We start from the raw sequence: 41,584 nt of genomic DNA, 5'->3' as shown, positions 1-41,584 counted from the left end.
TTGCAGGCCTGAACTTCAGCGCATTTGCTTGCTTGGGCTTTTGCTTTTCGGTCACGGCCGGAAGATCGACCTTATCGCCGCTCTTGGCATCCGTCGGCGTCGGCGCCGCGGCTGTTTGCTTTTCGGCGGTTGGCGCTCCTGCCTCTTGCTCGGCAGCCTGCTGTTTATCCGTGTCCTGGGCTGCCTTCTCCTCACTTTGCGTGGGCTCGGCGTCCGTCGCGGCGATTACCGGCTTCTCGTCAGCCGTGCTTTGATCCGCCGGCTGATCGGCATCTGCCGGCGCGGCAGATTGCTTCTGTGCAGGCTTCGCCACGGCGGGCGGCTTGCTATCGCTATCCTTGGCCGGCGACGGCGTGTTGTCCCGGTTGCCGGCTCCATCCAGGGATTTCCTGGGGCCGGTGTCCTTGTTGCCATACTGGAAAACGGGCTTTAGCACCGCGATCGGCGGTGGCTTCGGCGGCTGCTTTTCCGGCACTGGAGGCTTTTCCACTTTTTGCTCGGGCGGTTTTTCGGCTTTCGGTTCCGGGGGCTTCTCGGCCTTGAGTTGCTTCGGCTGCGGTGCGGGCGGAGGCTTCGGCTTAGGTTGCTCGGGCGGAGGCACAAGCGCGACATTGACCGGCTGTTCCTGATCCGGCTGTTGGGCGGGCTTGGGCAAGGTATAGACCAGAAACGCTGCGATCAGCGCATGCAGCATCAGCGATGCGGGCAAAGCCCACGCCAAATTCCGACGCCGCTCTCCGGTCTCGCCCTTCATCCCGACCGATGTGGAACGAAATGGCGGCGGCTTCAAGCACGGGCATCGGATCGGCGCCTGACAAGTCAGTGATTGGATGGCTACGTGCAGCGCCGCCGAGAATCAGAAGGGGCGCGGTGCGGACTTGTCCATGACAGGCCGGTCGCCGACATGGGAACGTCATACTACTGCAGGCCGCAACCACCTGAATATCGCCATGCCCAAGGCAAGCCGGCTTGCCACGAGGCCCCGCGCCGCGATATCCCGGGCAACCTCCTCAGTTCCGGCCTTCCATGCTCAAGACCGTCTCCCTCACGCTGCTTTCGCTTGCCATGGCCATCGGCCTTGGCGGCGGCAGCGTCTGGTACGCGCTCAACGCGCAGGACGGCGTCGGCGCGATCCGCATCGGCCAATGGACAGCTTTTCCTGAAATCGGCACGGAAGGCTCCGACCCCTACTCCAAGGCGCGCGTGGCGCGTGAGGGCGTGCTGGCGCTCGGCCGGGCGGAGGGGTTGTCCTTCGTCGCCGAGCGCGACGCAGCCGGCCAGCCGCTGAAGCGGGAATGCGCCTATTCGATCGAAGGCGGCTACCCGACGGCCCGGTTCTGGACGCTTTATGCCGCCGACCAGTCGCTCGGCGTCATCGACACCGGCAAGGCGAGACAGGCGGCCCTGCAATCCTACGAAGTGCTGCGCCGGCCCGACAATTCGGTCGTCATCTCCGTTGGCGACCGCCCTGCCCCGGGCAACTGGCTGCTGACGGCCGGCTTCGGCAAGATGTATTTCGTGCTGACCTTCTACGACACGCCGATCGCGAGCAGCACCGGGCTTTCCGACGTGACGCTGCCGCGCATTTTGAAGGCGGGCTGCCATGCGTAGCCTGCTGCACGCCCTGGTCCTCGGTCTGCTCGGCGCCGGCATCGTGCATATCGCGGTGCTGTTTTTGGTGCCGGAATTTTCCGAGCGCGATGCCTGGTCGCGGCTGGCAATGGCCTCCGACCTCTACAAGATGACGCGCCTGGACGCGGAGGCCGGCGGTGCACCTGTGGTGAAGTCGGTCGACCCCATGTTCTACGCGGCCGCCTGCCGCTTCAATCTCGCCGACGGGCTGGTGCGGATCCGGGCGCCCGGCAACGTGCCGTTCTGGTCGGCTTCGGTCTATGACCGCAGCGGCCACAACATCTATTCCTTCAACGACCACAATGCGAACAGCGAGAAGCTCGATGCCGTGGTGCTGACACCGGCGCAGATGATCGACGTGCGGCGCGATCTTCCCGAGGACTTGCAGGGCGCGATCTTTGTCGAGGCGCCGATCGACGAGGGAATCTTTGTCGTCCGCGCCTTCGTGCCGGACGATAGCTGGAAGCCGATCGTGTCGCGCTTTCTCGAACAGAGTGCCTGCGAGCTGCAGGAATACTGAAGAGTCAGCTCAGTGATGCGGCACTAGTGGCCGTGGCGACACAGGCTTGTCCGGGCCGTCCGGACGCGCCCCGCCGACCTGCGGCTGTGGCTCATAGCGGACGCCGGGGAAGATGATGACAGCCGCTGCCGTGTCGGTGTCGTGGGTTACTCGATTGACGGGTGCCGCTCGCGGCACGAAAGACAAGACCATGCCCATGGTTCGCGTATTCCTCTCGGTTTGACCGGAGCACAACGCAACGCCTCCAAAGTCGATTAAGGCGGGCAGAGGGTTAACGGAGCGCTAACGGATCGCGGCTAATTTGATGTTTGTTCCTTGGAGACGCGAAACCGGCCCGGCCGGAGGCGCGGGGCCGGGTCTGTGTCGAGTATCGGGCGTATCCTCCGTGTCTTCTTCGGATTTCAGGCACATCGCTATCCGGACCGAAGCGGGAAAAGCCGAAAGGCTGTTCCGCGCCGCCGTGTCGGCCTTCTGCTCGCTGACGCGCCCGTCGCGGCGCGAAATCGCCCAACTCGAGGATCTGACGCTGCCGCTGTTCGACGAAGTGTCGGTCGAATCGCGCCGCTATGTCGCCGCCGCCCTTTCCGAATGCGAATATGCGCCGGCCGCGTTGGTGCGGCGGCTGGCCGAGGAGCCGGTCGAGATCGCGGCGCCGCTGCTTACCCGCTCGAACGCGCTGAGCGACATCGACCTCATCGCGCTGATCGGCCGCCATGGCCTGCCGCACGCGCGCGCAATCGCTCGCCGCAAGGAACTCAACGCAACCATCGCCCACCTGATCCGCGCGCTGGAGAAGCCGACGCTGGTCAACACGCGGCCGCCGGAGACGGTCACGAAGATCGCGCCGGTGAAACCGGCCGCTTCCGCAACAGAAGACAACCGCCCGGATCCCGGCGTGCCTGAGGAAAACGCGCGGCGACGCCTGCGCTCGATGATGCGGCCCGCCGGCGAAAGTGCCGCTGTCAACCTGTTCCTCGGACAGCCGACTTATCTGAAGCTGCGCGAGACGGCGCTGACGGGCAACCTTGCTTTCTTCCAGACAGCGCTTGCCGATGCGCTCGACATCGATTTTGCCACAGCCCGCTCGATCACAGAGCAATCGGGCTACGCAGCGCTGCTTGCGGCGCTCAAGGCGCTCGACCTAAGCGAAGACAGGGCCTTCCTGATCGCGGTCGCGGTCCATCCCGGCGAGTTTCCGCATCCCCAGGCAATCCGTCTGTTCCTCGACCGCTATCGGCTGCTGCATCGCGAGGCAGCGCTCGACAAGGTGCGGGCCTGGAAAGCCGAAACGCTGTCTCGGGCGATCCGCGGCAATGCCATCGAGACAGGGCGCCACGCATCGAACAGCGATGACAAGGCCGCCGGCCGCAAAGCGTCCTGAACCAATTCCAGGGAAGGTGCTCAGCGGTTTTCCGTGGCTGGACGCGACCCTGGGCCGCCGCCTCTATTCCGCCTTCACGGAAACAAGCTCCTCGACCGGAACGGAGCCGGCCTCGATCTCGACCACCCAGATGTCGGGATCGAATCTCTTTTCCTTTTCCAGCCTTGCATCGAATGCCGAGCTATCGTCGCCAGAATCGAGCAAGGTGAAGAAGCGCTCGTCGGGCTTGGCCGAATCGTAGCTCGTTTGCGGCGCCGGTCCGTACAGAGCCACTTCGCCGAGCCGGTCGCGCGACAACACGAAGACGGCGCCGGCCTCGGTCGCGCCGCGCTTGACCACGGCAGCAAAACCGCCGGCGGTGAAGACACGGCGCAGAAGGGCCGATACCCACAGATCGGTAGTCACGCGCATGGCAGGGTTCCGGATGGCATGCGCGGTTCCTTACAGCATCGGCAATGGAACCGAAAAGCCGGCAGCCCTCAGTTTGTCAGGCCGATCTCGCGCATCTTGGCATAGACCACTTCGTCCGGCTCGCCGGTCTCGGGCAGGCCGAACAGCGCCTGGAATTCCTTGATCGCAGACTTGGTGCGGGCGCCTACGACGCCGTCGAGCTGCATATCGTCATTGCCGAAGGCCTTCAGGCCAGCCTGGATCTTGACGATGCGGGCGTCGGGCGCCTGCGTTGCGCCGCTGGCCTGGGCGGCGACCGGAATGGCCGCTGGTCCGGCGGCCTGGGCCGTCGCCCTATCGGCCGGTCTCGGGGCCGGATGCGGAATGGCCGCAGTCGTTTGCCTGGCGCCAAGCTGATCGAGCAGCGCGCCGTCGACATCGCCGGAGGCGGGCAGCCCGACCTTGAGCTGATAGGCCTGGATGGCCTTGCGCGTGGCTGGGCCCGTGAGGCCGTCGACGGTGCCGTCGTAGAAATTGAGGTCCTTCAATATGCCCTGCACCTGCTGGACGACCGGATCGGGCTTGGGAGCGGGCTGCGCCTGCCGCACGATGTTGATGGTGGTCTCCGGCTCATCCGAGACGGCATGCGGGAAATTCTCGATGCTCCTGGTGGCGAAGAAGGCGCCCGTGTGCGGAAAAGGCTGGTACCAGAGCGCGTTGGCCGAAACGTAGAAGAGCGTCACCAGGAAGGCGGTCGAGCCGCCGACCAGAACCGGATTGCGCGAGATCATCTGGCCGAGCGCCCCAGCGCTCTCGGCAAGCAACCCGCGCTCGGGTTCGACCACTTTAGGCCGTCTTGCGGAGCGAGCCATTGCTGTCCCCATTTGCATCCCCCTTCGGCTTTGCAATCGGCACCGGCAGCACGTCGGCCGGCGCGCCCGAGCGCCGCTTCGGTCCGTTCACCGGCAGGCTGATCGTCACCGTCGTGCCTTCGCCCGGGGCGCTCTCGATCGACATCGTGCCCTCATGCAGCGCCACCAGCCCCTTGACCAGCGACAGGCCGAGCCCGGTTCCCTCGAAGCGGCGCGTATAGTCGTTCTGGATCTGCATGAACGGCTTGCCGAGGTTGGCCATATCCTCGTCGGCGATGCCGATGCCGGTGTCACTCACCCAGAAATGCAGCCGCGAGCCGACCCGCTTGGCGCCGATCACCACGCTGCCGCCATCAGGCGTGAACTTCACGGCGTTCGAAACGAGATTGATCAGGATCTGCTGCACGGCGCGGCGATCGGCATTGATCTCGCCGGCGTCAGGCGCGATCTGCGCGCCAAGCGCGATGCTCTTGGCCTCCGCCAGGGGCCGCATCATCGAGCGGCACATGTCGGCGGCATCGGCGAAGCGGAACGGCTCGAGCTCGGTGGCATAGGCGCCTGCCTCTATGCGCGAGACATCGAGGATCGAGGTGACGACGGACAAAAGATGCTGGCCGGACTCCCTGACCAGGGCGACATATTCCTTCTGGCGCGGATCGCGGAAGGCGCCGAACATCTCGTGCAGCAGCATGTCGGAGAAGCCGATGATGGCATTGAGCGGCGTGCGCAGCTCGTGGCTGACCACCGCCAGGAAACGCCCCTTGGCCACTTCGGCGGCAGCCGCAGCCTCCCTCGCCGTGGCAAGCTCTTCGCGGAGCGCGGCGATCTCGTCATTCTCACGAAGGACGAAGGTGAAGATGTCCTGCTCTCGCGCGCCGCGCAGCAATTCAAGGCGGAACGGGCGGAAATTGTCGGCCGAGCCGCCACCGTCGCGCGGCAAGCGGATGCGCAGGTCGAGCCGGCGCTTCGGCGCGCCCTCGCGCATGTCCGCGAGCGCGGTGAGATAGGCGACGCGATCGGAAAGATGGACGCGCTCGAACAAGCCCGCGCCGAGCAGGAGCTCCGGCGCCAACTTCAGAATGGAACGCGCCTTGGCCGAAGCGTCGAGCACCTCGCCCTGGCGGCAGACGCGCAGCACGACGGCATCGATCGTCTCTTCGAGACGGTCCACCGCAGGCTCAGCCTGACGCGCGTCGGCGGGATTGGCGAAGGCCGCCGCGCGCGGCAGGAGCGTAAGCGCCCAGGCAAGCGGCAGCAGCCAGTGCCAACCGGCGATCGCGGACTCGCCGAGCGGCAGGAACTGGTTTGCGAAAGGCTGCAGCAGGATGGCGCCGAATGCCGCCAGCGCGCCCGAAATTGCTGCGCGGCGCGACCCGGCGATCCAGCAAGACTCGACCGGCAAAGCCACGGCAAGCAGCGCGACTGGCGACGCCAGACCACCCGCCGCGGCAATTGCGCCAGCAAGCGCGAGGCCGCCCGTCGCCACCGAGGCACGGCCGGCGAGCGTCATGCGTCCGGTGGCGGCAACCAGAAGCGCTGCGAACCAGCACAGACCGAAAGCGCCGAAGATCGCAGCCACGGTAACGGCGGCGCCCAGGCTTGAGGTGACCAGCGTCACCGCCGCACCCGCGGCGAGGAAGGGAGTGGCGAGCATGACGCCGATGAAGCGGCGCTGGCGCTGGCGCTCAGCCTCCTCCGTGACGGTCGGATGAACCATGCGTTCGCAGCCGGCGGCAACCGCGCCAGGCAGAGGAACGTATCTGGCCGTAATCGAACTCAACGCACTCGGACCCGGTCGTGAATTGCCCTGCTTCTGCAGGTGACTCTTGATTGGATTGAAAGTCGCATCCAGCGTTTAAGGAATGGATAAGGCAGGGAAGGCGAGCGCCCTGCCCGCGGCAAATATCGGGACGCCGACACCCCAAAGCCCGTCGATCTGCCGCCATGGTAAATGGAGCGTTAGCCACAGCGCGGCTCGCCTGGCTTCCTGAAAACCCAGTGCCGATGCTCGCCCTTTCCAGAATTTTTCTTTTGAAACAGCCGCATAGATGGCTATTTCAAAGTTAATACAGTGGATCAGATTTGAGTTAGATCAGTAGCGAAAACCAATCCTTTCCAATTCATCTAAAATTTGAAGAAAATTCGCGGCTTCGGCGCAAGCCACGCTTCGCGCCTTCGTGCCATTGTCATGTCCATAAAAAGAGGTCATGCCGATGGATGCATGATCCGATCACGACGAGGCATCGAGATGGGCTTTCTGATCAGGATGGCTTTCTGGTTTTCGCTGGTGCTCTTGGCGCTGCCGCTCAGCGTCGGCCCCGACGAGGATGGCCGCGAGGCAGTCGGGCCGATCCAGGCGCTGTTTGCGGCGCGCGAGGCGGTCGGCGACATCGCCGGCATCTGCGAGCGCAAGCCGGATGTTTGCGAGACCGGCAAATCGGCCATGCACACCATCACCGTGCGCGCCAAGGAGACAGCCAAGATCGCCGCCGCCATGCTTGATGACCAGCAGTCGGAAAAGACGGCCGCGCCCGCTGCGAAGGCAGCGCAGACGTCTGGCGAGACCACCGGCAGCGTCGCCGAGGACATCGTGCTGCCCGCCAAGGTCAACATTCCGGCGATGCTGACGGCGAAGAACTGAGATTGCTTTTTCTGGAAATGCTCTAACGCCGCGGGCCCGCCCGACCTCTCGACGCCCGCGGCGTCTTTCTTTTTCCGTGACGTGGCGGCGCCGGGTCACTATATGCGGGCAATGACGACCTCGATCGAAACGATCCGCGACGATTTCTCCCTGCTCGACGAGTGGGAGGACCGCTACCGCTATGTGATCGAGCTGGGCGAGGCGCTGCCTCCGTTTCCCGAGGCGGAACGCACACCGGCCAACAAGGTGCCGGGCTGCGTCAGCCAGGTGTGGCTGACCACCGAGCAGGGAGAAGGCGTCGATCCGGTGGTCAGCTTTCGCGGCGATTCCGACGCCCACATCGTGCGCGGCCTTGTCGCCATCATGCTGGCGCTGTTCTCGGGCCGGCCGGCCAGTGAAATCCAGAACACCGATGCGGAAGTGACGCTGAAAGAGCTCGGCCTCGACGAGCATCTGTCGCCGCAGCGCGCCAACGGCCTTCGCTCGATGGTCAAGCGCATCAAGCGCGACGCCGAAGCCGCCTTGAAGCAAACCGCCTGACTCTGCCCCAAGCCCGGCAACAAGCCGCACTGCGGCGGGTTCACCCGTTCGCAGCAAGACATCCCTGAAATACCTCAAAAGCAAAACGGCGCCCCGCGGGCGCCGTCGCTTTTGCCGACTTGCGGAAGCTGCTACCGGCGACCCTTGGGCTTGCGGCCGAGGCCCATCTTCTTGGCCAACTGCGAACGGGCGGCTGCGTAGTTGGGAGCAACCATCGGATAGTTGACGTCCAGGCCCCACTTCTCGCGGTATTCTTCCGGGGTGAGATTGTAATGTGTCATAAGGTGGCGCTTCAGCGACTTGAACTTCTTGCCGTCTTCGAGACAGACGATGTAGTCGTCATGGACGGAGCGCTTCGGGTTGACGGCCGGCTTCTGCTTCTCGGCCGAAGGCTGCTCCGTCGTGCCGCCGACGCGGCCGAGCGCGGCATGAACGTCGGCAATCAGGTTCGGCAGTTCGCCGACCGGCACCGGGTTGTTGCTGACATAGGCCGCGACGACATCGGCAGTCAGCTCGATTAGCGCGTCCCCATTCCTTGAAGGTGTTTCGACGATATCCATTGTGCTCAGGCCCCAACGAGAGTTTGTTTTCTAGACTGCGCCCTTTTTCTGGATCGGGCATCGCGCGAAATTCATGCAGGCAAGCCCTGCGATTCGCGTCGCGTCATCTTAATGACCCTGTGCTGCAAGTAAGTCAATTCACCTACTGAATTATATTCGGCGATATTCATCAAATATTGCCGATTCAGCTTCAAAAATTCGTGTGCCGTGTAACTTAGCGAGATTTTTCTGGCCGGACCAGTGCAGCCTGACGTGGCGCCCAGCACGCTTTTACACCTCTGGTCGCGTCAAAACAGGTTCTTTATGCTTGGCTAAACTAATGTTTGGCCGCCCGGTGAGCGAAGAATCCTATGGATCATGGCGCGGACATTCATCCTCGCGTCGAACAGCCAAGTCGCCTCGACGAACCTCTCAGTGGGGTTTGATGTACTTGCCGTAGACCCAGCTGGTAACAAAATGACCGTTCTGCGCCGGATCGTGCCAGACCTCGCACCAGCGGTAGCGGATCGCCTGCCGCTGCTTCCAGTGCGGTTGGCCGGCAATGTCGAGCAGATCTATCCCGCCCGTGCAACGGCCGGTCATCTGCAAGACGGTGCCATTCGGATAGGCCGCCTGTCTTTGCGATGTGTTTGACGGATACTTGCGCGCGTTGAGCGTGTCGCCGAACGGCACGCCAGCCACTTGCCAGGCCGCGAACACGGTTGCATGAGACTGGCCGGAAAAGGCCAGGACCGCCGAAGCGACAGCGAAAGCCACGGCGGCTCGAACATAGGATTTCATCTTTTCCCCTTTCGACTTACTTTGTGTAGACCACCTTGAACCCCGCCCTTTGAACCGCTGCTGAGCGACGCGTTCATTCGCCATTTCAAGCAGATTTCAGGCAATTCCACAGCGAGACGCAATGACCAGAACCTCCGTCTTCCCGACCGCCATCCCGCCGCGGCCCGAGAAACGCCCCATCTTCGACGTTCATCACGGCATCACCCGCACCGACGACTACGCCTGGATGCGGGCCGCCAACTGGCAGGCGATGTTCAGGGACCCTGCACTGCTCGACGGCGCGATCCGCGCTCATCTCGAGGCCGAGAATGCCTACCAGGCAACGCTGATGGCCGACACGGCCGAGCTGCGCCGCAAATTGTTCGCCGAGATGAAGGGGCGCATCAAGGAGGACGACTCCACCGTGCCGATGAAGGACGGTCCCTACGCCTATGGCTCGTCGTTCAAGCTCGGCGGCGAGCAACCGCGCTACTTCCGCACGCCGCGTGATGGCGGCATTGAGGAGATCCTGCTCGACGGCGATGCGGAAGCCGAAGGCAAGCCCTATTTCCGTCTTGGCGGATTCGACCATTCGGCCGACCATCGCAAGCTGCTCTGGGCTTTCGACGACAAGGGCTCGGAGTTCTTCGCGCTGCGCGTGCGGGACATCGCCAGCGGCAAGGAACTCACCGATCGGATTCCGGATACAGGTGGCGGCGGCGTGTGGAATGCCGGAGACGACGGCTTTTTCTACACCCGCCTCGACGACAGCCACCGCCCGTCAAAAGTGTTCTTCCACGCGCTTGGCGACAATCCGGAGAACGATCGGCTGATTTACGAAGAGACGGATGCCGGCTTCTTCATGGACGTCAGCGGCACGCGTTCCAACGACTGGATCATGATCGGCATCAACGATCATGAAACCTCCGAATACCGGCTTCTGCGCGCCGACGAGCCGTTCGCCGAGCCGAAGCTGGTGGCGGCGCGCGAGACCGGCCTGCAATATGACCTGGAGGAAGGTGGTGACGTCTTTTTCATCCTCACCAATGCCGACGGCGCCAAGGACTTCAAGATCATGACCGCGCCGGTCGAAGATCCGGTGCAGGCCAACTGGAAGGAACTGGTGCCGCACGAGCCCGGCCGGCTGATCCTGTCGGTGCTCGGCTTCAGGCACCACATGGTCAGGCTGGAACGCAAGGAGGGCCTGCCGCGCATCGTGGTGCGCGATCGGGCAAACGGCGAGGAGCACCTCATTGCCTTCGACGAGGAGGCCTTCTCGCTCGGCCTTTCCGGCTCCTACGAATACGACACCGAAGTCATGCGCTTCACCTATTCGTCGATGACGACACCGGCACAGGTGTTCGACTACAACATGCGCAGCCGCGAGCGCGTTCTCTTGAAGACGCAGGAGGTGCCATCGGGCCACGATCCGGAGCATTATGTCACGCGCCGGCTGATGGCGCCGGCTGCCGACGGCGAGCTGGTGCCGATCTCGCTGATCCACCATCGCGACACGCCGCTTGATGGCTCGGCGCCCTGCCTGCTCTACGGCTACGGCTCCTATGGCATCACGGTTCCCGCCGCATTCAACACCAATTGCCTGTCGCTGGTCGACCGCGGCTTCGTCTACGCCATTGCCCATGTGCGCGGCGGCAAGGACAAGGGCTATGGCTGGTATGACGACGGCAAGCGTCGGCACAAGATGAACACCTTCACCGATTTCATCGCCTCAGCGCGCCATCTCGTGGCCGAGCGCTACACGTCGCACGATCGAATCGTCGCGCAGGGCGGCTCGGCCGGCGGCATGCTGATGGGGGCGATCGCCAACATGGCACCCGAAAGCTTTGGCGGCATCGTCGCCGAGGTGCCGTTCGTCGACGTGCTCACCACCATGCTCGACGCCAGCCTGCCGCTGACGCCGCCGGAATGGCCCGAATGGGGCAATCCGATCGCCTCGGCCGAGGACTACACGACGATCGCGGCCTATTCGCCCTACGACAATGTCGCGGCGCTCGACTATCCGCCGATCCTGGCGCTGGCAGGTCTGACCGACCCACGCGTCACCTATTGGGAGCCGGCCAAATGGGTGGCGCGGCTGCGCGACCGCAAGGCGGGCGACAATCCGGTGCTGTTCAAGATCAACATGGAGTCCGGCCATGCCGGCGCCTCGGGCCGGTTCTCGCGCCTGGAGGAGATCGCGTATATCTACGCCTTTGCGTTGAAAGTGACCGGCAAGGCCTGATTTTTCCCTCGCAATCGCGAGCACCTCGCGCTACGCAATGCGCCTCGTTTTTGGTCGCGGCCGGTTCGGGCCGCGCCATCCGTCATTCGCAGGGTTCGTCATGCTGCTCGTCGACGTCTATCTCGACAAATCGCCCATCCAGGGCATCGGTGTCTTCGCCAAACACCGCATTCCAAAGGGCACGTTGATCTGGAAGCTCGATCCAAGATTCGACCGGCGCATTTCGGTCGACACTTATGAGAACGAAAGCGGTCCGGTGAAGTCCTACCTCGATCGGTACTCCTATCCGGACAGGCGCGACCGGAACTATATCGTCTTCGAGGCGGACGATGCGCGCTACATGAACCATGCCGACGAGCCGAACTGCGACGTCTCCTCGCCGGAGGAAACCTACGCGCTGCGCGACATCGCGCCCGGCGAGGAACTGACCTGCGACTACAACCACTTCTTCGAAAACGGCTTCGATTTTTTGGGCGACCGCCACGCGTAATCGGAGCGACCGCGGTCGAAGCGTCTCACGCCGAGAGCAATTCCGGCAAGCGCTCCATGGCCAATCTGCCGCGCAGGTGTCGGATGGCGGCCAAGGCTTTGCCGGCGATGACGCCTAAAGCGACGCCGCCGGCGATCGCAAGCAGTTGGAAGCTTGGAGCCGGGAGCCAGCCTGCGACAGGTGCCATCAAAAGCTCCGGGACGAAGCGATGGACCAAGTAGATCGGGAAAGCCGCGACGGCGATCTGCGTAACCACCCGCCCCACCCCAGCAGGCAGGCGAACACGCGGCAGGTAAAGAAGAGCCGAGAGCGCCGCGAAGATCGTCAAATACTTGACCGTCGTCCCCAGCCAGACCGACTCCCAAAAGGCTAGATACCCCAATACGGCAGTGGCAAATGCGGTCACGAGGAGTTTTCTGGCGGGAGTGTCGGCCAAACCGGCGCACCAGCCGAAGACCGCAAGGTGGAAGACCCAGTAGATCGCGAAGATCTGGCGGCTGCCTAAGTCCACGAACAATGGGACTGCAAAGCGCGCAGCGGCGGCAAACGCCAATAGTCCGATCGAGAAGGCAAAGGGTCGAGCCTGGGCGAGCTTGCGTAGAACCGGAACGGCAAAGGCGAGGGCGAAGACCAACAGCGTCTGCGCATAGGCCTCGATGAACCAGTAGAGATATGGGATCATCTCGTGACGTTCCGGTTCGGCATAGCCGAAGTTGCCGGTAAGGGTCATCGAGGCCCAAGGGATCGCCTGCCAGGCGAGGGAGTAAGCGGCGACTATGAGAAAATAAGGGATCAGGACGCTAATCGCAGGTTTCAGCGCGTGCCGGATCCGACCGGCAAGCAAATGGATCGACTGAAAACGCGCAAGGCTGTAGCCGACAAGCAGCATCATGATGCCGGAGCCGCCCGGGATAGGCCACAGCGTCTCGTGATGCACGACCACCAGCAGGATGGCGAAGGCCCTCAGCACGATATCGACAGGCGTCTCGTTTGCCTGGTCCCGCATGAAAGACCGTTTCGCCGAATGAAGATTTGTCAGGTCTCCAACACTTAGCCGTTCCCAGCCGTCCGGCAATTCCAAGCCGAGCCGTTCGAGTTCCAGAGCCAATTGCAAGAAGCGAAGGGAATCTCCGCCGAGCGACACAAAGCTGTCAGCGCGGCCCACCGGAAGCGGATAGAATACGCGGGCATAGGCTCCGGGCACGCCGCCACGTTCGGAGCGGATTTCCGCCCGTCCCAGCAACATCTCGCGCTGCAGGCAGCCATAGTCGATCTTGCCCGAGGCTAGCCTGGGAAGGTCGACACGCGTCGAAACTCGAACCAGATTGGCGGGCAAGCGGCTGACTTCGGCCAGGATACGCTGTGCCCTGCCTGCCGAGCCGGGGCCGGTCACATAGGCTTCTAGGCCTCGATCGTCGCCGAGCACCGCGGCCGCAATGCCCGCCCGCTCTAGCGCCTGCTCCATGATATCGAAGCCGATCCTGAGGCCGGCAATCTTGGCAAAGCGGCTCTTGCGCCCGACGATGCGGAAGAAACCTTGCTCGTCCTGGACGGCAATATCGCCGGTGTTCAGGATCTCGACCTCAGCCCCGCGCGCCAGATCACAACGCTGCTCGGCGTAACCCATCATGACGTTCGGGCCGCGATAGACAAGTTCTCCAGGGATGCCCGAGCGGCTGACCGGCTCCCCCCTGTCGTCGACAAGGCCGAGGCTGCCGCCTGGGATCGCGACGCCGATCCGCTCCTCCCGGTCGGACAGGCTCTCCGGCGGCACGAAGGCGATACGCGCCGTCGCCTCGGTTTGACCATACATGACGAAGAAACGCCCGCCCACGGCGCGCAAATGATCCCTGTACAGGCGGATGACGTCGGGGCTGAGCTGTCCACCCGCCACCGTCATCATGCGCAAACCCTTGAGCTTAGCGTCGCGGAAACGCATCCGTTCCAGGAGTTCGTAGGAATACGGGACGCCGGACAGATTGGTGCAGCCACCGTAGGCGATTATCTGCAGGAAATCGCCGTCCATGGCCGAAACACCGGGGAAGAGGATGCTGCCGCCGGCAATCAGATGCGAATTGAGAACCGACAGTCCGTAGGAATAATGCAGCGGCAGCATGAGAGCGGCCCTGTCGGCGGACAAGAGTTCGAGATAGGTCGTTATCGCGCGCGCATTGGCTTCGAGATTGGCATAGGAGAGCCTGACCGCCTTGGCGGCGCCCGAGCTGCCGGACGTCATCAGCAGCAGCGCGAGATCGGGATGCAGCGGCTCAATGTCCCTCGCGGGCCAAGCTTCCTTCACGAGACGCCAGCGGCCATCGGCTCGGCGATAGGTGAAATCCGGCTGGAAGGCCGCCAGGAAGTCGTCCCAGACCCTTTTGTCGCAAGGCGGCAGCATGGCCACCGCATGACCCGCCCGCAGGGCTCCAAGATAGGCGACGACCGCATGCTCGGAGGGTTCCGCTGAGATAGCGACGAGCTGCTTTCCCTCATCCCCCAGCCGCGTGGCGAAGTGCTGCGCAAGGTCGTCGAGCTCCGCATAAGACAGGCTGCGCCCGTCGGCGAAGAGAAGTGCTGCGCGCTGCTCGCCATGGGCGAATTCAAACACAAGGTCGAGAGAGTGCATGGGCAAGGCTTCGATCCGCCTGGAAACTGGCCGAAGCGCGTATGATACATGACTATTAAAGTCAACTAATATGGACCTGAGACATCACAGGCACACCGCATCATGGTGTCGCGCAGCCGATATAAATCGGTCAGCTCGCCGGCTTGCGCGCCGGATAGCCGTTGGGATGCGGCGGGACGGCCTTCAGATAGGCCGCGATCGCGGCGCGGTCGTCGGCCGACAACTGAGCTATGTTGCGCTGCACGTCGACCATGGCACCGCCGACGGAATCGAAATCCGGCGTGAAGCCGGTTTCGAGATAGTTGGCGATGTCGGCCTCCGACCAGTCCTTCGTGCCGCCTTGCGGGGTGATATTGGGCACCACGCCCGAGCCTTCGGCGGCCACGGCTCCCGCCAGCCATTCGGCCTTCTTGACGCCGCCGGCAAAGTCGCGCGGCGTGTGGCATTCGCCGCAATGGCCGGGGCCCTCGACCAGATAGCGGCCGGCCAGCACCTTGTCGGGCGCGCCCCCGGGCAAGGCAATGACCGGTTCAGGGCTGACATAGAGCCGCTTCCAGAGACCAATGCCGCGACGGATGTTGAAGGGGAAGGAGAGTTTGTGGCCGGGCGCCTTGCCGGCGACCGCCGGCAGCGTCTTCATAAAAGCATAGAGGTCGGCGACATCGGCCGGCTTCATGCGAGCATAAGAGGCATAAGGGAAGGCCGGATAAAAATGCTCGCCGGAGGGCGAAACGCCCTTCAGCATCGCATTGGCGAAGTCCTCCTCGCTCAAGGCGCCGATGCCGTCCTTTTGATCCTGCGAGATGTTGGGCGGTACGAAGGTGCCGAACGGCGTCTTCAGCTCCAGCCCGCCGGCAAGCTCCAGGCGGCCATCACCCTTGGATCCCGGTTTGGCGTGGCAGGATGTGCAGCCGCCGGCAAAGAAGATGCGCTTGCCTTTCCCAGCATCACCGGGGCCAAGCTGCGCGACGGTCGCGGCATCAAGCCTGACGGGCGCAGACAACGCCCAGCCGGCGACCGCGCCGGCGCCGCCCAGCACGATGACGGCGCCGACGAGCTTCTTCAGCCACGCCATATCAGGCGATCAGCCCTTCTTGATCCTGTAGGTCTCATGACAGGTGCCGCAGTCGCCGCCGATGGTGTTGAGCTGCGCCTTGAGCGCATCGACATCGGCCGGCGGCGAAGCCACTGCCGCCTTGACGTCGGCCAGGAACTTGTCCCCGGCCGCCCTGAAGCCTGGCATGTCTTCCCAGATCTTCGGCGCCGCCGTGGTGTCGCCCTTGTCGCTGCCGGCCGGGAAAAGTTTCTCGGCATCGAATTTTTCGGCGTTCGCCTCCAGCGCCTTTAGCGCCGTCAGCACAGCGGCGGCGTCGAAGGCCTCCTCGCCTTTGACGACCTTGGACAACTGGCCGGCGAGCTTGCCGCGTTCCTTCATCAGGGCCTGGCGATCCTTGATCGGGTCGGCATAAGCGGCCGAGCCGGCAAAAGCGAGCAAAGAGATGGCGATGACAAGCTTTCTCATTCAATTGGCTCCATGGTGAAGAGAGTTCGCGACTAGACGTTAACGGGCGATGCAGTGGAATTATTCCCTCCGCGCCGCAACGATTTTCTTGACTGGAATTGCCCTCCTGCGCCGGCAAAAGAAAAGCCCCGGTCATGCCGGGGCTTTTCGGAAGGGTCGATCAAGCTTTCGCCTTCTCGTAGAGTTCCAGGACATAATCCCAGTTGATCAGGCTGTCGACGAAGGCTTCGAGATATTTCGGCCGCGCGTTGCGGTAGTCGATGTAATAGGAGTGCTCCCACACGTCGACGCCGAGGATCGGCGAAGCGCCATGAACCAGCGGGTTCTCGCCATTGGGGGTCTTCGAGATCGCGAGCTTGCCGTCCTTGACCGAAAGCCATGCCCAGCCGGAGCCGAACTGGGTGGTGCCGGCGGCGACGAAGTCCGCCTTGAACTTGTCGTAGCCGCCGAGATCGGCATCGACGGCCTTCTGCAGCGCGCCCGGCAGCTTGTTGCCGCCGCCGCCCTTCTTCATCCATTTCCAGAAATGGATATGGTTGTAGTGCTGGGCGGCATTGTTGAAGAGCCCGGCATTCTTGCCGAAGGACTGTTTCACGACCTCTTCGACCGACAGGTCGCCCATTCCGGCCTCGGCGGCCAGCTTGTTGCCGTTGTCGACATAGGCTTTGTGGTGCTTGTCGTGGTGGTACTCCAGCGTCTCCTTCGACATGTAAGGCTGCAAGGCCTCGTAGTCGTAGGGCAAAGCGGGCAACTCAAAAGCCATGGATGGTACTCCCTCAGGAAAAGTCCGGTGAAACTACCGGACTAAGATAGGTCTGGAATGGGTTGGGACAACTCCGGAACGAAGCGCCGAACGCCTTTTTATCCGCTCAGGCGGCGGAAGTCGAATGCGCCCAATCCCAATAGAGCTCGCGCGCCTTCTTGGCGACCGGTCCAGGCTGAAGGCTACGGTCCTCGATGCGCGTGATCGGCACCACCTTCGAATGGTTGCCGGTCGAGAAGATCTCGTCCGCCTCGAGGAAATCGCGGATCGACAGCGTCTTCTCGGTGGTCCTGAAACCATAGTCGCCGAGCAGGTTGATCGTGCGCGAGCGGGTGATGCCGGAGAGGAAGGTGCCGTTCGCGGCGGGCGTCATCACATGGCCGTCCTTGACCAGGAAGATGTTGGAGGTGCCGGTCTCGGCGACATTGCCCAGCATATCGAGCACCAGCGCGTTGTCGAAGCCGCGCATCTTGGCCTCGAGGATGGCGCGGCCATTGTTGGGATAGAGGCAGCCGGCCTTGGCGTTGGTCGGCATGGTCTCGATGGTCGGCCGCCGGAACGGCGAGACGCCGATCGAAAAGCCCGAAGGCGGGATCATCGGCGCTTCGTAGAGGCAGAGACAGAAGCGGGTCGAGGACGGGTCGGCCGGCACGCCCATATAGCCGCCATGCTCGGCCCAGTACATCGGCCTGATATAGACGGCGGTCTTGCCGTCGAATTTCTTCAGGCCGTCCCATGTCAGCCCGACGATCTGCTCCGTCGTCATGGAAGGCTTCAGGCCGAGCGCGATCGCCGAGGCGTTGACGCGGGCGGCGTGACGATCGAGATCGGGCGCCACGCCTTCGAACCAGCGGGCGCCGTCGAACACGCTGGTGCCCAGCCACATGGCGTGGCTGCGCGGTCCCAGAATGGCGACATTGCCCTCGTACCAGTCGCCGTCCACATAGGTCCATGTCGCGGACTGCGCCGCCGCCGCCAGTGTCATCGTTTGCCGTCCGTATGGATGAGTTCCGGCCGCCATAGGACGACGCTTTGACGGCCGGCGTCAACCGACATCGGAAAAAATCCTTGAGGCCAGAGGCACTTAAAGCGCGGCGCACGGAAAGGGATGGCCCCTGCGTGTTGGGTTTTTGTCTTAATGCAATCCTTTCCGAAAACCGCTGCCCACTTTTGAGCGACATGCATTAACCGCAATCAGCGCTTGCGCGGCAGGGCCGGGCGCCGCAAAACTCTTCCTATGCACCATGCAGCCTATGTCTTCGACGCCTATGGCACGTTGTTCGACGTGCACGCCGCGGTGCGCCGCCATGCGGGCGAGATCGGGCCGGACGGCCAGCTTCTCTCCGAAATCTGGCGCGCCAAGCAGCTCGAATATTCCTGGGTGCGGACGCTGATGGGCGCCTATGCCGATTTCTGGCAACTGACCGAGCAGGCGCTGGACTTCGCGCTGCGCAAGGTGCCGTCGGCCGATCCGGCGCTCAGGGCAAGGCTGCTGGAAGCCTATTGGCGGCTCGACTGCTATCCGGAAGTGCCGGCGGTATTGAAGGCACTGAAAGCAGCGGGAGCGAAGCTCGCGATCCTGTCCAACGGCTCGCCGGAAATGCTGCGGGCGGCGGTGAAATCGGCCGCCCTCGACCAGATCCTGGACGACGTCTTCTCGGTCGACGAGATCAAGCGCTTCAAGACCGATCCTTCGGTCTACGACATGGTGGTCACTGGCTGGCGGCTCTATCCGGGGGCGGTGTCGTTCCAGTCCTCCAACCGCTGGGACGTCGCGGGCGCCGCCAGGTTCGGCTTCCGCACCGTCTGGATCAATCGCGCCAATCAGCCCGACGAATACCGGGATTTTCCGCCGGGGCTGATCCTGCCCTCGCTCGAAGGCCTTCTGGCAGGCGTTTGAGGGTGCTGTTGCTGCAGCGCAACAGATGTGTCGCGGTCACAGCTTCGCCTTTGTTTGTCCACCCTGAGGTCAGAATTGGAACCGCCTATCACCGCCGACTGTTATTGCAGCTGTCGGCGCCGGCCAGCGGATTCATGCATTCTTGCGAATTCAAGACCTAGAAAAGGCAACCATGTCAGACGCTTCCTTCCGCATCAGCCGCCGTGGCTTCCTCAATCTCACGGCCCTTGGCGCTGCTTCGGCGATTTCCGCCTGCTCCACCACCGGTCCTCGCCCGGCAGCCGTGCAGCCGCCACCGCCGGCCTCCGTCGAGCCGCCGCTCGGCGACTACGCCACCATGTATGGGCCGATGTCCGACAACGGCTTCGACCTGCCGGCCATCCCGGTAAACAAGATCGATCACAGATATTTGCGCCAGATCGTTCCAGATCCGACCGGACAGCGCCCGGGCACCATCGTCGTCGATACCACCAACCACTTCCTCTATCTGGTGCGTGAGGGTGGCCAGGCGATCCGCTACGGCGTCGGTCTCGGCCGCGCCGGCTTCGAATGGTCGGGCGATGCGGTGGTGCAATGGAAGCAGAAGTGGCCGAAATGGACGCCGCCGGACGAGATGGTCGCGCGCCAGCCGGAACTGACGGAATACAGCGCCAAGAACGGCGGTATGCCCGGCGGGCTCAAGAACCCGCTCGGGGCGCGTGCGCTCTACCTCTTCAAAGGCAACCAGGATACGCTCTATCGTCTGCACGGGTCGCCGGAGTGGTGGTCGATCGGCAAGTCGGTCTCGTCGGGCTGCGTGCGCCTGATCAATCAGGACATCATCGACCTCTATGACCGCGTGCCCAACAAGACGCCGGTCGTGGTCACAGCAGATGTTGGCCAGCCGATGGCCGATATGCCCGAGCGCCGGGCCATTCCGATCGACAACGGCGTGCCGGACGACTCTGTCCTGCTGGGGCCGGTGCCGCAGGAGAGTAACGAGATCTTTTGATCCGGCGTTCGTCAGCGGTGCTTGGCGAGGATGTCCGCCAGCACCGCAACGCCGCGGCGCAACGCCTCCGCGTCGAGACCAGCATATCCCATGATGAAGCCCGCCGTTTCGGGCCGCGGCTCGGCCGGATCATAGAGCGGCGATACCGGATAGAGGCCGATCCCCGCAGCACGTGCGTCGGCGATGATCGCCGGCTCGCATCCAGAATCGATGCCGTTCAACCAGGCCACGACGTGCAGGCCCGTGTCGGCCCCAGCAACAGTCACCTTTGGCCCGATATGATCGGCGAGCGCCCGCAGCAGGACTTTTCGGCGCTCGGCATTTTTCCTGCGGATGCTGCGGACGTGGCGCTCGTAAGCGCCGCTCGTCAGCAGGTCGGCCAACACGTCCTGCTCCAGCATCGGAGCATGCCGGTCGGTCAGGCGCTTTGCCTCGCTGAAGGCCCGACGCAGGCCGGCGGGGACGACCAGATAACCGAGCCGCAAGGTGGGCGAGAGCGTTTTGGACAGCGTGCCGACATAAATGACGGAGCCTGGATCGAGCGTCTGCAGAGGCGGGATGGGCGCGATGTCGTGGCGGTATTCGCCGTCGTAATCGTCTTCGACGACATAGGCGCCTAATGCCGTGGCCCAGGCCAGGAGGGAATGCCGCCGCGTCGCCGAAAGCACGCCGCCGAGCGGAAACTGGTGCGATGGCGTGACGTAAGCCAGACGGGCCGGCGGCAGCGCATCCGTCCTTAGCCCGTCAGCGTCGACCGCAACTGGCACGGCGACGCCGCCCGCGGCCGTGAAGGCATGGCGGGCCAGCATATAGCCCGGATTCTCGATCACGAACGGATCGCCGGGGTCGAGCAGCAGCCGCGCGCAGAGGTCGAGCCCTTGCTGGGAGCCGTTGACGATGGCGATCTGGTCCGGCGCGCAGTTGATGCCGCGTGCGCGCCAGAGATAGGTTTGAAGGGCGCTGCGAAGAACAAGCGATCCCTGCGGGTCGCCATAGCGCAACCGTGCGCCGCGCCGCAGAATGGCTTTGTTCGAGGCCCGTCGCCAAGCCAGGACCGGGAAGTCCGCCCCGGACAGGTCGCCATAGCGGAAATCCGCAACCTTGGCCGGCTGCTGTTCCACCGGCGAAGGCAGAGCCAGCAGCCTGCGCGCGAACGTCGATAGGTTGCGTGGCGAGGCAGCCGCGATGGAAGCCGCCCCTGACGGCCTCTCCAGTCCCGGAGCCACAATGGCACGCGCGCCCTGCCGAATGATCAGGTAGCCTTCGGCGTCGAGCTGGTTGTAGGCCGCCGTCACCGTGGTTCGCGACGCGCCCCATTCGGCGGCAAAGGCCCGCGACGACGGCAGCCGATCGCCGGGCCGGTAAACGCCGCTGTGGATTTGCGCCTTGATCGCCGCGATGATCCGGCGCGCCACGCCTTCCTGCTCCAACTGGACCATCGAAAACCTGCAAAACTGGATGTTCCAAGCAAGCCAGCTTTCCTGCATCCTTAAATGCAATGCAAGGAGTTTCCGCCATGTACATTCCGCCCGCCTTCCGCGATGACAACAGGGAGAGCCTCATGGCGACGATCCGCGCAGCACGGCTGGCGACGCTGGTCACCGCCACGGCGGAAGGACCGCAGGCGACGCCATTGCCGCTCTTGCTCAACGAGAGCGAGGGCGAGCATGGAACAATCTACGGCCATGTCGCGAAGGCAAATCCGCAGTGGCGCGCACCGGTTCTGGGCGATGGCCTGGCGATCTTCATGGGGCCCGACGCCTATGTGACGCCGGCTTGGTATCAGACCAAGCAGGAGACCGGAAAGGTAGTGCCGACTTGGAACTACCTGGCCGTTCATGCCTATGGGCCGATCGAATTCTTCGAGGACGCCGACAGGCTGCTCGAGATCGTCACGCGCCTGACCAATCTCCACGAAGGCGGACGCCCCTCGCCTTGGTCCGTATCGGATGCGCCGCCGGATTTCATCCAGGCACAACTCAAAGGCATTGTCGGCTTGCGCATGCCGATCACGCGGCTCCAAGGCAAGCGCAAGATGAGCCAGAACCGCAACGCGGCCGATCGCGCCGGTGTCGCCACTGGTCTAGCAGCGAGCGACCGGCCTTCGGATCGCGACGTCGCCCAAATGATCCCGTCTTGACATCCGACCCAGTCCAATTGCCAGCGAGCCGATCATGCCGGACCTGACACTATTCGCCTTGTACTTCGCCGCGGCGCTGCTGCTTGCCATCACGCCCGGACCGGGCATCTTCTATGTCGCCGCGCGCACCCTGGCCGGAGGCCGCGCTGAAGGCGTCGCCTCCAGTTTCGGGACGGGCCTGGGCGGCATGGTTCATGTGCTTGCCGGAAGCCTGGGCGCTTCAGCCCTCGTGCTCGCGAGCGCCGAACTCTTTACGGCGCTGAAGTTGATCGGCGCCGTCTACCTCGTCTGGCTCGGCTTGCGCACCTTCCAGTCCGCCCGCCGCGAGGCAAAGACAAAACTGGAAGGTGGCGCGCCGACGCCTGCGGTCGGCGTTGGCCGCGCGTTTCGCGAAGGGGTGCTGGTCGAGGCGTTGAACCCGAAGACGGCCGCCTTCTTCCTGGCCTTCATTCCGCAATTCCTGGATCTCGGCGCCGGCCACGTCGCCTTGCAGTTCATGGTGCTCGGCTTCGTGTCGGTGACGCTCAACACGCTGGCCGATATCGTGGTCGCCTTCGCGGCCGGCCGCATCAGGGAAGGCGCGGCAGGCCGTTCCGGCATCATACGCGGGATGCGGGAGGCGTCCGGCGGCGCGATGATCGCGCTGGGCATCGGCCTCGCCGTAGCCAAGCGCCCTGCCCTCTGATCGCCTAGGCCAGGCCGGCGACTGGGCTCATCCGAATCTTGCCGCGACCGCCTCGTCCGTCCGTCAGGTGCAGACCCATTCGCGGATCTTGCACTCCCTCGCCTCGCCGCCACATTGGGCCGTGGCCTTGTCCTCGGCTTCACGGCGTGTCGTGGACGAGGCGGCGCCCCAGAACGGAGTTGCCGCGCCGCGGCGCTTGCCGACCGACAGAGCGGCGCAGTGTTCATAGGGGAAGCCGGTGCCGTCATCGTCGTTCCAATGGCGATGGTTGCGGAACACTTCGACCACCCGGCAGCCCTTGCCGTCTGCATTCTCACAGTGCTTGAACGCGATGTCTTCCGCTTCCTGACGCTTGTCGGCGCCCCAGAAGAAGCCGTGACGGCCGTCGCCGGGCGAATAGGCGATCGCGCCCCAGATGCCCTTTTCCTCGCCCGTTTCAGCCGGCGGCGGAGACACCAGGTCGGCCGCATGGCTGGCGATCGTAAGCCCGGCCAGCGCCGCCAGCAGCGGGAATGAGAGGCGACGGTCGATCAGCATGTTCGTAGCTCCCAATGCAGCTGTTCAAGATCGGTGGTTGTGCCCGGCGGCTATCCGCCCATGCGTGCGACCGAGACGACGATGCAGGTGTTCCCGACTGGGACCAGCAGCGCCTGGCCGCCATTGTTGGCCAGGTTGAAAAGCATCGTGTTCGAAAGGTTGTCCGCCAAAAGGCTGCCCTTCGGCAGCGTGCCGGCGACCTCCTGACAAGAGCGCTGGAACGGCGCCACGCGCACGAAGCCGCCCTCGCAGGTCTGCCCGAGAGGCGAGGCATAGACGATACCGGCCGCCTCGGTTTTATAGTCCGGCAGATTGTAGCTCATCCCGGCGAGCGCCTGCACGGCGTGCGTATCGGGCGAGGTCTTGTCCCATTGCGTCTGGACGGCATAGGTCGATCCCGCGGTCAGGGCCTGTCCGAGCGTGGCAAAGAGATTGGCGCAGGTGCGTACGCCCGCCTGAGCGACATGCGCCTGAAACGGATTCTTGTTCGCCGAGCTGTCTGCCGGCGCGGGCGTGGCTTGCGTCGACTCTGCCTGCTCGGGCGCCTGTGCTTGCGCGGAAGCGGTGCCGGCCACGAATGTCCCAAGCGAGGGGAAGACACGGAACGACACGATGACCGCCGCCGCGACCACGACGGCGAATGCACCGAGCAGCGCCGTGTTCCGCAACAGCCGCCAGGCCGACGAACGCGTCGGCGGCGAGCCGGCCGGCGGCTCCGGCAGCGCAACGGACTCGGAGCGCGTCAGAATTCTGTCCTCTATGGATTGGCGTGTCATCTCAAGCTCTTTCTAGTTGATGGCCGACAGCGCGGCCTTGAGCCCCTGGAGCGGGGCATCAAGTCTGACGGTCGCTCCTGACGGCAGGGAATAGGAAACCTGGACGGTGGTTTCTTTGCCGATCTGTTCGCGAAGCACGGGGCCGACCGGCAAATAGCCGACACAAACCGAGGCGTCGCAGGCATGCAGCTGAACATCCACCGGCTGCTTGCGGCCGGCAAATTTGAGCGAAAGCTTGCTTCCGGCGTCGGCCTGGCTGGGGGCCCGCAATATCATGAAAGGCTTGCCCTTCTCGTCGGCTGCCAGCGACCAGCTGAAGACCGGTGCCTGGCTCTGGTCGATGAAGGACTGACTGATGTTGCAAACCCGCTTCCTAGCCTGCAGGTTCTCATCGCAGATCAGGATCCAGTTCTCGAACGGGCGGGTGGTTCGCTGATACTGGCCGAGCTTGACGTCCGGAGGCACCGCGACATCCGAAGGCTTTATCCGATAGGCGGACGGCACCGCCTCCTGTCCGACCGCGCGCAGGCCGGACAGGAGCAGGCAAGCCATGGAGAATGCGACAGCAGCGACCGCGTGCCGGGGCATGGAGAGGCTCAGTTCAACGTGAAGCTGACGCCCGCGCCGACACCCCAGTGCCCGCCGGCCGTCGTGCCCGAGAGGTTCGCTCTCGCGCGCCCATCCTCGCTGGTGTAGCCGGCGCCGAACGCGACCGCTCCCTCGCCGCGCCAATAGCCGCCGCCGGCCGCCACGCTGACCTTGCCGGGACGATCGTCATAGCGCAGCGAGGCGGCCGCAAGGCCGATCGCGGCGGCCTGACGCGCCTCGCCCCGAGCCTCACCCATGTCCATATTGAGCTGACTGAGCTTGGAGTCGGTGTAGGCATTGGCCTGCTGCAGCGTGGTGGCCGCCACCTGATTGGTGTAGGTCTTGGAGTTGTCGAGCGTGGTCGCCAGCCCAAGATTGAGTTGCTGCACGTTGACTGCATCGGTGTCGGCGGTGCCAGCGCCGACATTGTGGATGACGACAGGCGCATTCGCGTCGCCGCCGACGAGCGTCAGCGAGTTCGACTTGGTGCCATCCGGGTTCTTGTCGTACTGGACTGCGAACTCGTTCAGATTGCCGACGCTCCCCTGCACTGCTTCGACGGCCTGATTGGTCGCGTAGAGCTGACTGCCGTTGATGGCATCCGTAGAGGTGGCACTGATCCGGCCCGCCGCCACGTTGGTGACGGTGCGCTCGTTGCCGACGCTGCCGACGCTGACCGTGCTCGTCGGAGCGGTTCCGGCGAAGGTGTAGGCGACGCCGTTGATGGTCGTGCCCGTCGTGGCGACCGCCGCCGCCGTCGTCGAGCCCGCACCGAGCGCGACGCTGCCCGGCTCGTTGGCCGTGGCGCCGGCGCCGAGCGCCATCGACTGGGCACCGTTGGCGGTCGAGTTCGTCCCTAGCGCGATGCTGTCTGCCGCATTGACAGTCGAGGTCTGGCCGATCGCGATGCCGCCCGGTGCCGTCGACTGCACGATGGCGCCGTTACCCATGCCTATGCCGTTGTCGCCGTTGACGGTGGTGCGCGGACCGATCGCAACCGAATCGATGCCGGCCGCAAGCGAATCCGAGGCGGTCGAATTGGCGTGGAAGTACATGGTTCCCGTCACCGCGAAGGAGCTCAGCGCGCCCTTCAACTGGCGCAGCGTCACCGCGTCCTGGTCCTCCGTGGCGTCGGCAACGTTGATGATCTGACGATAGGAGGTGGAGGTGCCGACCGAGACGGCGCCGAGCAGACTCATGTCCGCAGTGTTGTAGGGGATGAGCCCGGTGCCGGAGAGGATCGATCCCGATGTCGGCGCCACCGCACGATCCGAAACCGAGCCGGCACCGAGCGCAACGCCGCCAAGGATCGTGGCTTGAGTGCCCCGGCCGAGCGCCAGCGAATCGCCGGCGGAGGCCGTCGCCTGGTAGCCGAGCGCGGAGGAGCCCACCCCTTGCGCGAAGGCATCGGCGACGGGCAGCGTCGTGTCGTTGGTGCGGACATAGCGGATACCCTCACCGTTGGCATCTGTATAGGCGGTCGACGTGTCGCCGGCGAAGCTGTTGATCGTGTTGCCGAGATTGGTGATGTCAGCGGTGTTGGCGGCGATGTCGGTGGTGTTCTGCGTCACTTGCTGGTTGGTCGCGAAGAGCTGCGAGCCGTTCACCGCGTCGGTCGAGGAGCCGTTCAACTGCCCGGCCGCGACGTTCTGGATCTGGCGCTCCGCGCCGGCCGAGCCGACCGAGAAGGCACCGGCCGGCGTCCCGCCGGCAAAGGTGTAGGTCGCGCCGCCGATGACCGTGCTGCCGACCGCGGTCGTGGTGCCCGAAACCGCGTTCAGGCCGATTGCGACATCGCCGGCATTGGCGGCGACGGCATTGGGGCCGATCGCAACGGAATCCGTTCCCAGCGCCTGGGAATCGGCGAGCGTGGAATTGGCATGGAAATACTTGATGCCGCCGCCGTTGTTGATGTCGGTGAGCGACGTGCTGAGATTGGCGATATCGGTGGTGTTCTGCGTAACCTGTTGGTTGGTCGCGAAAAGCTGCGAGCCGTTGATCGCGTCAGTCGAGCTGCCGCTAATGCGTCCTGCGGCGAGGTTTGTGAGGGTCCGCTCAGCGCCCGGCGCCCCAATGCTGACTGTCGAGGTCGGCGTCGTTCCGGCGAAGGTATAGGCCGTGCCCCCGATCGTCGTGCCGGAGGTGCCGACGGCCACCTGGGTGACCGAGCCCGAGCCGAGGGCCACATCACCGGAGCTTGCCGTGGCGGTCGCGCCATTGCCCAGCGCGACATTCCCGACGAAGCCGGTCGCACCCGCGGTGGAACCGTTGCCCAGCGCCACGGAACCCTGCCCGATCGCCTTGTTGTTGTTGCCGATCGCAACCGCGCCGGCGGCCTGGTTGGCGGCGGTGGCGCTGGCCGTGCCGTCGCTGTTGGCGATGTTGTTGGCGCCACCGGTGAAGGCGCCAGTGCCGCTGGCATAGCTCGGATCGCCGATGGCGACCGCGCCGTCACCATAGGCGGAGTTGCCGGCGCCGATGGCGACGGCCTTGCCGCCATCGGCGGTCGCGCCCGTGCCCATGGCGATGGAGTCGGCGGAGAGCGCAGCGGACTGCAGACCGACCGCGACGGCGTTGGTTGCCGTCGCCTGGCTCTCGCGTCCCATTGCAAGGGCGTCGTCCGCGGATGCCGTCACGTCCGTACCGATGCCGATGGCGTTGTCTCCACTGGCGCTCGTTGCAAAGGTGCTCGAGCCGACATAGACGGCACCTATTCCGGTCGCTCTCGTGCCTGCGCCGAGAGAGATGGAGTTCTGGGCGGTGCTTTGGGCGCCGCGGCCGAGCGCAGTGCTGTTGAGTCCGGTGGCGCGGGATTCACGTCCGACGGCGGTGGAATTGTCTGCGCTGGCTACGGTGCCGATGCCGAGCGCGGTACTGTCGAGGCCCCCGGCGCTGGCGCTGACGCCGGCAGCGAGAGAATTGTCTCCTGCCGCACTTGCTCCGGACCCGAAAGAGGAGGCGTTTTGGCCGCTGGCCACGGCCGTGTTGCCAATCGCCGTGGCTGCAGCGCCGCTTGCAATTGAGGCAGGTCCCATCGCGACGGCGAAAGCGCCGGAAGAGAGCGAGTTGGTGCCGATCGCGATGCTATTGGGCAGGGCCGTGTTGGCCTGAACGCCTGCCTGCGCGCCCAAACCCAAGGCGATGGACTGGTTGCCCCAAGCGCTTGCCGTGTTGCCCATCGCCGTGGCGCTCGTTCCAGTTGCTTTGGTCAGAATGCCGATGGCAACGGTGTTTTGCTGAGATGCCTGCACATCCGTGCCAAGGGCGATGGCGCCCTGCGCAAGGGCACCCGTTCCCGCGACGGTGCGCCCGCCGATATTGATGGAGTTGATCTGTGAAGCGACCGATTGGAACCCGATCGCGATGGCGTTCTGGTTGCTTGCGGTGGCGTTGTTGCCCTGGGCAAACGAATCCACTCCCGACGCTTTCGCCCCATACCCGAGCGCGGTGGCGCGCAGCCCGCTTGCCGCGGCAGCAAGGCCGAGGGCCGAAGCATTCAGGGCAGCGCTCGTCCCATTGCCGATAGCGGTGGCACCTGCGCCGTTTGCAACCGTGTTGACGCCAAAAGCCGATGAGCCATCCCCATTGGCATGGGCATTTCCGCCGACCGCAAGGGCATTGGTGCCGGTGGCGTTCGCAAAGACACCCATGCCTATCGCATTGAGACCATTGGCAGAATTTGCGTAGCCGATGATGATGGAGCCATCGCCGATTGTACTGTTTGCGTCGCCTATCGCCAAGGCGTTCTGGCCATTGGCAACGGTGCCAGAGCCAATTGCGGTTGAGCTGGCGCCGGCGCTACTGCCGCAGCCGATAGCGGTGCTGCCTGCAGTCGCAGCACTGGGATTGGTGCAGTTTGCGGGATTGCTGACAACCCCATTGCCCATGGCAACCTGCGCGAACGCCGCTTGCGGTATCATGATCCCGGCGACGGCGACCAGGGCGCCGGCCGCCCCGCCGGCGCTGAGCATCCCATGCCCCAACCGGTCGCGCTTCAGGCCGAGCACGCGATGCGCGTTGCGCAGCGCGGCCATCAAGCGGCGGCGCAGCGAGCGGCTGTCGGCAGCGCCGGGTACCCAGTTTCCAGCGAAACGCGCCGATGCGCGCCGGGTGTTTCGTGCTTGCCCGAGGTTCATTGCGAGAGTGCCTCCTTTGGTCGGTCGCGCTCGATCACGACAGGTTCCGCCGACCCTGCCGCCGAAGCGTGTCTGCTCAAAAATGGGATGACGATATCGGCGCCGCGCGCCAGAAGCGCATGGCCCTGCTTTTCACCGATCGCCTCGACGCGATCGAGCGTGTTTTCAAGCCAGGAGTCCCCCTCCTCCGGCACGGCCTGCAGCGCTCGCGTGACCCGCTCCTGCGGAATCAGCCTGCCGAGATAGGATCGCACAGCCGCCAGATGGGCAGCAGGCGCGTCGCCCGCGTGAACCACGGCGGTGAGGCCGTAGAGATAATGGGCAAGCAGCATGTCCTGCTTGGCCAGGGGCACGCCATCTCCATAGCGTTTCTCAAGCGTGCTGGATGCCGACACCAGCCAGTAGCCGATCTCCTCGGAAAGGCTGCGGCCGATGGCCGTATCGTCGCTCATGTCCCCTCAGCCCATCTCAGAATCCGCGACAGCCGAATTTGCTGCAGAAAGGCATGCTTTTCAGAATTCTGTATTCCAGCAGATTGCTGTGTATCTATAAATATTCACCAGCTCTTCGCGAGGTTAACACAGAATTACTTTAGATATTCCTTCTATAAGGCAGGCCGGAAATAAAGTTCACAGTAAATTAGCCTCGCCCTATCTTACTCACCCGGCCACGATCAAGCTGCCTTGCCCGCACCTGCAACGGGGTGACGTTGCGATACTTCTTCATCGTGGTGGTGAAGTGGCTTTGGCTCGAGAAGCCACTCAAATCGGCGATGTCCGTGATCGAGAGGCCCCCGTCGGCAAGTAGCTTCTCGGCATAGTCCAGACGAAGCTTGAGGACATACTGATGCGGCGATGCCCCGAACGTCGTAGAGAATGCCCGAGCGAAATGGTAGGGAGACAGATCGCACGCACCAGCCATCTCCGCGAGCGAAAGCTTTCGGGAAAAATTCTTGCTCAAGAATTGCAGCACCAGCCGAGTGTGACCGATCGACAGCCCGCCTTTGGCGTTGAGCAGCGGTCGCCTCTCGGTGGGAATGTCTGAAAACCAGGTCGAGAGATCATCACCGCGCTGCCATTCGGAGTCCCGATTCTCCGGCGTTGCCGCAATCTTGGACGATGCCTTGGGTTTCCCGGCCACAATGGTTCGTGATCGCATGCGGTATCGGCATTATTCAGTTTGCCCCCCGGCAACAACACGTCAAAGGCCACGATTTGAGGCGGTCGGTATTTCAGGAAATTGCGGTTCCGTGGGGAAAAACTTCTCTCACGAAAAATTTAGGTGTCGCTGATGTTACCTGGCAGTCCCCAGGTAAGATCTTATCGTCGTGAGGTAACATAGGGAACAGCCTCTGCATGATGGAGGGCGATGCAAATTCGCTCGGCGCGGCGGACGGGAAATCCGGTTGAAGCTCCTTGCCCGAGACGGCGACCACGCGCTGCGGTCGGGATAGGCGTCCGTGGTCCCGTACGAAAGCGGACGGCCTCCCGCTAACGCCCCCTTGCCAGACTCCCCAGGATGCCGCGCACTATCGCGCGGCCGACGGAAGAGCCCACCGAACGCACCACCGACTTGATCGCGGCTTCGGCCACTGTCTGACGGTTGGAGGACCGGCGGCCCGACCCTCCCAACACATCGTCGAAGCCCGGAATTGTCCAGCGCGAGCCGCCGGTGCCCGCCTGCTGCGCCTGCGCTTCGGCTTCCTGCGCCTCCCTGGTCTTCTTCTGCAGTATCTCGAAGGCCGAGTCGCGATCGACCGCTTGATCGTACTGCCCGGCGACCGGGCTCTCGGCAATGACCTTGCGGCGCTCGTCGGGTGTGATCGGCCCGAGCCGCGACGACGGCGGGCGAATCAATGTGCGCTGTACCATGGCCGGCACGCCCTTATCCTCCAGCATCGAGACCAGCGCCTCGCCGGTGGCGAGCTGGGTAATCGCGGTGGCGCAGTCGAAATCCGGGTTGGGCCGGAAGGTGTCGGCCGCCGTCCGCACCGCCTGCTGCTCGCGCGGCGTATAGGCGCGCAACGCGTGCTGCACGCGGTTGCCGAGCTGGGCCAAAACCTTTTCCGGAATGTCGAGCGGGTTCTGGGTGACGAAATAGACGCCGACACCCTTGGAGCGGATCAGCCGCACCACCTGCTCGACGCGATCAACCAGCACCTTCGGCGCGTCCTCGAACAAAAGATGCGCCTCGTCGAAGAAGAAGACCAGCTTCGGCCGCTCGAGATCGCCGACCTCGGGCAGTTCCTCAAACAGCTCCGACATCAGCCAGAGCAGGAAAGTTGCGTAGAGCCTGGGATTCATCATCAGCTTATCGGCGGCCAGAACGCTGATCGCGCCGCGGCCGTCGCGGGTGGTGCGCATCAAATCGGCGATGCGCAGCGCCGGCTCGCCGAAGAAGTTCGCGGCGCCCTGCTGCTCAAGCACCAGAAGCGTGCGCTGGATGGCGCCGACGGAAGGCTTGGTGACATTGCCGTAGCGTGCGCTGAGCTCGTCGGCTCGCTCGGCGATGTTGGCGAGCAGCGCCTGCAGATCTTTGAGATCAAGCAGCAGCAGGCCCTCTTCGTCAGCGATGCGGAAGGCGATGTTCATGACACCTTCCTGCGCTTCGGTGAGGTTCATCAGCCGCGACAAAAGCAGCGGCCCCATTTCCGAGATGGTGGCACGGATCGGGTGACCCTGCTCGCCGAACAGATCCCAGAAGATGACCGGGTATTCCTGAAACTGATAGGGATCGAGCTTCACCTGCTCTGCACGCTTGACCAGGAAATCCTTGGCCTCGCCCATCATGGCGATGCCGGAAAGGTCGCCCTTGATGTCGGCGCAGAAGACCGGGACGCCGGCATTTGAAAAGCCCTCGGCCAAGACCTGCAGGCTGACCGTCTTGCCGGTGCCTGTGGCGCCGGTAATCAGGCCGTGGCGGTTGCCGTAGCGCAGCAGGAGTTCCTCGGCGCGCTGGTAGGAATCATCAGGCTTGCGGCTGGCGCCGATGAAGATGCTGGTGTGGTCAGCCATATGTCCGGTCTCCGCAATCTCTTCCGCCAAAAACGCCCGGTCTCATGGAGGATAATAACGCGATCGGCGGGCGACAATGCCCACCATCAAATTTGGCGCTATTCGAATTTGACCCTGGCAGCGAAACCACCTTACTTAGCTTGCGGATTTTGCGCATGATTGGCAATCGGTTAGCGGCTGCCGGAACAACCGCGACGGATGTCGCATTGTGATATGCGGCGGGGGACCATAGACTGGTGGCTGATGCGGCCGAGAGACGAGGAGTGCGATGGGCGCCGGCGCCTTGACTAGGGATGTCGACCTTCCAGACCCGGACGCCAAGCGCTGGCTGGCGCTGGCGGAAAAAGCGCTTGCCGGCGGCGCTTTCGAACAGAAGCTTGTTTCGCACACCGATGACGGCATCCGCATCGAGCCGCTCAGCGAGCGTTCGACGACAGCCGAGCCGCTGGTGCGCACCAATCCGAAGTCGCCATGGATCGTCAGCCAGCGCATCGACGATCCCGATATCGCCCGCGCCAGCGCCCAGGCGCTGCAGGACATCGCTGAGGGCGCGACCGGCCTGTCGCTGGTTTTCGAGGGTGCGCCGAATGCCTTCGGCTTTGGCCTGCCGAGAACCGCGGAGGCGCTGGAAACGGTGCTCGACGGCGTGCCGCTCAACCGGGTCCAGGTGCGCATCGATGCGCATCCGTGGAGCCGCGCCGTGGCGGATTGGCTGCTCGCCTTCCTGACCCGGCGCCGCTCCGATCCGGCGAAGCTCAACCTTTCCTTCGGCATCGACCCGGCGGCGATCTTCGCCGGCACCGGACGGCTGCGCACCTCGATCGAGGCGCTGCAGGAGTCAATGCCGCAATCGCTGGCGCATTTCTTCTCGATGGGCGTGCCCGGCGTGCTGCTCGAAGCGGACGGCCGCGTCTTCCACAATGCCGGCGCCACCGAGGCGCAGGAGCTCGGCACGATGATGGCTTCCGCCGTGTCCTATCTCAGGATGTTCGAGAAGGCGCGCCAGCCGCTGGTCTATGCCGCGCCCTATATCGGCTTTGCCCTCAGCGTCGACCAGGACCAGTTCCTGTCGATGGCCAAGGTGCGGGCGTTGCGCAAGCTCTGGGCGCGGATCCAGGAAGCCTGCTCGATCCCGGCCTCGACGGCGAACGTCCACGCCGAGACCTCCTATCGCATGATGGCGATGGCGGATCCGGAAACCAACATCCTGCGCACCGCGATTGCCGCTTTTGCCGCGGCGACCGGCGGCGCTGATTCCGTCTCGATCCTGCCGCACACCATCGCGCATGGACTGCCGGCCGGTTTGGCGCGCCGCGTCGCCCGCAACGCGCAGCTGATCCTGGCGCATGAGAGCCATCTCCATCACGTGGCCGATCCGGCCAGCGGCTCCGGAGCGGTCGAGGCGCTGACCGACGGTCTTTGCGCGGCGGCTTGGGAAGAATTCCAGCGCATCGAGGCCGAGGGCGGCGTGCTCAACAGCCTGCAGCAGGGCTATATCCAGAACCGTGTGCAGACGGCCGCCGCGAAGCGCAATGCCGTCTATCGGGCCGGCGAACGAGGCATCATCGGCACCACCTTGTTCCGCACCGGCAGCGAGCGCCCCGTCGAGACATTGAAAGCCGAACGCCGGCCCGCGCTGACAGAAGGCGTGGCGACCTGCGAGCCGCTGTTTCCAGTTCGCATCGATCAGTCGATCGGAGCCGGCTCATGATCCCGGATTTCAGCCAGATCGGCTGGTCGGCGCCGCGCCGCGCGCCGGTCGAGCTCAAGGGCCAGCGGATGACGCCGGAAGGCATCGCCCTGAAACACCTCTACACGCAGGCCGACCTCAAGGGCCTGGCCAATCTCGACACCTATCCGGGCCTGCCGCCCTTCGTGCGCGGCCCCTACCCGACCATGTATGTTCAGCAGCCCTGGACGATCCGGCAATATGCCGGCTTCTCGACGGCGGAGGAATCCAACGCTTTCTACCGGCGCAACCTCGCGGCCGGCCAGAAGGGCCTGTCGGTCGCCTTCGACCTCGCGACCCATCGCGGCTATGACAGCGACCATCCGCGCGTCGCCGGCGATGTCGGCATGGCGGGCGTGGCGATCGATTCCATCCTCGACATGCGCCAGCTGTTCGACGGCATTCCGCTCAACGAGATGACGGTGTCGATGACCATGAACGGCGCCGTGCTGCCGATCATGGCGCTCTATATCGTGGCGGCGGAGGAACAGGGTGTCGCGCAGAAGGACCTCGCCGGGACCATTCAGAACGACATTCTGAAGGAGTTCATGGTCCGCAACACCTACATCTATCCGCCGAAGCCTTCGATGCGGATCGTGTCGGACATCTTCGCCTATACCTCGCGGCACATGCCGAAATTCAATTCGATCTCGATCTCCGGCTATCATATGCAGGAGGCGGGCGCGACGGCCGACCTCGAACTCGCCTACACGATCGCCGACGGCATCGAATATGCGCGCGCCGGCGTCGCCGCGGGTCTCGACATCGACCGGTTTGCGCCGCGCCTTTCCTTCTTCTGGGCGATCGGCATGAACTTCTTCATGGAGGTCGCCAAGCTCAGGGCCGCGCGGCTGCTCTGGTCGAGCCTGATGAAGAAGAATTTTGCGCCGAAGGACGAGCGCTCGCTGTCGCTGCGCACCCATTGCCAGACATCGGGCTGGTCGCTGACGGCGCAGGATCCCTACAACAACATCACGCGCACGATGATCGAGGCGATGGCGGCAACGCAGGGACATACCCAGTCGCTGCACACCAATTCCTTCGACGAGGCGATGGCGCTGCCGACCGACCATTCGGCCCGCATTGCCCGCAACACGCAGCTCATCCTGCAAAAGGAATCCGGCACCACGCGCATGATCGACCCGTGGGGCGGCTCGGCCTATGTCGAGCGGCTGACACATGATCTGGCGGCCCGCGCGCTCGCCCATATCGAGGAGGTCGAAAACCTCGGCGGCATGGCGGCGGCGATCGAGAAAGGCATTCCGAAGCTGCGCATCGAGGAAGCGGCGGCGCGCACCCAGGCACGCATCGATTCCGGCGAGCAGGTGCTGGTCGGAGTCAATGCGCATCGCCCGGAAGCCGACATCGAGGTCGATGTGCTGAAGATCGATAATGCCGAGGTCAAGGCCCGGCAATTGGCGAAGCTGCAGCGGCTCAAAGGCACGCGCGACGTCGCGGCCCTGGAGGATGCGCTAACCGCCCTCACCCGCGCGGCTGAAAGCGGCGAGAACCTGCTCGAATTCGCGATCCGCGCGGCGCGGGCCAATGCGACCGTCGGCGAGATCTCGCTGGCGTTGGAGAAAGTGTTCGGGCGCCATGCAGCCACCGTGCAGACCATCTCCGGCGTCTATCGCGACGCGCTCGGCGACAATCCGGCGGTCGATCGGCTCAAGGACAAGCTCGAAGCCTTCGAAAAGAAATCCGGTGCAAAGCCGCGCATCCTGGTCGCCAAGATGGGCCAGGACGGCCATGATCGCGGCCAGAAGGTGATCGCCAGCGCCTTTGCCGATCTCGGCTTCGAGGTCACCGTCGGACCGATGTTCCAGACGCCGGAGGAGATCGCAAAGCTGGCGGTGCAGCATGATGTCGACATCATCGGCGCGTCCTCGCTCGCGGCCGGACATCTGACGCTGATCCCCGAGCTCAAGGAGGCGCTGAGGAAGCTCGGCCATGGCGACATGCTGATCGTCGCCGGCGGCGTCATCCCGCCACAGGATTACGACGCGGTGCTGAAGGCTGGGGCGGCCGAAATCTTCCCGCCGGGGACCGTCATCCCGCAAGCGGCGGACAGACTGATGGACAGGCTGCTGTCGGTTGAGTGAATAGCCTGTGTCGGGAACTGGTCAAACGCAACTCGTTGCTAAGGCTTATCGGCACAGCTAATGCGCCAATCGAGAGAGGAAGAGGATCCCGTCCTCAACCCGCTTCTTGATGGCGACCATGTCAGTAGTTCCCAATCGGTTGTTATAATTTCCGTTGCAACAACAGGCCCCTCCAGTTATAATTGCCGTTGCAACAGGACGACCTACCATGAACATCACCATTCGAAAGATTGGCAACTCCGAAGGTCTGATTTTGCCGAAAGAGCTTCTCGACCGGCTAAACCTGAAGGCGGGCGACAACGTCATCGTCGTTCAGGAGGGCCAGGAGCTGCGCTTGCGCCGTCTTGAAGACTCTGCCGAAGAATTCGAGCGTAAGATGAAGATCGCGCGCGAACGGATGAAGAAATACGAGGTTGCCTACCGCGCGCTCGCTAAATGACCGAGCATCATTCGCGAGAATTCGTGGAGGCGATGCACGCTGAGCAGTTGCGCCTCCACGGCGGAGCCTCCGGTATACGCGACCAGGGCATGCTGGAATCTGCCTTCGCCCGCCCCCAACAGAAGGAAGCGTGCGGTGAGCCCGATCTTTGTGAACTCGCGGCGGCCTATCTCTTCGGCATTGCGAAGAACCACCCCTTCGTTGACGGGAACAAGCGCACGGCTTTTGCCGCGGCCGATGTGGTTCTCTATTTCAACGGGTTAAGCGTAGAAGCCGAACAGCAGGATGTTATCCAGTTGGTGATGATGGTCGCCGCAGGTGAAATCGATGAGACCGGAGCCGCGGCGTTTTTCCGCGACCATACAGTCAAGCTCAAGGCCTAGTTCTCGGCCTTGTCCGACAGCTTGACGATCTCCCACTCCTTGCCGTTGACGGCAACGACCTCGCCGACCTTCTTGCCGAACAGGGCCATCGCCATCGGCGAGACATGGGAGATGCTGCCTTTCGACGGGTTGGCCTCGTCCTCGCCGACGATGCGCCAGTGGACCTTCTTGCCGTCGCCGTTTTCCAGCGTGACGCCCATGCCGAAGCGGACCACATTGCTGCCGGACTCCGGCACCGAAAGCTCCGCGCTCTCGCGCCGCGCGGTCCAGTAGCGCAGGTCGCGGGACACTATTGCGAGGCGCTCGCGATCGCCGCGTCTTTCGGCCTTGGCCATTTGATCTCGCAATTCGGAGAGATTCTCTTCGATCATCGCGAGTCCCCGCTCCGTTACCAGATTGCGGTGCGGACTGATCGGCCGTTCGCCGACACCGGCAATGGCGTTTTCGCTGTCTTCCTCGCGGGTGAAAGCTCTACTCATAACATGAACTTAAGCTTGGTCAGGCAACTGCACAAGCGGTTTGCCTGCGAGCTGGCCTTGGCACGATTCCTGCGACGGAGCGGTTGAAACGCCAGGACCTGTGCCGATGTTGAACAGACGAACGCTGCTTGCCCGCACCACCGGCCTCGCCGCTGCCGGCCTCTTTGCCGGCAAGGCATCGGCGAAGATGCTGCCCGGCATCGAGAAGGCCACGATGCGCGGCTCGATCAATGCCATCGAAATCGGCTTGCAGCCGGGCGCGCTGGACGACCAGAGCAAGGCCTTCGCCAAGCTGCTCGGCGACGCCAGCGACCGCGATGCGCCGGTGTTTCTGCCGCCCGGGACCTATCTTGTCTCCAACCTGAAGCTGCCTGCCCGCGTGCGCCTTTCGGGCGTCCCGGGGGCGACCCGCATCGTCTATGGCGGCAATGGCCACCTGATGATGGCCGAACAGGCCGAGCATATCGAACTCAGCGGGCTGGTGCTGGACGGCAGCAACCGCTGGCTGGCCGACTATACGCAAGGGCTGCTCGATCTGCGCCGCGTCGCGCATCTCGCCATCGACAATTGCCAGGTCACAGGCAGCGGCAAGAACGGGCTGGCGCTGGAACATGTTTCAGGCCGCATCGGGCGCTGCGATGTTTCGGGCGCGGCAGACGCCGGCATCTATTCGGTCGAGGCCGGCGGGCTGGAGATCTCGGGCAATACCGTCTCGGATTGCGCCAATGGCGGCATTCTCGTGCATCGCTGGCAGCAGGCGGAAGACGGCACCATCGTCAGCGGCAACCGCGTGCAGCGCATCGGCGCGAGGAGCGGCGGCACCGGCCAGAACGGCAACGGTATCAACGCCTTCCGCGCCGGCAATGTCATTATCTCCGCCAACGTCGTGTCGGACTGCGCCTTCTCGGCGATCCGCGCCAACAGCTCCAGCAATCTGCAGATCACCGGCAACACCTGCTCGCGCTCGGGCGAGACGGGGATTTATTCGGAATTCTCCTTCGAGGGTGCGATCCTCAGCAACAATCTGGTCGACGGTGCCGCCAACGGCATCTCGATCGTAAACTTCAACGAAGGCGGCCGCATGGCCGTGTGCTCGAACAATATCGTGCGCAACCTCTCGACCGTCGGCCCCTACACCGCCGACCCGCCGGGCTTCGGCGTCGGCATCAGCGCCGAGGCCGAAACCTCCGTCTGCGGCAATGTCGTGGAGAACGCGCCCCTCTACGGCATGCAGCTCGGCTGGGGTCCTTATCTGCGCAATGTGGTTGCAACGGGCAACATCATCCGCAAGTCCGGCACGGGCATCGTCGTCAGCGTCGTCGAGGGTTCCGGCAGCGCGGTCATTTCGGACAATATCATCGACGCCGCGCAGAACGGCGCCATCATCGGCCAGCGCTGGGCCAATCCGGTGACGGGCGATCTGGCAAGATCAACCTTTACCGGCTACGCGCATCTGACCGTCGAGCGGAACAAGGTCAGTTAGGCCAGCGCCGCCGTCGGCCGCAGCAAGCCCACCTTGGCGCCGATACGGCTTTCGACCGGCGGATGGGCGAGTTCGGCAAGCTTTGCCGCGAGCGCTTCGTCGCTGCGCAGCAGCTTGGCCAGCACGGCGGCGATCATCACCTCGGAGGCGCGGCTGGCGCCGTCATCACATTTCAAGGCGATGCCGAGACCGAGCTCGGGCAAGGCCGCGCAATAGACGCCCTCGGCGCCGGTCTTGACGAAGATGCGGCCGGGCGCGGCCCGCATCAGCGCGAGGTCCGCCTTACCGGTGCCGGCCACCAGGAACGGTTCGGCCATGCAGGCCGAGAGCAGGCGCTTCGCCGCCTTGGCGCGTTCGGGCGCAAAGCCCCTGCCCGTCGCCATACGCGCAAAGCCCAGCGCAAAGCTCTTCAGCGGCACGGCATAGGTCGGGATCGAGCAGCCGTCGGTGCCGCAATGGTCGACATCATGCGCGGCGCCGGTCACCGATTGCATCGCGTCGCGCACCATCTCCTGCAGCGCATGGCCGGCCTTGACGTAGCCGCCATGGGCAATGCCGGAATGCACGCAGGTACAGAGGAAACCGGCATGCTTGCCGGAGCAATTGTTGTGGAGCGGGTTGGGCGCGCTGCCGGCGCGGGCCAGCGCGATCGTCGCAACGTGGCTCGACGGCCAGTGCGCGCCGCATTCGAGCGCCGTCTTATCGAGACCGGCCTTGGCGAGCATTGCTTGCGCCAGTTCGACATGCGCCGGCTCGCCTGAATGCGAGGCGCAGGCCAGCGCCAATTCGCGATCGCCGAAGCCGTAGGCGTCGGCAGCACCGGATTCGAGCAGCGGCAGCGCCTGGATCGCCTTCACCGCCGAGCGTGGAAACACCGGTCGCGCCGTATCGCCGATCTCCCAGACAGGCTTGCCGTCGGCGTCGAAGACAGAAACCGCGCCGCGATGAGCGCTTTCGACCACCGCGCCCCGCGCGACTTCGACCAGAACCGGATTTGCCATGCTGCCTCCCGCACGCGCGCGCCGGGCGCCGCTTCAATGCGGGCCGCTTCTACCTGATCCGATCGAGGATGGAAACGTAGTTGGCCACCGCAGCACCGCCCATGTTGAAGATGCCGCCGAGTTTTGCCCCAGGCACCTGAATGCCGCCGGCCTCGCCGGTCAGCTGCATGGCGGTGAGCACATGCATGGAGACGCCGGTGGCTCCGATCGGATGGCCCTTGGCCTTCAGCCCGCCGGACGGGTTGACCGGCAGCCGGCCGTCCTTGGCCGTGACGCCCTCCAGGGCGAGCTTCGCGCCCTCGCCGGGCTCCGCCAGGCCCATCGCCTCGTATTCGATAAGCTCGGCGATGGTGAAGCAGTCATGCGTCTCGACGAAGGAGAGGTCGTCGAGCGTGACGCCGGCCTTCTTCAGCGCCTGGCCCCAAGCCCGCTCGCAGCCCTCGAAGGAAAGGATGTCGCGCTTCGACATCGGCAGGAAATCCTGGACGTGCTCATTGGCGCGAAAGGTCACGGCGCGGCGCATCTTCAGCGCCGTCGCGGTGTCGGTGAGCACGAGCGCGGCGGCGCCATCCGAGACCAGCGAGCAGTCGGTGCGCTTCAGCGGACCGGCGACGAAGGGATTCTTCTCACTTTCCTGACGGCAGAACTCGTAGCCGAAATCCTTGCGCATTTGGGCATAGGGATTGTCGACGCCGTTTTTGTGGTTCTTGGCGGCAATCATGGCGAGCGCATCCGACTGGTCGCCATAGCGCTGAAAATAGGCCTGCGCGATCTTGCCGAAGACGCCGGCAAAGCCGGCCGGCGTTTCGCCATCCTCGGGCAGGTAGGAGGCTTTCAGCAGGTTCTTGCCGATCTCGGGCCCAGGTGTGGTGGTCATCTGCTCGGCGCCGACCACCAACACGACGCGGGCGGCGTTGGAATCGATGGCGCGGACGCCTTGTCTCACGGCAGCCGAACCGGTGGCGCAGGCATTCTCCACGCGCGTCGCCGGCTTGAAGCGCAGCCGGTCGTCGGCCTGCAGCACCAGGCTCGCGGTGAAATCCTGCGGTGAGAAGCCGGCGTTGAAATGGCCGAGCACGATCTCGTCGACATCGTCAGGGCCGATGCCGGCATGATCGAGCGCGTCCACGGCGACCTTGGTGATCAAGCCCTCCAGCGTCTCGCCTTCGAGCTTGCCGAAACGCGAATGCGCCCAGCCGACGATGCATGCGGTCATGACAGCCTCCATCTGCCGCGCAGCCTAGCACGTCCGGTCGCGGCATGACATTCAATATTGTTCAATAGTGAACCGTTTTCCAGCCGAAGGGATTTGGCCAGAGCGATACGATCGATTGATCCGATGCCGATTTTTTATTGATTGATGCGTCAATAAAAAATAATCTCGCTTCGAACCGGACCCCTCGCATGCCGAAAATCGGAATGGAACCGCTGCGCCGTAAGGCGCTGATCGACGCGACGATCTCGGCAATCGGCGAGCGCGGTTCGCTGGACGTGACCATGTCGGAGATCGCCGGCCGCGCCGGCGTGTCGTCGGCGCTCGCCCATCACTATTTCGGCGCCAAGGACGAGCTGCTCTTCGCCACGATGCGGCACATCCTTGCCGAGCTCAACATCGATACAAGACGAGCGCTTCGCGTCGCCGCGACACCGCGCCAGCGCGTCTCGGCCGTCGTTGCGGTCAGTTTCTCCGACGAGCAGTTCCAGCCGGAGATCATCGCGGCCTGGCTCGCCTTCTATGTCGAGGCGCAGAAATCGACCGAGTTGCGGCGGCTGCTTCGTTTCTATGCGCGGCGGCTCAATTCCAACCTGATGAGCGGGCTGACCGGCATTCTGCCGAGGGCCGAAGCGGACCGCGCTGCGGAAGCGACGGCGGCGCTGATCGACGGACTCTACATTCGGCGCGCGCTGAAGGACGGCGTGCCCGATGCGCAGACAGCGATCGCGCTCGTCGAAGATTATCTCGAAACCAAGCTCAGCGGACGGAGCCTGCCTTGACCACCGAACGACCCAATTTCCTGATCGTCATGGTCGATCAGCTCAACGGCACGCTCTTCCCCGACGGCCCGGCGGATTTCCTGCACGTGCCGCATCTCAAGGCGCTCGCCGCCCGCTCGGCGCGTTTCGCCAACAACTACACCGCCTCGCCGCTTTGCGCGCCCGGCCGGGCCTCGTTCATGAGCGGCCAGCTGCCGTCGCGCACCGGGGTCTATGACAACGCCGCCGAATTCTCGTCCTCGATCCCGACCTTCGCGCATCATCTGCGCTC

At 64.1% G+C, this 41,584-nt stretch carries 40 protein-coding genes and 1 pseudogene; 18 read left to right on the top strand and 23 right to left on the bottom strand.

Features of this window, described 5'->3' with window-relative positions:
* A pseudogene (locus EOA79_RS33130) lies at positions 1-754 on the bottom strand (hypothetical protein); the annotation flags it as partial.
* A 272-nt stretch (positions 755-1,026) separates the two neighbouring features.
* On the opposite strand from EOA79_RS33130, the gene EOA79_RS04970 reads away from it, so the two are divergent.
* Together EOA79_RS04970 and EOA79_RS04965 are read left to right on the top strand one after the other, a co-directional pair.
* A complete protein-coding gene (locus EOA79_RS04970) occupies positions 1,027-1,611 on the top strand; it encodes a DUF1214 domain-containing protein (protein ID WP_067320932.1) in 585 nt (194 codons plus the stop codon).
* The gene (locus EOA79_RS04965; protein WP_095823722.1) at positions 1,604-2,152 is read left to right on the top strand and encodes a DUF1254 domain-containing protein; all 549 of its coding nucleotides are present in this window, start codon (positions 1,604-1,606) and stop codon (positions 2,150-2,152) included. The genes EOA79_RS04970 and EOA79_RS04965 overlap by 8 nt, the downstream gene beginning before the upstream one ends.
* A 9-nt stretch (positions 2,153-2,161) precedes the next feature.
* Here the strand turns inward: EOA79_RS04965 and EOA79_RS04960 are convergent, their stop codons facing one another.
* Entirely contained in the window at positions 2,162-2,350 is a 189-nt protein-coding gene (locus tag EOA79_RS04960; RefSeq protein WP_095823723.1) for a hypothetical protein, read from the bottom strand.
* Between the two features lie 187 nt (positions 2,351-2,537).
* On the opposite strand from EOA79_RS04960, the gene EOA79_RS04955 reads away from it, so the two are divergent.
* On the top strand, positions 2,538-3,533 hold the full coding sequence (locus EOA79_RS04955; RefSeq protein WP_095823724.1) for a DUF2336 domain-containing protein: 996 nt from the start codon (positions 2,538-2,540) through the stop codon (positions 3,531-3,533).
* Between the two features lie 63 nt (positions 3,534-3,596).
* On the opposite strand, the gene EOA79_RS04950 is transcribed toward EOA79_RS04955, so the two are convergent.
* The 3 genes from EOA79_RS04950 to EOA79_RS04940 form a co-directional block, all read right to left on the bottom strand.
* The gene (locus EOA79_RS04950) at positions 3,597-3,944 is read right to left on the bottom strand and encodes a DUF1491 family protein (protein WP_067320924.1); all 348 of its coding nucleotides are present in this window, start codon (positions 3,942-3,944) and stop codon (positions 3,597-3,599) included.
* A 68-nt stretch (positions 3,945-4,012) separates the two neighbouring features.
* Positions 4,013-4,795 (bottom strand): peptidoglycan-binding protein, encoded by a 783-nt coding sequence (locus EOA79_RS04945; protein WP_067320921.1) that lies wholly within the window; start codon positions 4,793-4,795, stop codon positions 4,013-4,015.
* Positions 4,770-6,512, bottom strand: coding sequence for a PAS domain-containing sensor histidine kinase (locus EOA79_RS04940; protein ID WP_095823725.1), 1,743 nt, complete (start codon positions 6,510-6,512; stop codon positions 4,770-4,772). The genes EOA79_RS04945 and EOA79_RS04940 overlap by 26 nt, the downstream gene beginning before the upstream one ends.
* A gap of 531 nt (positions 6,513-7,043) precedes the next feature.
* On the opposite strand from EOA79_RS04940, the gene EOA79_RS04935 reads away from it, so the two are divergent.
* Together EOA79_RS04935 and EOA79_RS04930 are read left to right on the top strand one after the other, a co-directional pair.
* Positions 7,044-7,436: a DUF5330 domain-containing protein gene (locus EOA79_RS04935; RefSeq protein ID WP_127246610.1), complete on the top strand. Its 393-nt coding sequence runs from the start codon at positions 7,044-7,046 to the stop codon at positions 7,434-7,436.
* Positions 7,437-7,547: 111 nt separating this feature from the next.
* Entirely contained in the window at positions 7,548-7,976 is a 429-nt protein-coding gene (locus EOA79_RS04930) for a SufE family protein (protein ID WP_066997661.1), read from the top strand.
* 131 nt (positions 7,977-8,107) lie between these two features.
* Here EOA79_RS04930 and EOA79_RS04925 read toward each other — a convergent pair whose 3' ends face one another.
* Both EOA79_RS04925 and EOA79_RS04920 read right to left on the bottom strand, forming a co-directional pair.
* Positions 8,108-8,536, bottom strand: coding sequence for a MucR family transcriptional regulator (locus EOA79_RS04925; protein ID WP_095823727.1), 429 nt, complete (start codon positions 8,534-8,536; stop codon positions 8,108-8,110).
* A gap of 411 nt (positions 8,537-8,947) precedes the next feature.
* Entirely contained in the window at positions 8,948-9,316 is a 369-nt protein-coding gene (locus EOA79_RS04920; RefSeq protein ID WP_067320909.1) for a hypothetical protein, read from the bottom strand.
* A gap of 121 nt (positions 9,317-9,437) precedes the next feature.
* Here EOA79_RS04920 and EOA79_RS04915 point away from each other — a divergent pair, with 121 nt between their 5' ends.
* Together EOA79_RS04915 and EOA79_RS04910 are read left to right on the top strand one after the other, a co-directional pair.
* Complete coding sequence (locus tag EOA79_RS04915; RefSeq protein ID WP_095823728.1) at positions 9,438-11,537, top strand: S9 family peptidase; 2,100 nt, start codon at positions 9,438-9,440, stop codon at positions 11,535-11,537.
* Positions 11,538-11,637: 100 nt separating this feature from the next.
* Positions 11,638-12,027, top strand: a complete 390-nt coding sequence (locus EOA79_RS04910) for an SET domain-containing protein-lysine N-methyltransferase (protein ID WP_066998147.1) — start codon at positions 11,638-11,640, stop codon at positions 12,025-12,027.
* A 25-nt stretch (positions 12,028-12,052) separates the two neighbouring features.
* On the opposite strand, the gene EOA79_RS04905 is transcribed toward EOA79_RS04910, so the two are convergent.
* The 5 genes from EOA79_RS04905 to EOA79_RS04885 all read right to left on the bottom strand — a co-directional run bounded on the left by EOA79_RS04905 (position 12,053) and on the right by EOA79_RS04885 (position 17,920).
* Positions 12,053-14,650, bottom strand: coding sequence for an AMP-binding protein (locus tag EOA79_RS04905; protein WP_127335462.1), 2,598 nt, complete (start codon positions 14,648-14,650; stop codon positions 12,053-12,055).
* Positions 14,651-14,780: 130 nt separating this feature from the next.
* Positions 14,781-15,725, bottom strand: coding sequence for a cytochrome c (locus tag EOA79_RS04900; RefSeq protein ID WP_095823730.1), 945 nt, complete (start codon positions 15,723-15,725; stop codon positions 14,781-14,783).
* A gap of 9 nt (positions 15,726-15,734) precedes the next feature.
* On the bottom strand, positions 15,735-16,172 hold the full coding sequence (locus tag EOA79_RS04895) for a cytochrome c (RefSeq protein ID WP_095823731.1): 438 nt from the start codon (positions 16,170-16,172) through the stop codon (positions 15,735-15,737).
* Between the two features lie 160 nt (positions 16,173-16,332).
* Entirely contained in the window at positions 16,333-16,935 is a 603-nt protein-coding gene (locus tag EOA79_RS04890; RefSeq protein ID WP_066997682.1) for a superoxide dismutase, read from the bottom strand.
* A gap of 106 nt (positions 16,936-17,041) precedes the next feature.
* Positions 17,042-17,920, bottom strand: coding sequence for a branched-chain amino acid aminotransferase (locus EOA79_RS04885; RefSeq protein WP_095823732.1), 879 nt, complete (start codon positions 17,918-17,920; stop codon positions 17,042-17,044).
* 252 nt (positions 17,921-18,172) lie between these two features.
* Between EOA79_RS04885 and EOA79_RS04880 the strand changes: the two genes are divergently transcribed.
* Entirely contained in the window at positions 18,173-18,835 is a 663-nt protein-coding gene (locus EOA79_RS04880; RefSeq protein WP_067320889.1) for a haloacid dehalogenase type II, read from the top strand.
* Positions 18,836-19,007: 172 nt separating this feature from the next.
* Entirely contained in the window at positions 19,008-19,826 is an 819-nt protein-coding gene (locus EOA79_RS04875; RefSeq protein WP_095800176.1) for a L,D-transpeptidase, read from the top strand.
* An 11-nt stretch (positions 19,827-19,837) separates the two neighbouring features.
* Here EOA79_RS04875 and EOA79_RS04870 read toward each other — a convergent pair whose 3' ends face one another.
* Positions 19,838-21,265 (bottom strand): PLP-dependent aminotransferase family protein, encoded by a 1,428-nt coding sequence (locus EOA79_RS04870; protein WP_095823919.1) that lies wholly within the window; start codon positions 21,263-21,265, stop codon positions 19,838-19,840.
* A 77-nt stretch (positions 21,266-21,342) separates the two neighbouring features.
* On the opposite strand from EOA79_RS04870, the gene EOA79_RS04865 reads away from it, so the two are divergent.
* Positions 21,343-21,966, top strand: coding sequence for an FMN-binding negative transcriptional regulator (locus EOA79_RS04865; RefSeq protein WP_127335432.1), 624 nt, complete (start codon positions 21,343-21,345; stop codon positions 21,964-21,966).
* Between the two features lie 34 nt (positions 21,967-22,000).
* A complete protein-coding gene (locus EOA79_RS04860) occupies positions 22,001-22,651 on the top strand; it encodes a LysE family translocator (RefSeq protein ID WP_127335433.1) in 651 nt (216 codons plus the stop codon).
* Positions 22,652-22,714: 63 nt separating this feature from the next.
* Here the strand turns inward: EOA79_RS04860 and EOA79_RS04855 are convergent, their stop codons facing one another.
* The 7 genes from EOA79_RS04855 to EOA79_RS04825 form a co-directional block, all read right to left on the bottom strand.
* Positions 22,715-23,188, bottom strand: coding sequence for a DUF4189 domain-containing protein (locus EOA79_RS04855; RefSeq protein ID WP_095823735.1), 474 nt, complete (start codon positions 23,186-23,188; stop codon positions 22,715-22,717).
* Between the two features lie 50 nt (positions 23,189-23,238).
* Complete coding sequence (locus EOA79_RS04850; protein WP_095823736.1) at positions 23,239-23,964, bottom strand: hypothetical protein; 726 nt, start codon at positions 23,962-23,964, stop codon at positions 23,239-23,241.
* 12 nt (positions 23,965-23,976) lie between these two features.
* Positions 23,977-24,552, bottom strand: coding sequence for an invasion associated locus B family protein (locus tag EOA79_RS04845; RefSeq protein WP_095823737.1), 576 nt, complete (start codon positions 24,550-24,552; stop codon positions 23,977-23,979).
* An 8-nt stretch (positions 24,553-24,560) separates the two neighbouring features.
* Positions 24,561-28,688, bottom strand: coding sequence for a YadA-like family protein (locus EOA79_RS04840; RefSeq protein WP_095823738.1), 4,128 nt, complete (start codon positions 28,686-28,688; stop codon positions 24,561-24,563).
* Positions 28,685-29,140: a hypothetical protein gene (locus EOA79_RS04835; RefSeq protein WP_095823739.1), complete on the bottom strand. Its 456-nt coding sequence runs from the start codon at positions 29,138-29,140 to the stop codon at positions 28,685-28,687. The genes EOA79_RS04840 and EOA79_RS04835 overlap by 4 nt, the downstream gene beginning before the upstream one ends.
* A 187-nt stretch (positions 29,141-29,327) precedes the next feature.
* Positions 29,328-29,846: an AraC family transcriptional regulator gene (locus EOA79_RS04830; RefSeq protein WP_095823740.1), complete on the bottom strand. Its 519-nt coding sequence runs from the start codon at positions 29,844-29,846 to the stop codon at positions 29,328-29,330.
* 332 nt (positions 29,847-30,178) lie between these two features.
* Positions 30,179-31,702, bottom strand: a complete 1,524-nt coding sequence (locus EOA79_RS04825; RefSeq protein ID WP_095823741.1) for a helicase HerA-like C-terminal domain-containing protein — start codon at positions 31,700-31,702, stop codon at positions 30,179-30,181.
* A gap of 268 nt (positions 31,703-31,970) precedes the next feature.
* Here EOA79_RS04825 and EOA79_RS04820 point away from each other — a divergent pair, with 268 nt between their 5' ends.
* The 4 genes from EOA79_RS04820 to EOA79_RS04805 all read left to right on the top strand — a co-directional run bounded on the left by EOA79_RS04820 (position 31,971) and on the right by EOA79_RS04805 (position 36,355).
* Complete coding sequence (locus tag EOA79_RS04820; RefSeq protein ID WP_095823742.1) at positions 31,971-33,413, top strand: methylmalonyl-CoA mutase family protein; 1,443 nt, start codon at positions 31,971-31,973, stop codon at positions 33,411-33,413.
* Entirely contained in the window at positions 33,410-35,533 is a 2,124-nt protein-coding gene (gene scpA, locus EOA79_RS04815) for a methylmalonyl-CoA mutase (RefSeq protein WP_095823743.1), read from the top strand. Before EOA79_RS04820 ends, scpA begins: the two co-directional genes overlap by 4 nt.
* A 208-nt stretch (positions 35,534-35,741) precedes the next feature.
* Positions 35,742-35,972, top strand: a complete 231-nt coding sequence (locus EOA79_RS04810) for an AbrB/MazE/SpoVT family DNA-binding domain-containing protein (RefSeq protein WP_067320863.1) — start codon at positions 35,742-35,744, stop codon at positions 35,970-35,972.
* Entirely contained in the window at positions 35,969-36,355 is a 387-nt protein-coding gene (locus EOA79_RS04805) for a type II toxin-antitoxin system death-on-curing family toxin (protein ID WP_095823744.1), read from the top strand. Before EOA79_RS04810 ends, EOA79_RS04805 begins: the two co-directional genes overlap by 4 nt.
* Here the strand turns inward: EOA79_RS04805 and greA are convergent.
* Positions 36,352-36,834 carry a transcription elongation factor GreA gene (gene greA / locus EOA79_RS04800; RefSeq protein WP_066997710.1) on the bottom strand — a complete coding sequence of 161 codons (483 nt, stop codon included), beginning with the start codon at positions 36,832-36,834 and terminating at the stop codon, positions 36,352-36,354. The two genes, EOA79_RS04805 and greA, sit on opposite strands and share 4 nt — an antisense overlap.
* 106 nt (positions 36,835-36,940) lie before the next feature.
* Between greA and EOA79_RS04795 the strand changes: the two genes are divergently transcribed.
* Positions 36,941-38,317, top strand: coding sequence for a TIGR03808 family TAT-translocated repetitive protein (locus EOA79_RS04795; RefSeq protein WP_095823920.1), 1,377 nt, complete (start codon positions 36,941-36,943; stop codon positions 38,315-38,317).
* Here EOA79_RS04795 and EOA79_RS04790 read toward each other — a convergent pair.
* Together EOA79_RS04790 and EOA79_RS04785 are read right to left on the bottom strand one after the other, a co-directional pair.
* Positions 38,314-39,318, bottom strand: a complete 1,005-nt coding sequence (locus EOA79_RS04790; protein WP_095823745.1) for an asparaginase — start codon at positions 39,316-39,318, stop codon at positions 38,314-38,316. The two genes, EOA79_RS04795 and EOA79_RS04790, sit on opposite strands and share 4 nt — an antisense overlap.
* Before the next feature lie 49 nt (positions 39,319-39,367).
* Complete coding sequence (locus tag EOA79_RS04785; RefSeq protein WP_095781573.1) at positions 39,368-40,534, bottom strand: acetyl-CoA acetyltransferase; 1,167 nt, start codon at positions 40,532-40,534, stop codon at positions 39,368-39,370.
* Between the two features lie 188 nt (positions 40,535-40,722).
* Between EOA79_RS04785 and betI the strand changes: the two genes are divergently transcribed.
* Together betI and EOA79_RS33435 are read left to right on the top strand one after the other, a co-directional pair.
* Positions 40,723-41,313 carry a transcriptional regulator BetI gene (gene betI, locus EOA79_RS04780; RefSeq protein ID WP_095823746.1) on the top strand — a complete coding sequence of 197 codons (591 nt, stop codon included), beginning with the start codon at positions 40,723-40,725 and terminating at the stop codon, positions 41,311-41,313.
* A partial coding sequence (locus tag EOA79_RS33435) for a sulfatase-like hydrolase/transferase (protein WP_245489840.1) occupies positions 41,310-41,584 on the top strand: 275 nt, incomplete at its 3' end. The genes betI and EOA79_RS33435, both read left to right, overlap by 4 nt.

The organism is Mesorhizobium sp. M1A.F.Ca.IN.020.03.2.1 (assembly GCF_004023205.1).
Lineage (GTDB): Bacteria > Pseudomonadota > Alphaproteobacteria > Rhizobiales > Rhizobiaceae > Mesorhizobium.
Note: the sequence above shows the minus strand (reverse complement) of the source record. Positions and strands in the feature narration are given on the sequence as shown.

Bases quoted from the DNA above. Each gene is read 5' to 3' on its own strand.
- EOA79_RS04910 (WP_066998147.1), top strand. From the start codon at position 11,638: ATGCTGCTCGTCGACGTCTATCTCGACAAATCGCCCATCCAGGGCATC.
- EOA79_RS04970 (WP_067320932.1), top strand. From the start codon at position 1,027: ATGCTCAAGACCGTCTCCCTCACGCTGCTTTCGCTTGCCATGGCCATC.
- EOA79_RS04870 (WP_095823919.1), bottom strand. From the start codon at position 21,265: ATGGTCCAGTTGGAGCAGGAAGGCGTGGCGCGCCGGATCATCGCGGCG.
- EOA79_RS04885 (WP_095823732.1), bottom strand. From the start codon at position 17,920: ATGACACTGGCGGCGGCGGCGCAGTCCGCGACATGGACCTATGTGGAC.
- EOA79_RS04805 (WP_095823744.1), top strand. From the start codon at position 35,969: ATGACCGAGCATCATTCGCGAGAATTCGTGGAGGCGATGCACGCTGAG.
- EOA79_RS04855 (WP_095823735.1), bottom strand. From the start codon at position 23,188: ATGCTGATCGACCGTCGCCTCTCATTCCCGCTGCTGGCGGCGCTGGCC.
- EOA79_RS04795 (WP_095823920.1), top strand. From the start codon at position 36,941: ATGTTGAACAGACGAACGCTGCTTGCCCGCACCACCGGCCTCGCCGCT.
- EOA79_RS04940 (WP_095823725.1), bottom strand. From the start codon at position 6,512: ATGGTTCATCCGACCGTCACGGAGGAGGCTGAGCGCCAGCGCCAGCGC.
- EOA79_RS04830 (WP_095823740.1), bottom strand. From the start codon at position 29,846: ATGCGATCACGAACCATTGTGGCCGGGAAACCCAAGGCATCGTCCAAG.
- EOA79_RS04930 (WP_066997661.1), top strand. From the start codon at position 7,548: ATGACGACCTCGATCGAAACGATCCGCGACGATTTCTCCCTGCTCGAC.
- EOA79_RS04900 (WP_095823730.1), bottom strand. From the start codon at position 15,725: ATGGCGTGGCTGAAGAAGCTCGTCGGCGCCGTCATCGTGCTGGGCGGC.
- scpA (WP_095823743.1), top strand. From the start codon at position 33,410: ATGATCCCGGATTTCAGCCAGATCGGCTGGTCGGCGCCGCGCCGCGCG.
- EOA79_RS04935 (WP_127246610.1), top strand. From the start codon at position 7,044: ATGGGCTTTCTGATCAGGATGGCTTTCTGGTTTTCGCTGGTGCTCTTG.
- EOA79_RS04890 (WP_066997682.1), bottom strand. From the start codon at position 16,935: ATGGCTTTTGAGTTGCCCGCTTTGCCCTACGACTACGAGGCCTTGCAG.
- greA (WP_066997710.1), bottom strand. From the start codon at position 36,834: ATGAGTAGAGCTTTCACCCGCGAGGAAGACAGCGAAAACGCCATTGCC.
- EOA79_RS04825 (WP_095823741.1), bottom strand. From the start codon at position 31,702: ATGGCTGACCACACCAGCATCTTCATCGGCGCCAGCCGCAAGCCTGAT.
- EOA79_RS04840 (WP_095823738.1), bottom strand. From the start codon at position 28,688: ATGAACCTCGGGCAAGCACGAAACACCCGGCGCGCATCGGCGCGTTTC.
- EOA79_RS04905 (WP_127335462.1), bottom strand. From the start codon at position 14,650: ATGCACTCTCTCGACCTTGTGTTTGAATTCGCCCATGGCGAGCAGCGC.
- EOA79_RS04960 (WP_095823723.1), bottom strand. From the start codon at position 2,350: ATGGGCATGGTCTTGTCTTTCGTGCCGCGAGCGGCACCCGTCAATCGA.
- EOA79_RS04925 (WP_095823727.1), bottom strand. From the start codon at position 8,536: ATGGATATCGTCGAAACACCTTCAAGGAATGGGGACGCGCTAATCGAG.
- EOA79_RS04790 (WP_095823745.1), bottom strand. From the start codon at position 39,318: ATGGCAAATCCGGTTCTGGTCGAAGTCGCGCGGGGCGCGGTGGTCGAA.
- EOA79_RS04850 (WP_095823736.1), bottom strand. From the start codon at position 23,964: ATGACACGCCAATCCATAGAGGACAGAATTCTGACGCGCTCCGAGTCC.
- EOA79_RS04950 (WP_067320924.1), bottom strand. From the start codon at position 3,944: ATGCGCGTGACTACCGATCTGTGGGTATCGGCCCTTCTGCGCCGTGTC.
- EOA79_RS04895 (WP_095823731.1), bottom strand. From the start codon at position 16,172: ATGAGAAAGCTTGTCATCGCCATCTCTTTGCTCGCTTTTGCCGGCTCG.
- EOA79_RS04920 (WP_067320909.1), bottom strand. From the start codon at position 9,316: ATGAAATCCTATGTTCGAGCCGCCGTGGCTTTCGCTGTCGCTTCGGCG.
- EOA79_RS04915 (WP_095823728.1), top strand. From the start codon at position 9,438: ATGACCAGAACCTCCGTCTTCCCGACCGCCATCCCGCCGCGGCCCGAG.
- EOA79_RS04965 (WP_095823722.1), top strand. From the start codon at position 1,604: ATGCGTAGCCTGCTGCACGCCCTGGTCCTCGGTCTGCTCGGCGCCGGC.
- EOA79_RS04880 (WP_067320889.1), top strand. From the start codon at position 18,173: ATGCACCATGCAGCCTATGTCTTCGACGCCTATGGCACGTTGTTCGAC.
- EOA79_RS04785 (WP_095781573.1), bottom strand. From the start codon at position 40,534: ATGACCGCATGCATCGTCGGCTGGGCGCATTCGCGTTTCGGCAAGCTC.
- EOA79_RS04845 (WP_095823737.1), bottom strand. From the start codon at position 24,552: ATGCCCCGGCACGCGGTCGCTGCTGTCGCATTCTCCATGGCTTGCCTG.
- EOA79_RS04860 (WP_127335433.1), top strand. From the start codon at position 22,001: ATGCCGGACCTGACACTATTCGCCTTGTACTTCGCCGCGGCGCTGCTG.
- betI (WP_095823746.1), top strand. From the start codon at position 40,723: ATGCCGAAAATCGGAATGGAACCGCTGCGCCGTAAGGCGCTGATCGAC.
- EOA79_RS04810 (WP_067320863.1), top strand. From the start codon at position 35,742: ATGAACATCACCATTCGAAAGATTGGCAACTCCGAAGGTCTGATTTTG.
- EOA79_RS04875 (WP_095800176.1), top strand. From the start codon at position 19,008: ATGTCAGACGCTTCCTTCCGCATCAGCCGCCGTGGCTTCCTCAATCTC.
- EOA79_RS04835 (WP_095823739.1), bottom strand. From the start codon at position 29,140: ATGAGCGACGATACGGCCATCGGCCGCAGCCTTTCCGAGGAGATCGGC.
- EOA79_RS04945 (WP_067320921.1), bottom strand. From the start codon at position 4,795: ATGGCTCGCTCCGCAAGACGGCCTAAAGTGGTCGAACCCGAGCGCGGG.
- EOA79_RS04820 (WP_095823742.1), top strand. From the start codon at position 31,971: ATGGGCGCCGGCGCCTTGACTAGGGATGTCGACCTTCCAGACCCGGAC.
- EOA79_RS04865 (WP_127335432.1), top strand. From the start codon at position 21,343: ATGTACATTCCGCCCGCCTTCCGCGATGACAACAGGGAGAGCCTCATG.